Source organism: Halobellus limi (genome assembly GCF_004799685.1).
Taxonomy (GTDB): domain Archaea; phylum Halobacteriota; class Halobacteria; order Halobacteriales; family Haloferacaceae; genus Haloquadratum; species Haloquadratum limi.
In genome coordinates, this window is the sequence record NZ_CP031311.1 from 2242934 (window position 1) to 2297538 (window position 54605).

The window sequence follows — 54605 nt, forward strand, 5'->3', positions numbered from 1 at the left end:
ACCGTCGGCCGCGGCGGACGTGCTCGACCGAGTGCTGGGCGAGACCGGCCGGAACTTCCGGACGACGATCCACCGCGAGACCGCAGAGGGGTTCGACCCCGAGTCGGTCGCCGACGGCGAGGGAATCGATCTCGTCGTCTTCGCCAACGTGCTGTCCGAGCTCGACGACCCCGAGGCCGTCGCCGCCCGATACCTGGACGCGGTCGCCGACGACGGGTCGTTCCTCGCGCTCGCGCCCGCGGATCGAAACACGAGCATCGGACTCCGGGAGGTCGAGCGCGCGCTCGCGCCCGCAGACTCGGCCGTCTCCGTCTACGCGCCGACGCTCCGGCTGTGGCCCGGCGAGGCGCCCTCGGATCGCGGCTGGTCGTTCGACCGCCGCTCCGACATCGAAGCACCGGCCTTCCAGCGCCGCCTCGACGAGGCGGGCGAGGCGGACGACCCCGACGGAGAGACCGACGAGTCCGGTCGCACGCCCGGCGACGGCACGTTCAGAAACGAGACGGTGCAGTTCTCCTACTTCGTCCTCCGCCCGGACGGCGCGCGCCGGACCGACGTGCGCGCCGACCCGGACCGCCACGCGAAGATGGCCGAGACGGAGCGCCACGTCACGAACCGGATCGACCTCCTCGCCGTCAAACTGAGCCGAGACCTGACCGACGGCGACGACGCGAACCCGCTGTTCAAGATCGGCGACGGGAGCGAGGCGGTCGAACACTACGCCGTCTCGACCGTCCGCGACTCGCTGAACGAGGCGTTGCTCCTCGCGGACTACGGCGAGGTCGTCGCCTTCGAGAACGTGCTCTGTCTGTGGAACGACGACGAGGGCGCCTACAACCTCGTCGTCGACGGCGAGACGCTCGTCGAGCGGGTCGCGTGAGCGGGTCCCGGACGGCGAGCGCGTGAGTGGGTGAGGAACGGGAAGCGCGTGAGTGGGTGCCGGACAGCGAGCGCGTGAGCGGGTGCCGGTTACTGACCGCGTGAACCGGTCCCAATCGCGGAGAGCCGCGGGCGGAGGCGCCCGAGCGGTACACATTTCCCCCGTCCGACGAAGAGGGCGGTATGAGCGAATCGCTCTCCGTCCTCCTGACGAACGACGACGGGATCGACGCCGTCGGGTTCCGCGCGCTGTACGAGGGGATCTCGGAGTTCGCCGACGTGACCGCCGTCGCGCCCGCGGACGACCAGAGCGCGGTCGGGCGACAACTCTCCGCTGACGTCAGCGTCCGCGAGCACGAACTCGGCTACTCGGTCGAGGGGACCCCCGCCGACTGCGTCGTCGCCGGCCTCGAATCGCTCTGTCCCGACGTCGACGCCGTCGTCTCGGGCTGTAACAAGGGCGCGAACCTCGGCGCGTACGTCCTCGGGCGGTCGGGGACGGTCAGCGCCGCCGTCGAGGCCGCCTTCTTCGACGTGCCGGCGATCGCCACCTCGCTGTACGTCCCCGGCGGCGGCGACACCCCCTGGCACGAGCAGGCGACGGAAGTCGAGGACTTCCGCGAGGCGACCCGGGCGACGACGTATCTGCTCCGGCATGCGCTCGGCGCGGGCGTCTTCGAGCAGGCCGAGTACCTCAACGTCAACGCGCCGCTCGCGGAGGACAGCGGCGATCCCGCGCCGATCGAGATCACGACCCCGTCGACGCTGTACGAGATGACGGCCGAGCACGACGGCAACGGAACGGTCACCCTCCACGACGGGATCTGGGAGCGGATGCGCGGCGACGACCTCCCGGACCCGGCGGGGACGGACCGCCGCGCCGTCGTCGAGGGGCGGGTGTCGGTCTCGCCGCTGACCGCGCCGCACACGACCGAGCGGCACGAGGCGCTCGATGCGCTCGCGGAGACGTACCTGGACACGGTCTAGCCGCTATTATCAAAAGGACGGCCTCACTCCAGCACCGCGACGAATCGGAGCCGACGGTAGTCGGCCGTCCAGACGCCGTCGTCGTACAGATCCTCGCGGAGCCGGTCCTCGACGGCGGCGACGACGTCCGGTCGTTCGTCCGCCGGCACCGCCCCCAGGAGCCGATCGCCGAACATCCCGAGCCAGTTGGCCATCCCGTCCTCGCCGTCGTCGAGTTCCGTCGGCCGATCGAACAGCCTCGCGTAGCGGACCTCGAAGCCGTGAGCCTCCAGCGTCGTCGCGTGCTCGCCGACCGTCGGGAAGTACCACGGGGCCGACGGGGGCTCGTAACCGCGCGCGTCCAGTTCCGCTCGGACGGCGTCGACGATGGCGGCGACGTTGCCGGAACCGCCCAACTCGGCGACGAAGCGCCCGCCGGGACGCAGCGCGTCGGTGACCGAGTCGAGGACGGCGTCCTGGTCGTCGATCCAGTGTAACACCGCGTTCGAGAACACGGCGTCGAAGGGGCCCGAGCGGTCGGAGTCGCCGGCGTCGAAATCGTCGACATCGAAATCGTGGACGTCGAAATACCGAGCGTCGGCCCGGTGAAAATCCAGTTCCGGATACGTCTCCCGGGCCGTCTCGACCATCTCCGCGGACTGATCGATGCCGACGACGTCCGCGCCCGCGTCGGCGATGCGCTCGGTCAGGTGGCCGGTGCCGCAGCCGAGGTCGAGGATCCGCTCGCCCGGTTGCGGGTCGAGGAGGTCGAGGACGTCGGCGCCGTACTCGTAGACGAACGCGTGCGAGCCGTCGTAGGCCTCGGAGTCCCAGTCGGCGTCTCGATCGCCTTCGGCTCCCGCATCCGATTCGGCCCCGGTCCCCGACTCCTCGTTCGGAGCAGTCATCGGGGGACGTTGCGGCCGGAGGGAGATATAACGCCGTGGTCGCCGTTCGGAGGCGGACGCCGTCCGAGGAGAGAAGGGAAACGCTCTTTTCGGGTACGGACGGATATCAGGCATATGAGCGACGGGGACGACGAGACGGCCGCTGATTCCGACGCGGCGGCGTCCGAAGACGAACTGGACGTGACGCCCGACACCCTGAACGAACGCCTCGACGACGTCGAGTCCGCCCTGGAGGACGCGGCGACCGAGGCCGACCTCGACGACGTCGAGTCCGATCTCGACGGGATCGAGTCGGACCTCGAATCCGCGGATCTGCCGGAACCCGACGAGGACGACGAGGACGCCGACGATCCGCGCGAGGAGCTCGAATCGCGCGTTTCGGACCTCCGCGACGACCTCGAATCCCAGCGGGGCCCCTACGCAAGCGACGTCGTCGACGATGTCGAGGCCGCCAGATCGAAGCTGACGGACACGCGCTGGACCCAGCAGGGCGCCGGGGAGATCGTCGACGTCGTCGCCGCGTTCGCCGACGACGTGAACGACACGCTCGACGCGGACGTCGCGGTCGACGAGGACGAAAGCGGCGAGGAACAGGAAGCGGCGCTCGTCGCCGCGCTCGACGCCGCGATTTCGGCCATCGAGGACGCCGACCTCGACGCCGACGAGGACGCGGACACCATCGCGTCCCTCCTGGAAGCGACAGACGGCCTCGAGTCCGGCCTCGAAGACGCCCAGGAGTGGGACGACCTGGAGACCAACGAGCAGCTGATGGCCGAGGGCTTCTACGACGTCCTCGGGCACTACAAGGACTACCCGCCGGAGCTGTCGGCGCTCAAGCAGTGGGAGAAGCGCGGCCGCGTCGACATGATCCTGCTCGCGAAGGACAGCCTCCAGTCGGAGTTCATGCAGGAGCACTGTATGGACGCCCTCGTGCGGATGGCCGACCCGGAGGCGTTCGAGGAGATGCACCAGCTCGCCCAGCGCCGCGACAAGACGGCGATCAAGGCGCTCGGCCGGATGGGCGACGGCGCGGAGGAGGCGGTCGAGACGCTGATCGAGTACGTCGACGCAGACTCGGACCCCGGCCTCCAGAAGGTTACCCTCCGCGCGCTCGGCGAGATCGGGTCGACGGAGGCGACGCAGACCATCGCGGACAAACTGGAGATGGACAACGACAACGTGCGGCCGTACGTCGCCCGCGCGCTGGGGCTCATCGGCGATACACGCGCCGTCGAGCCGCTCTCGGACACGCTCGCAGAGGACGAAAGCGACACCGTCCGCGCGGCCGCCGCGTGGGCGCTGCGACAGATCGGGACCGAAGACGCCCTCGAAACCGCCGCGGAGTACACCGACGAGCGCTCCTACCTCGTCCAGCACGAGGCCGACCTCGCCGCGGCGGCGCTCGGAGATGGCGACGCCGACGCGGAAGCGCCGACCGCGTAGGCGCCGGCAGTGAGGCTCGCCGTCGCTTCCGACTCGACGTAGGTTCAAATAGGATCGGGCGGCCAGACGGCCCGTGCCACCCGACAGACGAAACGAAGACGCCGTTTCCGTCCGTGCGCCTCGACCGGGGCGCGCCGTCTCTCCTCGGAGCCACCGCGTCGGCGTTCTCGGCTGTCTCCTGCTGCTCGCGAGCGTCGCGGCGCTCGCCGGGGTTCCGGCGGTCGCGGGCGTTCCCGTGACGGATGCCGCCGAAGCGCGCGGTTCGACGGTGGAAGCGGCGCCGTCGACGGTTGATGCGGCGCAGTCGACGGTTGATGCGGCGCAGTCGACGGTTGATGCGGCGCAGTCGACGGCCAACGGCTCCACCGCGGCCCCGCGAATCGTCGCCGCGTTCCCGGACCCCGTCGCCGAGAACGACGTCGGCGAGTACGTCGTCGTCGACGCCGCGGGCACCGAGAACCTCACGCTCTCGGACGGCGAGGGGACAGTCGACGTTCCGCCCGCGGGCGTCGTCGCCCTCTCCGCGAGTCCGAACGCGACCCGACGCCTCGTCGACGTGCCGGTCGTCGAGGCCGGCCTCTACCTCTCGAACGCGGGCGAGGAACTGGTGCTCCGTCGCGACGACCGCGTCGTCGACCGACTCGCGTACGACCGCGCGGCGGAGGGAGAACGGCTGAACGCGACGACCGGTCGGTGGACGCCGCGGGGGCTGACGACGCGTCCGGTCGTCTCGACCGGGCCGGCCGACGCCACCGCGTTCGTGCTCCCCGACGCCCCCGACGTCGCGATCGAGACCCTCGCGAGCGCCGACGATCGGCTCCTGCTCGCGGGCTACACGTTCTCCTCTCCGCGCGTCGCCGACGTTCTCCTCGCCGCCGCGGACCGCGGCGTCCGCGTTCGGGTGCTGCTGGAGGGCGGCCCCGTCGGCGGGATGACGACGTCCCAGCGCGAGCAACTCGACCGCCTCGTCGCGGGCGGCGTCGAGGTCCGCGTGATCGCCGGCCCGCACACCAGATTCGCGTTCCACCATCCCAAGTACGCCGTCGCCGACGACGCGGCGCTCGTGCTGACCGAGAACTGGAAGCCGTCGGGAACCGGCGGTCGCGACAGCCGCGGATGGGGCGTCCGGGTCCGCTCGGCTCGGACCGCCGACGAACTCGCCGCCGTGTTCGCCCACGACGCCGACGGCATCGACGCCGTGCCGTGGCGGCGGCATCGGGCGAACGCGTCGTTCGTCGAGGAGTCGCCGGCGACGGGGTCGTACGACCCCCGGTTCGAGCCGAGGGCGGTCGACGTCGACGAGGTACGGGTGCTGACGGCACCCGGAAACGCCGGCGGCGCGGTTCGAGAGACTGTCGGAGGCGCAGCGGAGCGGATCGACGTGCTCTCCCCGCGGCTCGACCCGGGGGGCGCGTACTTCGCCGCGCTCGTCGACGCCGCGGAGCGGGGCGTTCGGGTCCGGATCCTGCTCTCGAACGCGTGGTACGACGAGGAGTCGAACCGGGCGGTCGTCGAGCGATCGGCCGAACTCCGCGAGCGGGGCCTCCCGATCGAGGCGCGGATCGCCCGGCCGGGAGACCGGTTCGGGAAGGTCCACGCGAAGGGGGCCGTCGTCGACGGGGAGACGGTCCTCGTGGGGAGTCTCAACTGGAACGCGCACGCGACGACGGAGAACCGGGAGGTCGTCCTCGCGCTCGACGGGTCGGAGTCGGCGGCCTACTACGGAGAGGCGTTCGCGGCCGACTGGAAGCGGTCGACCGACCGGAAGGAAGAGACGGGCTGGAAGACGAAGACGACGCTGGCGCTGGGCGCGCTCTCGGGCGTCGCCCTCGCCGGGATCGCGCTCCGACGGGCGGTGAGGTTCGAGTGAGGCGGGACCGTCGCGGTTCTCGGGCGCCGATCGTCCCCGCTCGGAGGTCGGTCGTCCCCGTTCAGATCTCGGTGTCGACGACCGCCTGCGAGGAGAGGTCCTCGTCGAGTTCGGCGTCGGCCATCTTCTCGACGAGGCTGTCGATGACCTCCTCGCGCATCCCCTTGACGAACTTGATCGAGCCGACGACGAGGTGGCCGCCGCCGGAGACGCCGCCGCCGCCGACCTCCTCGTTCAGTTCCTCGACCATCCGCGGGATGTCGAGTCGGACGCCGTCGGAGCGGAGCACGGCGAAGTCGGGGCCGTATCCGATCGTGATGACCGGCTCGCCGTGTTCTTTCACCTTCCGGTCGTGGAGTTTGCCGGTCGTCTTCCCCGGCGCCGGGTAGGTGAAGCGGTGGGCCCACTCGTCGAGGTCGGCGGTGTAGAGGTGCGCCCCCGACTCCAGCCGTCGGTGTTCGAGGTGGGACGCGGCGGCGTCCATCTGCTGTTCGACGTCGCGCTCGGCGCGGGTCGCGAGGAACTCGACGAGTTCCTCGTGGCGCTCCTCGTCGTCGCAGCCGACGTTCAGGACGTCGTTGACGAGCGACTGGCCGTCGTTGTAGCGCAGCCAGTGGGCCGCGTAGTCGAGCGCCTCGCCGACGTCGAGCAGGCGCTCGCGGTCGTAGCCCTCCGCCTCGGCCAGCGAGATGAACTCCTCCATCGCGTCGGCCTTCGAGCGGTCGGCGAGTCCGGCGACCGCGGGGACGTGCCGCAGTTCGTCGGTGAGGTCGGGGTCGATCATCCGCGCGAGTTCGACGCACATCATCCCGGTCGTGATCCGGTAGTCCTCGTCGTAGAGGTACGGGTTGACGTGGGCGTCCAGCAGGTCCTCGACGGCCTCCGGATCGGGGTGGTGGTGGTCGACGACCGCGATCGGCATATCGTAGTGCGCGAGGTTCTCGTAGGCGGGGACGTCCTCCTCTGTCGAGCCGTTGTCCAGCATCAGGAGCAGCGGGAGGCGCTGTCCGTGGCGTGCGCGGCCCTCCAGGGCGAAGTTGAGATCGCGCGTGACGTCCTCCATCTCGTAGAACGGCGCCTTCGAGGGGAGCCGCTTGATGAGGTGTCGCGAGGCGTCCGCGTCGTCGTGGACGGACTCGATGAAGTTCTCCAGCGCCAGTTGAACCGGTACCGACGCGCACATCCCGTCGCCGTCGGCGTGGTGTCGGACGCGGATCGGCCGGCCTTCGAGCACCGTCCGCCGCAGCAGTCGGGCGACGTCGCGGAGGTCGTCGCGGAGCTTCTCGAACGCCGGCCACTCGACGAGCGGGTCGGCGTCCGCCGGGGTCGCGCGGTCCTCGAAGGCGGCGTCGAGACGCTCGCGCGTCTCCGCCGCCGCGTCGCCGTCGAGTCGAGTCAGCGAGTCGACTTCGATCTGCACCGATCCGTCGTGAGACTCGACGTCGCCGCCGACGCGGACGACGTCGTCGAGTTCGACCGCGGGGAACGCGCGGACGCCCGCCTCGCGGAACGCCGCCGCGGAGACGATGCCCGTCTCGTCGGCGATCCGGAACAGCGTCGGCCCGCCGGTCTGTTTGATCTGTGCGACCTGTCCCTCGACGTGGACGGAGTCGCCGGCCTCGAGCCCCGCGATGGGCGTGAGATCCGGTTCGTGATCGACGACGACCGTCTGGTACGTGGACTCCCTGAAGACGTCGAAGGCGATGTCGCCGTTCTCCTTGACCTCTTCGAGCGTCACCGTCAGGCGGTCGCCGACCTCGTAGGATCGATCGAGGTTAGACTCGTGGACGAGACCCGAGACCTCGTCGGAGACGTCGACGAAGATGCCGTACTCGACGACGCCGTTGACGACGGCGTGGTAGTTGGCGCCCGCTTCGACGTCCTCGGACGTGCAGTTCGGTGCGAGATCGTAGACGATCGGTCGCGAGTCGCCCTCCGAATCCGGAGCGGACCCGCCGCCGGAATCCCCGGCGTTGTCGGCGGTCATACTGCCGAACAGTGCTGCGTCGCGGTTAAGACTTTACAATCGCCGCCGAGGCGGCTCCGGCTGACAGCGGCCGTCTCCCGGTCGGTTTCGAACGGCAACCGTCGGTCGGTTCGCGGTCGGCGAGACGGCTGCTGGCCCGTCCCTCGAAACCTTTAGAAGGCGACGAACCCGACTCCGAGTATGCGACTCTTCCGGTCGAGTGAGGTGCTCGGCATCGCCGCCGACGCGCTCGACTTCGCACGGGAGGCCTCCCAGGAGACGCACCCCGACGAGTACATGGGGTTCCTCCGCGGGGAGGACGCCCGCAACTTCGATCTGGACCGGTCCGGAACCGTGATAACGGAAGTGATGATCATCCCCGGCACGCGCTCGAACCCGGTGAGCGCCACCGTCGACAACAACATGATCCCGAACGACCGCCGGGCGGTCGGTTCGATCCACTCGCACCCGAACGGCGTCCTCCGTCCCAGCGACGCCGACCTCGACACGTTCGGACAGGGCGAGGTCCACATCATCCTCGGGCACCCCTACGGACCGACCGACTGGAAGGCGTTCGACCAGAACGGCGACGTCCGCGACCTGGACGTGCTGGACGTCGACCTGCCCGACCCCGAGGAGTTCTTCGACTTCACCGAGGCGGACCTCGACGTCGACTTTTCGGAGGAGTACCGCGACCCCGGAGGGCGGCGACGGTGACCCGTCGGATCGTCGCGCAGGGGACCTTCGACATCATCCATCCGGGTCACGTCCACTACCTCTCGGAGGCGGCATCGATGGGCGACGAGCTGCACGTCATCGTCGCCAGACGGGAGAACGTCACGCACAAGGAACCGCCGGTCCTCCCGGACCGGCAGCGCCGGGACGTCATCGACGCGCTCGAAGTCGTGACCGAGGCGCATCTGGGCCATTCGGAGGACATCTTCGTTCCGATCGAACGCATCGACCCGGACGTGATCGTCCTGGGTCACGACCAGCACCACGACGCCGACGCCATCCGCGACGCGCTCGCGGGGCGCGGCATCGACTGCGAGGTGGCTCGGGCGTCGGGGCGGGAGCCGCGCTACGAGGGCGAACTGCTCTCGACCGGACGGATCGTCGACCGGATCATCGAATCGCGAGCGTCCGAGGCCGACGACGTCGACGCCGTGTGAGTCTGATTCCGACGACGTCGACGCCGTGTGAGTCTGATTCCGACGACATCGACGCCATAACTCGGAGTTCTCCGACATCGACGCCATAGCTCGGAACCCGGCGGCGAATCGAGTGCAAATCTACGCGGCCACGAGGGTACCATCCATCGGCCGGATCACGGAGCATTCACCGGCCGGATCACGGAGGGATTTCGCCGCTCTGATCGCGGACAGTCAGACCGGCGGATCAGGCGACCAAGCGAGTTGCGGTCGCGAGCGGACGAGTCGCGGCCGGCTGAGGGTCGAAAAGGAGACGCGGGTCGCTATTCGCTGCTCTGTTGCTCGTCGAGCCAGTCCTGGTACTCCTCCTGGGAGACCACCTCGACGGTGAAGTACATCTGCGAGTGGGCGACGCCGCAGTACTCGGTGCAGTACCCCTGGTAGGTGCCCTCCTCGTACGGGACGGTCCTGATCGTGTTCACCTGGCCGGGCATCGCGTCGACCTTGAGCGCCAGGTCGGGGACGTGGAACCCGTGTATCACGTCCCGCGAGGTGACCTCGATGACGACCGGGCGGTCCTTCGGCACGACGATTTCGGTCCCCGTGCTGAAGTTACCGGCCTCGGGGTACGACATCTCCCAGCCCCACTGGTAGGCCTCGGCGTGGACGACGACCGGGTCGCCGGAGGCGTCCTCGACCTGCGGCGGGCCGGCGACGTTCTCGTCGGCGAGGACGCCGTAGGAGGCGACGCCGACGAAGAGCAGGATGATCGCCGTCGCGATCGTCCAGGTGATCTCCAGCCGACGGTTCTCCTTCGTCGGCGAGGGATCGTCGTTGTTTCGGAACTTTACGATCGTGTAAATGAGGATGCCCTCGACGAGCAGCGTGATCGGGATCGCGATGTACAGCAGTTTCCCGTTCAGCCCGTTGATGAGCTCCGCGCTGGCGGACGACTGTGCGGCGACCGGGTCCGCGAAGAGGCCCGCCACCAGGACCGTGAGCAGTGAAACGAGTGCCAAACGCGTCTTTCGCATCGATCCGAGGTTAGGAAGAGGAACGTAAATAGTTGCTGACTTTCGCCATCCGGTTCCCGATCGAAAACGCCCACGGTCCGCGGGGACCGCCGCGGCGCCGGGGTCGAAAGCGGGGCTCCTAAGTACGCTGATTCCTAACGTGGCGTAGGTGTAATTCGTGGCGTCGACCGCAACTCACAACCGGTTTCACGGCCTGCTCGCTGCGACGGCCATCGGCGTCTATCTCCTCCTCCTGGTCGGAGCGACGACGGCACTGACCGACGCGGCGGCCTCGTGCGCCGCCTGGCCGGCCTGCGGCGACGGGTGGACGACGCCGACCTCGACCGTCGGGTGGCTCGCCCTCGGACACCGTCTCGCGGCGGTCGCCGTCGGCGCGCTCGGCGTCGCGACGCTCGTCGTCGGCGTCCGCGCCGGAGTCCAACGGCGCGTTCTCGGCGCGATGGTGATCGCCGGCGTCCTCTACCCGGTTCAGGCCGCCCTCGGCGCCTTCGTCGCGATCGGCGGCGCCGACGCGACCCTCTCGGCCGTCCACCTGACCGCCGGGATGGCGATCTTCGGGTCGCTGGTGGCCGCCCTCGCGTGGACGTTGGAAACGGAGACCGGCGATCCGGACGAGGATCCGGTCGACAGCGTCGACCTGGACCCGCCGCTGGAGACGACGTACGAACCGGACCTCCCGAGCGGCCGCCGGGAGCGACTCGTCGCGACGGCGAGAGCGTACCTCCGGCTGACCAAGCCGCGGCTGATGTGGCTGCTCTGTCTCGTCGCCGCCGCGGGGATGGCGCTGGCGGCGACGACGACCGGCGGCCTGACGGTCGGCGTCGTGCTCGCGACGCTCGGCGGCGGCGTGCTCTCGATCGGCGCGTCGGGCACGTTCAACCACGTCTTCGAGCGCGACATCGACAGGAGAATGCAGCGGACCAGCGACCGGCCGCTGGCGACCGACCTCGTCCCGGTCCGCAACGCCCTGGCGTTCGGACTCCTCTTGGCCGCCGGGTCGATCGCGCTGTTCGCGTGGGTGAACGCCCTCGCGGCCGTTCTCGGCGTCGCCGCGATCGTCTTCTACAGCGTCGTGTACACGCTGCTCCTGAAGCCGAACACCGTCCAGAACACGGTGATCGGCGGCGCGGCCGGGGCGCTCCCGGCGCTCATCGGCTGGGTCGCCGTCGCCGGCGAGGTCGGCCTCGGCGGCCTCGCGCTCGCGGCGATCATCTTCCTGTGGACCCCGGCGCACTTCTACAACCTCGCGCTGGCGTACAAAGACGACTACGAGCGCGGCGGCTTCCCGATGATGCCCGTCGTCCGCGGCGAGACCGAGACGAGAAAGCACGTGCTGTGGTACCTCGCCGCGACGCTCGTCGCCGCCGGCGCGCTGGCGTCGATGGAGGCGCTCGGGCTGCTGTACGCGCTCACGAGCGTCGTCTTCGGCGGCCTGTTCCTCTACTTCGCCGTCCGCCTGCACTACGAGCAGACCGAGTCCGCGGCGTTCCGCTCGTTCCACGCCTCGAACGCGTACCTCGGCGCGCTGCTTCTGGCCGTCGTCGTCGACGCGCTGGTGGTGTGACGATGGGCGTCGCGAACGCCGCGTCCCGAGTCGAGGTCCGGGACCTCCTCTACGGCGCGCTCGTCGGCAACACCCTCGCCGCGCTCGCCGTGGCGTACGCCCTGCTCGCGGGCATCTCGATCACGCAGCCGCGGTACGCGCTCTACGGCCTCCTCTGGATCTTCGTCGGCGTGCTCGTCCTGTGGAAGACCGAACCGGCCCCCGCGGACGCGTCGACGCGCCGCCGGGCGGCCGCCGTCGCCCTCCTCTACTTCGTCGCGCTCGCCGTCGCGGGCGGCGTCGTCGTCACCGCGATGCGCCCCGGCGCGGGCGAGTTCGGCGTCCGGCTGGCGACGCTCGCGCCGGGGTGGGGACCGGCGCCCGTCTTCTCGTCGCCGTGGGCCGCCCTGGTGCTGATGCCCGCCCGCGTCGTCGGCTACGCCGCGCTGGCGTACCTCGTGTACGCGACCGTGATCGACGCCTCGGGCGCGGCCGTCTCGGGCCTCGTCGGCCTGTTCTCCTGTGTCTCCTGCTCGTGGCCGATCCTCGCGTCGTTGCTGTCGGGCGTCCTCGGCGGCGGCTCGGCGGTCGTCGCCGCCACGTTCGACTTCTCTTATGACATCTCGACGGTCGTCTTTCTCCTCACCGTGGCGCTGCTGTACTGGCGGCCGTTCGTCGGCGGTCACTTCGGTCAAAAGGAGTGAGCGCGGCCGGGGTCGGACGGCCGCGGCGCGCGTCTCAGGCGAATCCGACCGGTTCGGGACGCTGCACCGTCTCCGGGTCGGGGTCGTCGCCGTCGGGGTCCGGAACGCGCTCGGGGTCGTCGCGTCGGTCCGCCGGGTCCGTTCGGTCGATTTCGGGATCGGTTCGGTCGGTCGTCGCTTCCGTCGGGCCAGTCTCGTGTTCCAACCTCGCCAGCGCCTCTCGCCGCAGCGGGTGGTAACACATACCAAGTTAGTAGTTAGCATCCGACGGGTAAAAAGGTGTCTCCGCGAGTCGGGCCGGCGAGCGCGACGTGCTTAACGGAATCCGGCACCAACCCCGAACCGATGTCCACCATCGAAATCGAGTACTGCGTCCCCTGCGGCTTTCTGGACCGTGCCGAGGAGATCCAGCACGCGCTCCTCGAACAGTTTGGCGACCGGCTGGACCGCGTCGCGCTGGTTACCGGCGACCACGGCGTCCTGACGGTCGCCGTCGACGGCGACGTCGTCTGGGACAAAGCCGAGGACGACTACGACGTCGACGCGATCACGCGGCGCGTTCGCGAGGAGGTCTGAAGGGAGAGAGGATCCCGCGACCGACAGGCGGTCAGTCGCGGTGGCCCCAGCGACGCCCCTCCTCGTCGTAGCGGGCCTCGAAGATGCGGTCCCACTGGGCGGTAGAAAGGTCCACGTCGGCCGCGCCGAGGTTCTCGTCGAGCTGGTCGACCGTCCGCGCGCCGACGATCGGAACGACCGTCGCGTCGGGGTAGTCCATCAGCCAGCGGAGCGCGACCTGCGCGGGCGAGGCGTCGACCTCCTCGGCGACCTCCCTGACCGCGTCGAGGACGTGCCAGCCGCGCTCGGAGAGGTAGAACTCGTCGAAGCGCTCGTCGATCGACGCTCGGGAGCCGTCGGGCGCGATCACCTGCGTCGGGTCGTCGGGGTCGGCGCGCTCGTACTTGCCCGTGAGGAATCCGCCTGCGAGCGGCGAGTACGGGCAGACCGCCAGCTCCTGGTCGCCGCAGACGTCCAGGTACTCCTTGATGTCCTCGTAGTAGCCGGCGTGGAACAGCGGCTGGGTGACCTCGAAGCGCTCCCAGTCGTGGACGTCGGATTTCCACAGCGCCTTCGTGAGCTGCCAGGCCGCCATCGTCGACGCGCCGAGGTAGTTCACCTTCCCCTCCTCGACGAGGCGGTCGAGCGTCGCGAGCGTCTCCTCGATGGGCGTCTCCTCGTCCCAGCGGTGGATGTAGTAGAGGTCGAGATAGTCGGTGCCGAGGCGGTCGAGCGTGCCTTCGATCTGGTTCCTAACGTGCGTGCGAGAGAGGCCCGACCCGTTCGGGTTGTCGGGGTCGAAGCCGAAGTACACCTTCGAGGCGAGAACGTAGTCCGAGCGGTCCCGATCGGCGAGCCAGTCGCCGATCCACGACTCGCTGCGCCCGTTCGGGTCGCCGTAGACGTTCGCGGTGTCGATGAAGTTCCCGCCACGGTCGACGAACGCGTCGAGCAACTCGTGGGCTTCGCCCTTCGTCGTCTCGACGACGCCGTCGGTCTCGCGGCCGAAGCGCCACGTGCCGAAGCAGAGTTCCGAGACCTTCGTGCCGGTCGATCCGAGTCGTCGGTAGTCGAGGCTCATATCGGAGAGAGACCGGCCGCGCTCAAAAACGTGCGTGTCCGCCGGCCGTTCCTGCTCGCCGCACCGCGGTTCGGTCCGCGTGCCGAACGCTGGGGACGCTAGTCGACCGGCTCGAATCTGAAGCCGTCCCACTCCTGGCTCTCCGCTTCGCGGATGCCCGCGTCGGGGTCGCGGAGTTCCTCGCAGTAGACGGGTCGGACCTCGTCGCCGATCTCGACGTCGTCGGTCGTCACCTGGCCGATGGCGCGTACGGGCTCGCCGTCGACGTCGAACTCGACGATGGCGACGGTGTTCGGCTGGCGGACGCCCGGCGGCGTCGCGGTCGAGGTCGTCCAAGTGACGACCTCCGCGACGTGCTCGCTCAGGTCGACCGTGCCGGTCGGTTCCTGACCACCGGGCCCGAGCGGGTGGCCGGGATAGGTGATGCTGCCGTCGGGGTAGCGGGACGCCTCCATCTCGTGTTCGTCTTCGGTCTCGTTCTCGGTGTCGTGTTCGTCACTCATTTTCGACCCTCCAGGATCGTGGTCGTCACGCAGTTGCCGAACCCGCCGACGTTGCAGGCGAGCGCCGTCTCGGCCTCGACCTGTCGCGGGCCCGCGTCGCCGACGACCTGCTCGTAGATCTCATAGACCTGCGCCACGCCGGAGGCGCCGAGCGGGTGGCCCTTCGATTTGAGGCCGCCGGAGGTGTTGATCGGCAGTTCGCCGTCGCGGTCGGTGACGCCCTCCTCGACCGCTTTCCAGCCCTCGCCCTTCTCGAAGAAGCCGAGGTCTTCGGACTGGAGGAACTCCAGGATCGTGAACATATCGTGGAGCTCCGCGACGTCGACGTCCTCGGGACCGACGTCGGCCATCTCGTAGGCCTGTTCGGAGGAGTTGACGACGCCGCCCATCGTCGTCGGGTCCGCCCGTTCGTGGACGACGTGGGTATCGGTCGCGCCGCCGATGCCGGAGACGACGGCGTACTCGTCGGTGTACTCACGGGCGACAGACTCCGGACAGAACATAAGCGCCGCGGATCCGTCGGTGATCGGACAGAAGTCGTACAGTCTGAGGGGGTCGGCGACGATCGGCGACTCCAAGACGGTGTCGAGGTCGACCTCCTTTCGGAACTGCGCGTGGGGGTTGTCGACGCCGTTTCTGTGGTTCTTGACCGCGACCTTCCCGAGCGATTCGCGCGGGGCGTCGTACTTGTCGAGGTAGTGGCGAGCGGTGAGGCCGGCGAACGACGGCAGAGTGAGCCCGTGTTTGTACTCCACCGGATGCGTCAGCGACGCGATGACGTCCGTCGCCTCGGCGGTGGTCCGGTGGGTCATCTTCTCCCCGCCGACGAGAAGCGTCATCTCCGACGCCCCCGAGGCGACCGACTGCCAGGCGGCGTACACGCCCGCGCCGCCCGACGAGGACGTCTGGTCGATCCGGGCGGTGTAGGCGGGGACCGCCGAGAGGTCGTGGGCGAGGGCGTTCGGGACGCCGGTCTGGCCCTCGAACTCGCCGCTGGCCATGTTCGAGACGTACAGGTGCTCGACCGCGTCGGGCGAGACGCCAGCGTCGTCGAGACAGGCGATGCCGGCCTCCGCGAGCAACTCGCGGATCCACTCTTCGCGCTGCCCGAACTGGGTCATCGACGCGCCGATGATCGCTACGCGCTCCATAGGTGACAACGAGAGTGCGGTGGCTTACCGGTTTCCCTTTTTCGAGCGTCGGACGCGGCGTCCGGGAGACGCGCTCGGCGTCTCTCGAAGCGCTTACACGTTCTCCGCGTCGAGGGTCCGATATGAACGTGGATGTGGATTCCGTCGCTCCGAGGCTGGGTGCGATCGCCTGTCTGCTCCTCGCGGGGATCGTGTTCGCGCCGGCGCTCCTGATCGCCGTGCCCGGCGCGGGCGTCGCCGACTACTACGCCGCCGGGCCGATCGGGATCTCGATCGTCGGCGTGCTCGCCCTGCTCGACGTCGTCGTCTTCCTCGCGGCCGCACAGGAGCGGTCCGACCCCGTGACGCTCGCCGGGGTCGCGCTCGTCTCGGCGGTCGCGATGATCCTGTTTTCGCTGCTGTGGGCGCTGTCGATCGACCCGACGCTGCTCTTCAGCTTCCCCGCCGAATACGCCTGGATCGAGAACCACCGCTGGGTCGTCGTCACCGGGTCGGCGGTCGTCGCGATCGCGGCGGGGAGCTTCGCGAGAGCGCAGCTGCCCGGATACTGATTACGCTCGTCCCGTACCGCCGAGCGCCGCTCGACGTCCGATCTTCGACCCGCACGCGATCCGCTCTTCGAACCGGGGACCTGCACGGTGTCCGGCGATCGTGGGGGTCACCGAGTCGAAAGCCCCTTATGTGGTCCCGGTGTACTCGTAAGTGGACTAGGTCGGGCAGCTAGGCCCTGCTCTCCACCCGCATCTTTGGCCTTCAGCGGGGACCGAACCCGGGCGCGTCCGGTCAGACCGGCGCGGGCCTCGGAAGCCAACGTAGAAACCTCGTCCTTCGGGGACGGCGGTTCACCGACGCCGGCCGCAGGGTCGGACCGAGGTGATTCGTCGCCGGCACCCCGTCAGGCGCGGAAGCGAGCAGCGGACCAGCGAACGTTCGTCGCTCGGAGGATCGCGGGGTGGAGGAGGCGACCGAGACTCCCCGTGCCGGAACGCCGGGCAACCCCGCTGTCCACCATTCATATCGACTTCACCTTCGAGAGCGGCGCCGACGTGTCGGCCGGACGGCCCCCGGTCGAACGTACGTGACCCGGGAACACACCCCTCTGAGCCGCTGGATAGTGTCGCTTAATTCCGTCGACGACGGCGGTTCGAACACGCAATGACCGGACGCGCCAGCGGTGCGCTCGGGCTCCTCGGGGACCGCGAGTTCGCCGCGCTGTCGGGGGTCGCCTTCGCCCGGAGTCAGGCGTACTCGACGATCCTCATCGCGCTGGCGCTGTACGCCGACCAGTTCGGAACGACAGGCGTCGTCGAGGGGCTGTTCGGCACGGCCTTCGCCGTCGCACAGTTGCTCGTCGTCCTGCCGCTCGGACGGAAGGTGGACACCGGCAACGCCAAGCGCTTCCTGCTCGCGGGGCTGGCGCTCAACGTCGCGGTCTTCGTCGGGTTCGCGCTCGTCGAGAACTCGATGCACGTGATCCTCATTCGGGTGGTTCAGGGCCTGGGCGCCAGCCTGCTGTGGGTCACCGGGTCGGCGGTCGTCGGCGAGATCAGCCCCGAAGACGGCAGCGGCCGCTGGCTCGGCGCGTACAACCAGGTCGGGGCCTTCTCCAGTCTCGCCGGCGACCTCGTCGGGGGGTACCTCCTCTACGCCTACGACTTCGTCTGGGCGTACGCGGCGCTGACGGCGGTCACGGTCCTCGCGTTCGGCCTCGTGTGGCGACACCTCCGGAACGACCCCGGCGGCCGGAAGGACCCCGACGAAGCGACCGGCGTCGAGACGATCCGGGCGCTCCTGGCCCGGCCGATGGTCCGGTCGCTCGTGGTCTTCAGGCTCGGGTTCTCGGTCGGCAAGATGGCCGTGATCATCTTCCTCCCGATCTTCGCGCGAACCGAGTTCGGGATCAACGCCTTCGCGATCGGGTGGATCCTCGCCGGCGGGAAACTGACGAAGTCGATCTTCCAGGGGTATATGGGCGATCTGACCGACCGGATCGGCAAGCGGTACTGGTTCGTCGTCGCCGGCGCGCTGCTGTACGGGCTGGGAACGGCGCTCATCCCGCTGGCGCTCTTCTTCGAGGGGACGGTCCCGCCGATCCGGTTCGACGCGTTCGGCCGGACGCAGGTCCTCGGCGGGGCGTTCTTCGCGCTCTTCGCCGCCTACGGAATCCTCGGGATCGCCGACAGCGTCCGTCTCCCCGCGAGTATGGCGCTGTTCGTCGAAGAGGGCGAACGCCTCGACTCGGTGGCGTCGAGTATGTCGCTCCGTTCGATCGCCTGGAAGGTCGGACAGGTCACCGGTCCCGTCCTCGTCGGGGTGATAAAAGACGCCGTCTCGACGACGATGGCCTTTCTCACCGCCGCGGCGTTCATCGCCGTCGCCACGGGCGTCTTCGTCGCGACGTACCTACGAACGCGGGAGGCGCCGGCCGCGACGCCCGCGGTCGGGGATTGATCGAACAGTACGGGTCGAGGCGGGCGCGATCAAAAACAGTACGTCGGCGGTGTGAGCGTACGTCCGGGTGTGAGAGCACCTAGTCCGCGGTCGCGTCCGGTCCGTCGGCTCCGTCGTCCGACCCGGAGTCAGTGGACGGACCGCCCTCGAACTCGAACTCCAACTCGGTCTCCGCGTCGTCGTGGGCGATCGACACTTCCAGTTCCTCGGCGTCGTCGGGGATCGAGACGACGTACTCGCCGTTCGCGTCGGTGGTCCCGGTCGGTCCGTCGTCGACCTCGACCGTCGCGTTCTCGACCGCGGAGCCGTTTTCAGTGACCCGGAGCGTCGCGTTCTCGCCGGGTGCGACGTCGTCGACGAAGGTGGCGTTCAGCGCCGATTCCGTCCGGTCCTCACGGTCGTCGTCGCCTTCGTCGTCACCGTCTCCGTCGTCGTCATCGTCGACCCGGTCGATCTCGACGTCGGTCCCCGACTCGGAGATGACGGGCTTGAGGATGTACTTCCCGCTCTGGCCCGCCTTTATCGCGGTGATGTCGAAGACGAAGTCGACCGATTCGCCCTCGCCGACGGTGAACTCCGAGTTCAACTGGAGCTTCCCGCTCGGCAGTTTCACGCGCTGGTCGCTGCCGTCTTTCAACGTCCCGTTCACGTCGGAGACGTAGACGAACACCTTCTCGTAGGTCCCGTTCGGGGCGTCGAGCGACGAGAGCCGCGTCGCGTTCGCGCCCTGGAGACGGGTCAGATCGACCGTCCGGTCGTCGACCTCGTACTCGACCCACTCGCCATCGTCGCGCTCGTCGGCGTCGTCGGTTTCGTCACTGTCGTCGCGCTCGTCACCGTCATCGGGTTCGTCACTATCGTCTGCGTCGTCGGCGTCAGCGGACTCCGTTTCTACGGCGTTCGTCGACGTGGCCGTCTCGCTGTCGTTCGTCTCGTCGTCCACTTCGTCGCTGTCGTCCGACTCGTCGTCCGCATCCGTCTCGCTGTCGTCCGCGTCGTCGGCGTCCTCGCCGCCATCGTCACCGGCCGGTTTCAGTCCGACCCGGGTGATCGTGACGTTGAGGTGTTCGAAGTCGCCGATCGCGTTCTGTTCGTCGCTGATGTACAGGTTCACCGTCCCGGTGCTACTATCGGTCCCACCGGTGGGCGACTGCACGTCCGTGGCCGTCGATCCGTCGTCTGTGCCCCCGTTCGGCGCACCGGAGATTCCGCCGGAACACCCGGCGAGAACCACCAGCGCTGCGACGAGGACGGTCGCGACTGTCTTTCGGTTCATCACGGTCGCCACGAGGGACCGTAGCGGTATTTAAACAGGAGTTCGTGACTCCGGATTCATCCGGATTTAGTCGAGTTATCCCCACGCGCCCAGGCTCGCCTGCAGGTCGCGCGTCGTCGCCTCGGGGGTCGCCTCGTAGCCGACGAGGTCGCGCAGGTCGACGGCGTAGGTGCTACCCGCGTGGTCGAGCACCAGCAGCCGACCCTTGACGCCGCGGACGGTCCCGGTGGCGATGGTCTCTGCGACCGGTCGGTCCCGTAAGTCGAGTCCGTAGTCGAACTCGTGGCGGTCGTCCTCGTCGACGTCGAAGTCGTCGAGGAGGGCCCTCCACGCGTCGGTATCGACGTCGCGGTGGAGCCCCACCCGTTTCTTCGGGATCCGGACCCGGTCCGGAATCTCCGCGGCGATCTCGGCCTCGCGCTCGCGGGCGACGCGGCCGTCGGGGACGACGGCGAGGAGCGCGCCGCGGTCTGCGCCCTGCTCGCGAAGCCGGGTCTCGAATCGCCACTCCCTCGTGACGCCCACTTTGAACGTGTCGGGCGCGAACGCCGCGAGGTAGACCGCGTGCGGTTCGACGCAGTCCATCTCGTCTTTGAGACACGTGCCCGTGCACTTCGCACAGACCCACGTCGAGCGGTGCTGCGGGCAGTGCGGCGCGGTCGGATCGGGGCACGAAACGTGTCCCTCGTCGGTGACCGTCCCGGCGCAGTGGCGGTCGCCGAGCGTGTAGGCGAGTTCGACCCCGGGATCGAGCGGGACGAACTCGACGGCCGCGCCCGCGTCCGTCTCCGAGGGCGACGACGTGTCGCCGTCGCGGTCGCCGCCCGCCTCGCTCACGTAGAGCCCCGCTTCGCCCGTGTCGTAGCCGACGAACTGCACGCTCGCGGCTACGCGGTACGCGGATAAAAGCCGTGCCGTTCGCCCGCCGACGCGATCGGATCCCGCCCCTTAGGCGCCCGTCGCCGTGGCGTTGTACACGACCTCGACGTTCGCGACGACGTCGACCGGGCCGCTCTCGACGTCGGTGCCGCCGTCCGCCGCCGGAGTCGCGGTGGCCGCGTACTCGACGGCGCTGGGCCGCGGCGACCCGCCGCCGACGCGGACGACGTGAACCCCGGTGACGGTGAGGTTCGCCGCCTCGGCGACGGTCTCGGCCTTCTGTCTGGCGTCGGTCATCGCGGACCGGCGCGCCCGGTGTTCGAGCCGCTGTCGCCGCTCGGCCGAGAGGGTGAACGAGACGTCGTCGACGCTGGTCGCGCCGTTCCCGACGGCGGTGTCGATCACCGGACCGACCCGCTCGACGTCCGAGAGCGTGATCTCGAAGTCGTGGGAGGCGCGGTACCGCACCTCGGGCTCCTCGCCGTCCCGCCGCGGCGGCCGGTAGTCGCGACCGACGTCGTAGTACTCGGTGGCGATCTGTTCGTCCCCGACGCCCAGTTCGGTGAGCGCCGTCCGCATCCGCGAGACGTTCTCGGCGAGTCGCTGGCGGGCGGTCACCGCGTCCTCGGCGGTCGCGGTGACGCCGACCCGGACGACAGCACGGTTCGGTTCGCCGCTGGCGCTTCCGGCGCCGGAGACCTCGATCGTGCTGCCCGAGTTCGAGGACGGGGCCTCGGACGCAGCGCCCGAGAGGGTCCCCGAGCAGCCCGCCAGCAGGATCAACGCGATCACGCCGACGGTCGCGAGCGTTCGTCGTGACATATCCCTGCCGTCTCCGGGTTTCGTAAAGTGCTTCGTGATAGCTCAAAGGACCCTTTGAATTTGCTCGCAGTCGGTGGCGACCGGACTCGGTCCGACGGGATCCCCGTCGGAACGAACGCGATCGCTTCCGAAGCCCCTTAGCGCCCGCCCCGCCTCGGATCCGGTATGAACGACACGCCAGAGGTGGCCGTCCTCCGGTACGGCCACCGCCCGGGCCGGGACGACCGGATGACGACGCACGTGGGCCTGACCGCGCGGGCGCTCGGCGCCGACCGGGTGATCTTCCCCGACAACGCGGGGCAGTCGGAGGAGACCGTCGAGGACATCACGGCGCGGTTCGGCGGCCCCTTCGAGGTGGAACTGACCGAGCGACTGGACGCGACGATCCGCGAGTGGGAGGGGTCGGTCGTCCACCTGACGATGTACGGCGAGCGGGTGCAGGACGTGACCGGCGGGATCCGCGAGACGCACCGCGAGGAACCGCTCCTGATCGTCGTCGGCGGCGAGAAGGTCCCCTTCGAGGTGTACGAGGAGGCCGACTGGAACGTCGGCGTCACGAACCAGCCCCACTCTGAGGTCGCGGGGCTGGCCGTCTTCCTGGACCGGCTGTTCGACGGCGAGGAACTCGAACGAGAGTGGGCGGACGCCGACCGACGCGTGATCCCGCAGGAGCGCGGAAAGCGGGTCGTCGACGGCGAGGAACTCGACGAGCCGTGACCGGTCGAAGGCCGACGACGAGTCGTGAGCAGTCGAAAGTCGACGCCGACTCGCGAGCGATCGAAGACAACGACAGTCCGCGAGCGATCGGACGCGTAATCAGTTACAGACGCGGCTACCTACGTGTGCGACGTCAGAGAGAGCACACGAGAATGGCGGCGTAGACCTGGACGGGAGACGTTTTCCCCGACCCACACGGCCGTCTGGCTCTGCCACGCCGACTTTAGCCGGACTTTCACCGGCGTTTGCCGGAGCGTTAGCCGGGTTCCCACCGGCGTTGTCGACGTGCCGTCGCCGCATTTCACGAAGTCCGCTTGCGCGTACTCCGCTAGTTGGCCTTCCCCCTCGACCGCCCGGGCGGTCGAGCGTTCGGGTCGGTGCGGTCCTCCTTCGGAACCGTAACCTCGTCGTCTTCTGACGGACACTTCGGTTGTGGCTCCCAACTCGCTCCGTCTCACCCGCGTCCGGGCGATCTGAAACGAGTCGTCCAGTGTGTCCCCGCCTTCTCGCGGGAATTGAACCTACGGAGAGAGTAATAATAAATCATTTTGAATATTCCGTGAACGTTTGCCGCGATACCAACCGACGGCCGCGTCGAGATATTTCGGATCGGACGAACGACCCCGCATCCGCAACTTTAAAACGACTGAGCGGCGCAACTGAGTACAATGGCTTTTGAGGAGCTGCTGAACGACCCTGTCATCCAGAAGTACCTCCACGAGCTGGTCGGACCGACGGGGATGCCGGTGGCCGCGGCTCCGCCGGACGGCGAGGTGACCGACGAGGAACTCGCCGAGGAGTTGGGACTCGAACTCAACGACGTCCGACGGGCGCTTTTCATCCTCTATGAGAACGACCTGGCGGAGTACCGCCGGGTCCGCGACGAGGACTCCGGATGGCTCACCTACCTCTGGACCTTCCACTACGAGAACATCCCGGAGAACCTCCAGGAGGAGATGTACCGCCTCCTCGACGCCTTGGAGGAACGACTGGAGTACGAGCGGACCCACGAGTTCTACCTCTCGGAACCGGCGGGCATCCGCTTCGAGTTCTCCGAGGCGATGGAGCAGGGCTTCCAGTGCCCCGAGACGGGCGCGCCGCTGGAGCCGATGGAGAACGACGACATGGTCGAAGCGATGGAGCGCCGGATCGAGGAACTCCGCGACGAACTCAACGTCGACGTAGGCCGGGACGACTGATGGTCGTCCTCGCAACCAAGTGCTACGTCGGGGGCGACGCCCGCGAACGCGCGCTGGACAGTTTCGACTCGCTCGTCCGCAACGACGTCGGCGAACTCGACGTCGAGTGGACGATCGACGTCCGCGAGGACGACTTCGTGAGCGTCGAACTCGACGGGGAGGACGCGACCGTCGCCGCCAACGTCCTCGCCGAGACGTGGGGCGAGATCACGCCCGAGTTCGAGGACGGAGAGACGTACGTCGGCACGCTCGACTCTTGGGACGACGACGGCTGGACCCTCGACGCCGGCAACGGGGAACGCGTCCGGATCGCGACCGACGAACTCGGGCTCGGAACGGGGTCGGCGACCCAGATCCGCGATCGGTTCGGCGTCGTCCAGCACACGCCGCTGCGGTTCGTCGCCGGCGAGGCCCCCCACCTCGCGGACGCGACGCGGGACCGCCTGTACGACTGGACGCGCGAGGAGGGTGCCGGCCGCGTGAACGTCAACAGCGCCACCCGCGGCGAGGTCCGGGCGACGGTCAATCGGGCGGGTCACGCGAACGACATCGTGACGGTCGAACGGCTCGGACTGCTCGAACAGAGCATCGTCTGTCCGGAGGACACCGATCCGCCGGGGCTGCTCGCCAGCATCGGCTCGTACCTCCGATCGGAACTGAAGTGCGTCCTGACAGGCTGAACTGACGCCCCGGCGAATGCATTAATCCATCTCGAACCCCTCGAATCCACGTATGAACCGACGACTCCTCCTCGCGACCGGCTGTCTCGCCCTCCTCGCGGTCACCAGCGGCTGTCTCGGGATCGGAACCGGACCGGTCTCGGCGGACCGCCTCGACAGCGACCCCGCCGAGCCCTACGAGTGGGAGACGAACCGCACCGCCCACGTCACGATCCAGGAGAACACCCAGTTCCGGACGGTGATGGAGACGAACAGTTCGACGATCGAACTGTACCGACGCGACGGCTTCGGCGGGACGAACCCGCTCTCGGTGCAGTCGGTGCGGTACCGCTACCCCAACGGGACGGTTATCACGGGGAGCGAGATCCAGAACCGCAGCGGAGAGGTGCGACAGACGCGCGACGAGACCGTCGTCGCACTCCCCGACGGCGCGCCGCCGAGCGGGGGCGCGCTGGCGTTCACGAGCGGCGGAACGCCGAAGCGCTTCACGCTTCCGACCTACGTCGAGGGGACTTACGAGGTCGTGTTGCCGCCGGACCGTCGGCTCGACTTCCCGATCTTCGGGCAGGTCTCGCCTCGCGGCTACGAGGCGGCGCCGGACGAGAACGGGCAGGTCCACGTCGTCTGGGACGAACCGGTGACGGCCGACACCATCTCGATCCGGTTCTACCTCCAGCGCGACCTCTACATCTTCGCCGGGATCGTCGCTCTCGTCGGCGTCGTCGGCGGCGGCGGGCTGTTCTACTACCGCCGGCAGATCGATCGGCTCCGGCAGCAACGCCTGGAGATGGGGATCGACGTCGAGATCGACGACGACGACGAGGGACCGCCGCCGGGGATGCGCTGACTCCGACCGTTAGCGGAGAGAGTCGCGAAACCGGAGGCGCTGTGCTTTTGTCCGCTTCGCGGTTATGGACGGTATGCGAGTCGCTATCGTCACCGTCGGGGACGAACTCCTCTCGGGTGACACCGTCAACACGAACGCGTCGTGGCTGTGCGCGGAGTTGACCGCCCGCGGCGTCGACGTCGAACGGGTCACGACCGTCCCGGACGACGTCGCCGACATCGCCCGCGTCGTCAACGAGTACCGCGCCGAGCACGACGCCGTCGTCGTCACCGGCGGCCTCGGTCCCACCCACGACGACGTGACGATGGCGGGCGTCGCCGCGGCGGTCGGCCGCGACCTGGAACCGCACGAGGAGGCCCGCGAGTGGCTGACCGGCGAGGGCGGCTACACCGCCGAGGGCCTCGTCGACGGGACCACCGAACTCCCGGCGGACGCGTGGATGCTCCCGAACGTCGAGGGCGTCGCGCCCGGCGCCGTCGTCGAGGGCGTCTACGTCCTGCCGGGCGTCCCGGACGAGATGAAGGCGATGTTCGAGGGCGTCGCCGAGGAGTTCAGCGGCGAGCGGACGTTCTCGACCGTCGTCGACGTCGACGAGCCCGAGAGCGAACTGATCGATCGGCTGTCGAAGTTACGGGACCGGTTCGACGTCACCGTCGGCAGCTATCCCGGAGAATCGGTCCGCGTGAAACTCACCGCCACCGACGAGGCCGTCGTCGACGAGGCGGCGCAGTGGCTTCGCGGGCGGGTCGATCTCGTCGGAGACGCGGAGTAGTCGCTGCGCCGGGGTCGGCGGCCCCCCGAGACCTAGCGGTACAGGTAGTAGAGCCAGCCGACGGTCATCGCGAGACTGAGGAGGAGGATCACCGCGCCGGTCTCCGCGATCGGGAGGGCGACGCCCTCGGATGCGAGTGGGAGCATACCCCTCAATTCCGCGAGACAGTTCTTAAGCGTTCATACTGTGGTCCGCGTGCGTCGCCTCTCCGACGTCGGCGCACCGGCGGGCTTTTGCGCGCCCCGCCGTTGGGTCCGCGTATGCGACTCGGGTTCGTGGTCAACCCCATCGCGGGGATGGGCGGCCGCGTCGGACTGAAGGGAACGGACGGTAAGGTGCAAGAGGCCCGCCGCCGCGGGGCGGAACCCCGGGCGCCGGACCGCGCGCGGCGGGCGCTCGAAGCCCTCCGCGAGCAGAGCGAGGGAGACGTCGACCTGGTGACGTGGGGCGGGTCGATGGGCGCGGACGTCGCCCGCGCGGTGGGGTTCGACGCCGAGGTGCTCGGCGGCCCCGGTTCGGACCCGACCGACGGGGACGACGGCGAGCCCGGGGTGGACGGCCGCGGGACGGCGGACGAAGCCCCGCCCGAGACGGCGGACGAAGCCCCGCCCGAAACGAGCGCCGAGGACACCGCCCGAGCCGTCGAGGCGTTCCTCGACGACGGAGTCGACATCGTCGTCTTCGTCGGCGGCGACGGCACCGCCGCGGACGTCGCCGAAGTCGTCGAGGGGACTGAAATCCCGATCCTGGGCGTGCCGGCGGGCGTGAAGGTGTACTCGTCGGTGTTCGCCGTCTCGCCGGAGGACGCGGCCCACGTGGTCGCGACGTTCGAGCGGACCGAGCGGCGCGAGGTGCTCGACATCGACGAGGACGAGTACCGCGAGGGCGAGGTCCACCCCGAACTGCGAGCGATCGCCCACGTCCCCGTCGCCGAGGAGTTACAGTCCTCGAAGCAACTCGGCGGCGGCAACGTCGAGGCGCTCGCGGCGGGCGTCGCCGACGACATCCGCGGGAGCGAGAAGACGTTCGTGCTCGGCCCGGGGAGCACCGTCGGCGCGATCAAGGAGGAACTCGGCTTCGAGGGGTCGCCGATCGGAGTCGACGTCTGGCGCGACGGCGAGGTGCTCGCCCTCGACGCGAGCGAGTCCGAGATCTTAGACGCGCTCGGTCCCGACGGCGAGAACGTCGTCGTCGTCTCGCCGATCGGCGGCCAGGGATTCGTGTTCGGCCGCGGCAACCCGCAGCTCTCCCCCGCCGTGATCCGCCGCAGCGACGTCGAGATCGTCGCCTCGCGCTCGAAGCTCGACACGATCGGCGAACTCCGCGTCGACACCGACGACCCGGAGCTTGACGCCGAACTCCGCGGGTGGACGAAGGTCCGGATCGGTCGCTTCGAGCGGCGGATGATGCGGATCGCGTGATCGGTTCCGACGATCGACGCAGATAGTGTGTGACTGTGGAACCTATCGCCTCAATTATTTTAATATCGACGTGTTTAGTCCTATAAGTACAGATAGATAGAAGTTATATAATTCACATATAGTGAGGATTAAGGTCACTGAAAGCAAGGGTGTGATATGGAAACGCGTAAGGTACAGCGGTTGGGTCCCTCGACGCTGGCGATGACGCTCCCGGCGGAGTGGGCGAAGGAACACAACGTCAACAAAGGCGACGAGGTGTCGCTCCGGATGGGCGGGAAGGGCACGCTGACGGTGCTCCCGGAATCGGCGAGTCAGGAGGACTCCTCGGCGACGATCCGCGCGGACAACCTCGACGCCGACTCGCTCGAACGGGCGATCGTCGCCCAGTACGTCCTCGGGCGGCGGGTGATTCACATCGAAAAGAGCGACGGCGCGCTCGACTCCGAGCACATCAACGCCGTCTACAAGGCCGAAACGCAACTGATGGGCCTGGGCGTCATCGAGGAGACGCCCGACCGGATCGCCATCCGGTGTTCGGTCGACCCCGAGGACTTCACGCTGAACAACCTCCTCGAACGGCTGGAGAACACCGGCAGCACGATGCGCGGGGAGGCGATCAAGGCGCTCGCACACGGGAACACGGACCTCGCCCAGCGCGCGCTGAACCGCGAACGGCAGGCGAACAAGATCTTCGTGCTCCTGCTCCGCCTGATCTTCACCGCCTACCAGAATCCGAACCTCGCCCGCGCGGTCGGCCTGGAGTCGGGGTTCCCGCTGATCGGCTACCGCTCGGTCGCGAAGAACCTCGAACTGACCGCCGACAACGCCGAGGACATCGCCAACATCGCGATGAACGCCGAGGGCCACACCCTCGACGTCGACTCCGGGACGATGCGCCGGATCCGGGAGTTCACCGATCAGGTCGACGAACTCACTAAGACGGCCGTGCAGTCCGTCGTCGAGCGCGACTACGACAAGACGGTCGAGTGCCGCACGCTGTTCCGACAGCTACGGGACCGCGAGCAGGAGATCCTCGACGACCTCCCCGAGATGGAGAACGAAGAGCTGCTCCAGGTCCGCGAGGTTCTCGTCAGCCTCCAGCAGACCGCCCAGTACGCGATGCGGAACGCCGAGATCGCGGCCAACCTCGCGCTGAACGAGGAGTCCGAACACGTCACGATCGGGTGAGCGAACGGCCGACATCGATCGAACAGGTCGCCGCCGTCATCCGAGCAGACCGCCGTCGTCGGTCGCCGTCTCCGTCGGTGTTGCTGTCTCCGTCGCCGTCGGCGTCTCCGTCGGCGTCGGCGCGCTCGTCGTTTCGGTCCCGTCTCCGAGAAGTCCGTCATCGTCGGTCGACGTCGTCTCGGTCGGGGTCTCGGTGCCCTCCGACGGCGTCTCGGTCGACGACTCCGAGCTGTCGTCCGCGTCGCTCTCTCCGGTCGCGTCCGGATCAGTCGGCTTCGTCCCGAAGATATCCGTCTCGATCGTCTCCGTGTACGTGAGCGAGTCGAGCGGGACGGTCACGGTCGTGTCGGCGAGGTCCAGCCGGGCGTCGAAGTCGATCCGGAGGTCGGTCACCTGGTTCCGTTCGAGGTGGGTCACCCACCACTCGTCGATCCTGTCGTTGCGGATGTAGACGGTCGCCTCGATGGTCTCCGTCGACTTCGGCGGAATCACGTACTCCGACTCGGTCGACCCGTCGCCGACCGCGACGTCGTTCATCGAAATGTCGTACCCGAGTTCGCTGACGCCGATCGGATACGGTTTGGGGTTGTACACGACGAAGGTGAGATCCATCGCCGTCCGAGAGTCCGTCACCTCGCCCCACTGCGCGCTCGTCTCGTTGACGTAGAGGACGGGATCGGAGACGAGCGGCTGATCGGCGTCGATCGGACGCGTTTCCGTGGAGTTGAACTGCGAGAGCAGGTCCGTCTCGACCTGCCGGGTGACGTTCGGCGGGTCGACGGTCCGCCCGACCGTCTCCGACGTCACCGAGGTGTCGACGGTGACGGTCGTCCGCTCGTCGTTGCGGACGTGGGAGACCCACCACGGCGGGATCCGGTCGTTGTCGGCCGCCGTCGTGAAGTTCAGCGTGGAGTTGCCCGTGCCGACGGAGACGCCCTCCTTGGTCCCGTTCGCGAGTCGCACGTCGTTCATCAGGACCTCGTAGTCGACGGTGAGGCCGCCGAGGGAGGCACCGACGGGGTTCGGGTTCGAGACGGTGAGGTCCGTCTCGACGACAGTCGTGTTCTCGTCGACCGGCCCGAACGTGTTCTCGACGCCCGCGACCGAGGGAACCCCGATCACGCCCGCCGCGAACGCGCCGCCGCCGAGCACTCCCAGAGCGACCAGCGCGACGAGTGCCGTTCGGAGCCGCCCGCCGAGCAGGAGGATCGACCACATATCGTCCGACGAAGACCGCGGCAGGTACATAGACCTCACGACACCGAGCGAATCGTGTCAGCGCGGCATACTGAGCGCCGGACGGCCGTCACCGACGAGACGCGGCGCGAGTCGTATGAACTAAGTCGGAACCGGGCGACCTCGGGGTATGGAAACCGCAGCCGCCAGTTCGGACAAGGGATTCGGTCTGACCGTCCTCTTTTCGATCGTCGCCGTGCTCGGCGTGGCCGCGATGTTCGCCGCGGGGGTGAGCGGCGATCAGTTCGTCGCCGCGATCGGGTTCGCCGCCGCGATCATCGCCGCCTCGCTCGCGGTGTCGGCGACGCACCTCTTCGGCTGAGCGCGGACGGACGAGAAGCTTAAGACCGAACCGTCCGTACACGGAGTGAAATGAGCGAGTTCACCGAGGAGGAACAGCGCATCGTCGCGTACCTCCGTGAGAGCGTCTCCGCCGGCGAGCGGTACTTCCGGGCGAAGAACATCGCCGACGCCATCGGTCTCTCGGCCAAGCAGGTGGGGGTCCGGCTCCCGCGGCTCGCCGAGAAGTCCGAGGACGTCGAGATCGAGAAGTGGGGGCGCGCGCGGTCGACGACGTGGCGGGTCACCCGCAGCTGAGCCATCGGCACGTCACTCGGGGGCGATCGCGGGCCCGCGGCCGATCCACTGACGCGTCGAACACGGCTGCCCGCGCCTCCGCCGGATCGCGATTCAGGACCTTTTTTGTCTCTCCCTCCCAGGATCGCGTATGACGGTACGCGTGCGGCGGGTATTCGAGTTCGACGCCCCGCCAGAGGCCGTGTGGGACTTCATCTCCGACCCCTCGAAGCGTGCGGACTCGATCAGCGTCGTCGAGCGGTACGAGGTCGACGAGGAGAGTGGCGACGCGACGTGGCACGTCCGACTGCCGATCCCGTTCGTGAACTCGACGGCGCGCGTAGAGACGAGCGACATCGCCCGCGACCCGCCGCGGCACGTCAAGTTCGTCGGCAAGTCCTCGGTGTTGCGCGTCACCGGCGAACACACGGTGGAAGCGACCGACGGCGGCGCGCGCCTCGTCAACGAGTTCGTCGTCGACGGGCGGGTCCCCGGCGTCGAGCGGTTCTTCGAGCGGAACCTCGATACGGAACTGGAGAACCTCGAACGCGCGCTCCGAGGGGCCGTCGAGTCCGACGCCTGAGAGTCGGAGCCGACCGCGCCGTCCCGGAGGCTTTATTGATTTCCCGCCGCTACCTGAGCCTGCCGACGACCGACGCTTTTCTCGTCGAAGTCGGCACACACCCGCCGCACACTGCCGCAGTGTTTCGGGGTCCGCTGCGGCCCACCGCGTCCAGCGCTCTCTCGTCCCGGAGAGGGAGCGACTGAGCGCACCACTCCCGCCTCCGCCTTCCGACCGCCGAAGCGAGTCGAACGCACCGGCACTCCGCCGTATCCGTGGCGCGTCCGCCGTACGCACACTCCGACCGGTCCCAGCGCGCTCGATAGAGAGCGGCCGCTACAGCGATGATAGCGCCGCCACGGCGACCGGGGGACCGCTACGGCGACTGTGACGACCGCCACGGCGACTATGGCGACCGCTACGGCGACGACGCGCGCTTTTCGACCTCGCCTTTCAGCACCGCCGCGTCGAAGTCGTGATCCGGACGGATGTTGACGAAGTCGAGAAAGCGCGTGGCCGCGAGCAGTTCGTCGGGCTCGAACGCGGTCGAGGCGGCCTCGACCGTCCGCTTGCCGCCGATCAGCGGTTCGAGCGCCCCGAGCGCGCACGCGACGTCGTAGGACTTCGCGTCCGACGCGCCGCCCTCGCGGACGTTCGTCGCGTCGATGAAGTAGATCTCCTCCTCGAGGATGAGCACGTTCTCCGCGCGGAGGTCGCCGTGGAGGAGGTCGTGGTCGTGCATCCGCCGCAGCGAGGCGAAGAGCTTCGGCGCGAGGTCGGCCTCGGCCGCCTCGTCGAGTTCGTCGAGCGTCCGGAAGTCGGGGAGGTACTCTAAGACGAGCACCCCGAGGCCGTCGACCTCGAACGCCTCGATCGGTTCCGGCGCGTTGAGTCCCACCTCCCGCATCCGTCGCGTCGCTTCGAGTTCGTGCTGTGCCATCTCGACGGGCGTCTCGAAGTGCTCGAAGAACCCCTCGGTCCCCGAGGAGAACGCACCGAGGTTTCGCCCCGTGGTGAACAGGCCGTGGACGATGGAGTTCTGCCGGGAGATGACCTTCACGAACCACCGGTCGTCGACCACCATCGGCGTCGAGAGCCAGTTGTCGGCGTCGAGAAACCGGACCCTGACCTCGTCGCGGTCGTACCGGTCGCGGATCTCGCGAGCGACGGCCTCCAGCCGCGACCACTCGACCCGACCGCGAAGGAGACGCCGGAGTTCCATATCACGGCGAACGGTCTCCGAGCGTATATACGGTCGGTCTGTCCGAATCGCGATAGGAGCTATCGCCCGCCGCAGTCGCTCACGCGTCGTCCTCGTCGGTGCCGCGGACCGTCAGGACCGGGACCGACGACCGCCGCACGGTCCGCTCGGTCACGCTGCCCAGCAGGTACCGTTCCAGGCCGGTCCGCCCGTGAGTCCCCATCACGATCAGATCGCAGTCCTCGTCGGCGGCGTACTCGACGACGGCGTCGTCGGGAACCCCCGGTTCGACGGCGGTGACGGCGTCGACGCCCGCCGCTTCGGCGCGCTCGGCGACCTCCTCGACCACCGATTCGGCGCGGTCTCGGAGCGTCTGCTGGACCTGGTCGGGGCTGATCGCGGGGGCGCTGTGACTCACGTCGCGGGTGTCGACGACCGAGAGCACGTGCAACTCGGCGTCGTACTGGCTCGCGATGTCGATTGCGTGCTCGACCGCGCGGTCCGCACAGTCGCTGCCGTCCGTCGGCACCAGAATACGATCGTACATACCTCCCGATTCACAGACTGACAATTAGGCGTTTTGGATGGCTACCGCGAGGCGGGAACGACCGAAAGGGTGGAGACGCGTACCGGCCGTCCGACCGCTCGCCGCAAGCCGACTTTCGACCGTCCTCGACGGCCGTCGAGTGTCGGACGACTACGTCATCGAGGCCAGCCGCGCGATGTAGACGAGGCTCAGGTGGTGGTCGTCGACGTCGTACTCGGTCGTCTCAGAGACCTCGCCGGAGAAGCCCACGAGGTAGTCCTGCAGTTCGGCCTCGACGCCCTCGGTGAGCCACTCGACGGTGTGGTAGTACCGCAGCGCGTCCATCGTCCGCTTGTACCCGCCCTTCAGGACGAGGAACTCGAGCCAGTCGAACACGAGGCGTTCGGCGACGTAGGCGTCGGGAAGCGATCCCAGGTACGGTTTCGTCAGCCCGCCGTCGCCCGCGGCGGTCTCGTGCACGAGGAGCTGTTCGAGCTGGTTCTGCCGGAGTGCTTCGCCGGCGCGCCCGCGCGGGCGCTCTCGAATCTCCGTATCGAACTGGAACCGGCCGACGTCGTCGGGCGAACCGAACCCGGAATCCCGTCGCCGAGGGGGGTCAGATCGGGCGTCTCGATCTCGGGGCCGTTCCCCGCGGGGACGGTCGCGCCGCCGCCCCCGAGCCGCTCCGTCGAAGCCCAGGTCGCGCGCGATCTGATCCGCCAGGACGACCTCGTCGTGACCGCGGGCGTGATCCGAGTCGCCGCGTCGGGGCGGGGTCACTTCGCGGGGCCGTACGGAGACGTCGTCGTCGGTCTCCTCCCGCCCGTTCGCCGTCTCCCGAGCGGCCGACGGTTCCTCGCTTCGGCGGCTGTCGCCCCGGTCGCTCCGGCCTCGACCGCCGTCTCTCGCGCTGTTCCCCGTCCGCCCGTTCCGCCGTCGACCGTCGTCGTCACGGTCTCGATCGGCTCGCCGTCCGTCGTCCCCCCGGGCGGAGTCGTCGCTCGACGGCGACTCGGCCCGCCGACCGTTCCGGCGATCGCGACGGCGGCGGTCCGTCCGTCGTCTCGGGGCGTCGTCCGCGTCCGCGTCGGCGGACCGGTCGTCGCTCTCGGCGCGACGCGCCCCCCGGCGTTCGTCTGCGATGCGTCTGAGCTCTCGGAGGTCGTAGTCGTCGGGATCGATTGTCATTGCCTGTCTCCTGTGTCACGGCGACCGGGACGCCGCTCGCTCGTCGTACTGGACGATTCACAGGCCCGTGCATAAACGTGCCCCCGGCATTATCAGAATAGATATCTGGCCGAGGGTTGGGTCACTCCTCCGACGCTGGGCGAGGGACTCGGGGAGGAGAGCCCACCGGTGAGCCACTTCCGAGGGGACTAGATGACGTGCGTCTCGCCGTGGGCGCGACGGATCGAGAGTTCGCCCGCCTCCACGTCGAACGACAGCGAGCGGCCGTAGTCGCCGCCGATGTCGCTGTCGATCAGCGGGATCCCACTGGCGTCCAGCGCCTCACGGGCCGCGGCGACGTTGCGCTCTCCGACCGCACCGGCGCTGGATTCGAACTCGAACATCGCGCTCCCGCCGGCGAGGCGTCCCTCGATTCGGGCCCGCTCGGCACCGGCGTCGGCCAGTTCGCGGACGAGTTCGGGGACCGCGGTATCGACGTACTTCCAGACGTCCGGGTGGACGTCGTCTGCGGCCTCTTCCCGCTTGAGTTCCGCGCTCGCGGAGGGCAACATCGCGTGTGCGAGGCCAGCCACGCCGGCCTCGACGTCCGCGAGCGCGATCCCGACGCAGGAACCGAGACCGCTGGTCACGAGGGTCGACCCCGCGTGGGCGACCGCGTAGTCGGCGACGCCGACTTTGATCCGTTCGGGTTCGGATCTGTCGTTCGATCGGTCGGTGGTGTAGACCTTCATAGGTTCGTTTCGGGAGGATCGATCGAGTTCGGAGGGACCCCCGGCGGGTCGCGGGGCGCGTACCGGACGTTCACGACGCTCATCTCGAACGGGGCAGACTCACGGCGTCAGTTCGCCTCGGGCGCGAGCTGGTCGAACGCTGCGCGGAGTTCCCGCTCGTCGGGCAGCGCGTAGATGTCGCAGGTGAACGTCTCGTCCGGCGTCGCGATCGCCGAGTCGATGAGGAACGCGTAATCCTGCGTCCGGGCGAGCTCCGTCACCAGCGGGTCCACGATCGCCGAAGCGATGTCGTCGACGTACCGCGGCGGCGAGATCTCGATCGTCGTCTCCAGGGCGTTCGCCCAGCCGTCGAGGAACCCGGAGGTGACGATGTTACCGATCTCCTGTAAGGCGCTCTTTCGCATCGCCGGGTCCGACTCCATCCCCGGCATCAGGGCGTCGGCGACGCTCTCGGCGGACTCGGGGTCGAAGAGGATGGCGATGTATCCGGACGGCGTTCCGCTGAACTCCAAGACGACGCCGCGTCTGGCGTCGTCGGTCAGTTCCATCGGCACGCCTTCGACCGGAACGAAGCTCAACCGGCTCACGTCGACGTTCGTCTCGATCCCGGTCATCGCCGTGAGGTCTTCAGACGCCTGTCCCGCGCCCTCGGAGATCATCTGCGAGAACGAGGTGAACGTCTCGACGGGGATCGCATCGTCCGCGTCGCCGGCTACGTCGACGATCGTCTCGACGGACGCCTGCGTCGGGAGCATATAGATGTAGAACCCCGCCTCCTCGTCCACCGTTTCGAGGTGGTTTCGGAACGCGAGGACGTGATCGGAGTCGATCGCGGCCGTGGACCCGTCGAGAACCGCGGCGTCGGTCGCTCCGCCCCCGATGTCGGTGGAACCGTCCGGGGTGTCCGCAGCTCCGACGACGTCCTGCAGCGAGCGTCCGGCGTCCAGTTCGACGTACGTCGGGGTGGTGATGTCGATCGAATCCCCGAGGAAGTCGGCCCAGCCGTCGATGAACCCGCCGAGCATGATGTTTCCGAGCTCTTTCAGCCCGCTCGTCGCCAGGTCGCTGTTCGGGTCGTCGGACGCGCCGGGGACGAGCGCGTCGACGAGCGAGACGGCGCGATCGCGGTCGAAGGCGAGGACGGTGTGGCCCTCGATCGCACCCGAGAAACCGATGTGAACCGAGACGAGATCACGCTCGCGGAACTCCCGTTCGACGTCGTCGCGGGTCGCCATCTCGACTTTCGTGACGGCGACCCGCGCGTCGAACCCGGTGAGCGTCGTGAGCGACCCCGCCGCCTCCTCGGCTCCGGAGTGGGCGAGGCGGCTGAAGGTCCGAAGCGACTGGACGTCGAGGTTCATGCTTCGACGCCCACCACGTCGTCGATGGCCTCGAGGACGTTCGGCTTCTGGAACGGTTTCGTGATGTAGCCGTCGGCCCCCGCTTCGACCGCCTGTCGCATCTTCTCTTCCTGACCGACGGAGGTGCACATAATCACCGAGGAGTCGGGATCGATCGACTTGATCTCCGAGGTCGCCTCGATGCCGTTCCGGATCGGCATCACGACGTCCATCGTGACCACGTCCGGGTCGAGTTCGCGGTAGAGTTCGACCGCCTCGACGCCGTTCTCGGCCTCGCCGACGACGTCGTGATCGTCCTCGAGTAACTGCTTCAGGAGGTTCCGCATAAACGCCGAATCGTCCACCACCAGTACGGAGCGTGCCATATCTTCCCTTCCGAGAAACGCTGTATAAACGCATCGTCCTCATTATCAGCACTGATACGAGATACGATCCGTCGAGCGCTCGAACCGCGGGGGAACCCGCGGCCGCTACTCGTCGGCCGGTATCTGAAGGCGTTCGTCCCTGAGCGCCTCGATCAGGTCCGCGATGGAGTCGTCCATCGAAAGCCCGTGCTCGCGGAGGACTGCAGCAAGAGTATTCGCAGGGTAGGTGACGGTCGTCTCCGATGCCAACAGGAGGATGCCGATCGCCTCGGCCGGCGAGGCTTCCGTATCGATCTGTTCGACGTACCAGGTGACCAGCTCCCCGAACCCCGCTGCGAGGTCGTCGGTGAACCGCTCGTGCTGGGCGACGTCACCGTCGAATGCGGCCGTGAGGGCGAACCCGTAGTCCGACCCGCTCTCGGAGACGTATCGAGCCATCTGCTGGCGAGCGAGCGTCCCCCGGTCGTCGGGCGTTCCGTCCTCGTCGGAGGCGCCCGCCTCGTCGGCCCCCTCCGTCGACGGCGCGTCGTCGTTGTCAGTCGCGACGACGTACCGACCGTCCGAGAGCTCCGCCACGCGCTCGGAACTGGTGTAATCGAGTTCGTCGGGCCGGACGACACCCTCCTCTGTCCGCGCGCTCGGCGGCGCGTCGTCGGGAGGATCCGCGGGAGCCATACCCTCGAATGCCCGCGGCGGAATAATAAGGCCATCGCAGGCGCACCCGACCGGGTGGGCGGGTCGTGCTATCAGTATCAATAGCGAAATCGAACGACCGTCACATTCACGTGATTCCGGTTAGAACGTGGCGCTGTCTATGGAGTCTGACAGGACGCTCGCCGCGCTCGGGAACGAATACAATCCCGACATCTTGCGCGCTGCCGACGAGGCCCACTCTGCACAGGAGTTCAGCGACATGCTCGACATCCCGATCGCGACGTGCTACCGCCGGATCGAGGAACTCACGGGGGCCGGACTGCTCGAGCTACACGACCGCGTCCTCTCGGACGAACACCGCCGGACGAACGTCTACCGCCGCGACATCGACGAGATCGTCATCAGTTTCGACGGCAACGATCTCAACGTCCAGGTGACAGAGCGCCCCGAAGTGAAGAACAAACTCGACGACGTCTGGCGGAAGATCTCACAGGAGTGAGGTAGCCTCCCATCGGCGGCGGCCCGGTCAGACTCGTCTGCGTTAGCGTTCTATGGGACGTCGTGGACAGTCCCGCGGCGAGGTCGAACTGATTTTGCCGACCTCCCGTCTCCGATCGTCGTCACCACTGGGGTAGTCGCCAACTCGAACAGTAGATCGGTCTCTACGTCTTCCTAAAGTCGGATATCGTGGACTTTCAGAGCCTGTTACGTCGTTATCATATCTGATATTCTACCCCGTACCATTATGTACGGTCCGTTGATTGGTCGATTTGACGGTCCCCACCTCCGACGGGGAGGCGAGCGGACCAGACTGGAGACAACACAATATGTTCGAAGAAAACGACGCCGACCGTGGTCAGGTCGGCATTGGAACGCTCATCGTGTTCATCGCGATGGTCCTCGTCGCCGCGATCGCGGCGGGCGTCCTCGTGAACACCGCCGGCTTCCTCCAAGCGACCGCGGAGGACGCGGGTCAAGAGAGCGTCGATAAGGTGACGAATAGGCTCGACGTGGTCAGTACACACGGGATTGTGAACACGTCGTCCGACGGGAGTAATACGATCGACACGCTGAATCTGACGGTTCGGATGGCGGCCGGATCGGGAAGTGTCGACATAAATTCGACGACGATCAAGTACCTGAGTGGATCGACCGCTCGGACGCTGACGAACAATCACACCGTGAGTGGACAGGACGGCCTAACGGATTTCGAGAACCTGAGTAACGACGAGTTCGCCGTGACGTCGCTCGACGACGACGACAGTTCGTTCCCGGTACTCAACGAGCAGTCGGATCGCTACGAAATCCGGATCGACACGTCGACCGTGGAGGGACCGGGAGTCAACGGGACCTCGACCGGCGATACGGTGAAACTCGATGTTACCACGCGCAGCGGCGGGACGACGCAGGTCATCCTGACGATGCCCCAACAGCTCGCTGGCAAGGACGACGGTGACCCGGTCCCCCTCTAAGGTGATTGCTAATGTTTGAAATCTTTAACAAAGACGAACGCGGTCAAGTCGGTATCGGCACGCTCATCGTGTTCATCGCGATGGTCCTCGTCGCCGCGATCGCGGCGGGCGTCCTCGTGAACACCGCCGGCTTCCTCCAAGCGACTGCGGAGGACGCGGGTCAAGAGAGCGTCAACAAGGTCACGAACCGGGTCGACGTCGTGAATACTCACGGTCAGGTCCAAGACTCGTCGATCGAGAACATCACGATGACTGTCAGACTCGCCGCCGGGTCCGGGGCGGTCGATATGAACGAGACTTCGATCAAGTATATCAGCGACGAAACGGTTCAGACGCTGACGAACACAACGGCGGGAGCGGCTAAAGGAAACGCAGATGACACTAACTTTGCCCTGACGAAGATTACCGACGATGATGGCTCGTTCGGCGTTCTCAACAGCCAGGAGGACCGCTACAACGTCCACATCAACGCCACTGCCATCGAAGGTAGTAGCGGGCTCGATACGGGCGAACAGGTTCGTCTCGACATCACGAGCCGCACTGGCGGGACGACGCAGGTTATCCTGACGATGCCCCAGCAGCTCGCTGGCAAGGACGACGGCGAACCGGTCGAGCTCTAAGCTCCGGTTACCGCCTCGAACGAATTTTCAATTTTCTCGCCGCCAAGGGCTAGCAGCAGCGCTTCCGCTGAGAGACGTACGATCGAAGCAGAGGATGATAGAGCGCCATCTGTTCGTAACTGGGTCCGAAGGAGACTACTCCAAGCCGCCGGGATCCTCTTCGCCGAACATCGGGGGCGTGTCCCCCATCATCGAGAAGCCGGCCGCCTGCTCGTAGACCTCGATGCCGCCCTCGTCGATTTCGAGGGGAAACATCGAGTTCTTGATCGGCTGTTTGCGCATCTTCGCGACCCAGATGTATCGGTTCGACGTCGAGCCAGCGGGTGACTGGATGAGGTAGATGTTCCCGTCGGTGAGGAAGTTCTCCAGGCCGATCTCGGTGTCGGGGAAGACCGCCGACTGCTCCATCGTCAGGATCGAGGTGAGCCCGCTGTCTTTCAGGATGTCGATGAACTTGAGGAGGTACTGCCGCTGTTCCTGCTCGTTCTCGAAGAAGAGCTGAAACATCGTCAGCGAGTCGAGGACGAGTCGGTCGTACTGGGTGTCCTGGAGGTCGTCGAGAATCGTATCGAGCGTCGAGGAGAAGTCGCCGCTACGGAGCAGCGTCCGCTTGTCGTACACCTTGATCTGACCCGATTCGACGAACTCGTCCCAGCGGTCGAAGCCGATCGATTCGGCGGCCTCGCTGATGTCGTCTTTCGTCTCCTCGAAGGTGAGGTAGATCCCGCCCTCGTCGAACATCTCGACGCCGTTGTAGAGGTACTGGAGCCCGAGGATGCTCTTTCCGGTGCCGGGGTTGCCGCTGACGAGCACGGCAGCGTTCTTGACGATTCCCCCGTTGAGGATCGAATCGAGGCCCTCGATTCCGGTCTTGACGAATTCTGGCATACCTGTGATCACTTCCTGTCGAGTGTTGGCTACGAGGTCGGTCCCGCACGCGGATAATACTTCGCACCCGGGGAGAACAGCCCCGGTCGTCGCGTTTGCAGCCCTCGTCGGATGCGATCGCCAGAGGAAGTGATGATGCGATCACCGGAGAAAGTGATAGATGATCGAATGCGATAGTAGCACCACTTGCAGTCGAGGACCGGAATTCCGGATGCTGTACTGGCTGGCGTACCTCGACTGAGCGATGCGGTTTCTGCCGTCGCGGTTCTCTATCACGAGCGATAATTTGGAGCGAACCTTCTTGTACCGAAGACTGGACAGTTAGGCCAATGATACCTGTTCCACCGAGACCGGACGACCGGACCGGTCGGACCACGCGGTCGGCGCGGCCCACAGAGCGTCGTGACGCGCCGTGGCGACCGCGTCCGACGACGAGTGGCCGGTGCAGGGGTGACAGGAGGGGACACGGATGGGCGTGATGGACTGGATGGACGGCGACGGGGGCGACGAGTCCGATCCCGTCGCGACCGACGGGCTCGGATTCGACGAGGACCTCGACGGCGAGATGGGAGATCTCGACGGTGAGATGGACGACCTCGACGGGGAGATGGGAGGGATGGACGACTTCGGCGACGATATGGGCGGTTTTGACGATGGCGGAGACTTCGGCGGTGGCGACGTCGACCCCGACACGATCGCCGATATGGAGGATCGGATCTCCGAACTCGAAAACCAGGTCAGTTCGATCTCCTCGGAGATGAACACGGTCCGCGAGGAGAACAAGCAGATCGGCGAGACCGTCGAGGAACTCGACGAGACGATCCGGAAGCTCCTCGACATCTACGAGATGGTCACTCGCGGGATCAACCCCTTCGTCGACGACGCCCGCGAGATGGGCGGTCTGGAGGGAGACGGCGCCTTCGGCCTCTTCGAGATGGAAGAGGAGACCGAGGACGACCTCGATTCGGAAGTCGCGAGCGCGGACGCCGAGTCGTTCTTCGACGAGGACTTCGGCGACCTCGACGACGAGCAGAACGAGGCCGAACTCGCGGCGGAAGACGAACTCGCCGAGGAGGAACACGAAGATCCCGCGATGGAACTCGACGACGGTGGGGACGGAGAGGAAGAGGCCGCGAGCGGCGGTGCCAGCTTCGACGATCTGAAGGCCGAGTACGAGGAGAACGAGGGCTGGGACGACGTCGAAGGAGAGGGCGCCGAAGGAGACGTCGACGAAGAGGCCGACCTCGATGAGGAAGAAGACGTCGACGGAGAAGCAGACGTCGCCGGCGGAGCGGACCTCGACGACGCCGAGGAACGACCCGGCGAAGAACCGACCGGCGAATCGGTCGACGCGTTCGACGAGGCGGCCGGGGAAGCCGACACCGACGAGGCGCTGTTCGACGCCGACGAGGCCGGCGAGACGGACGGGACGGCCGACAGGACTGCGGCGTCAGAGGGGTCCCGAGGAGCGGACAGGGCCGTCGGAGCCCCCGGGACGTCGACCGGCGCGGAGGACGCCTACCTGTCGGCGCTCCCGGCGCGGTACACCGCCGAATCGGTCGTCCTGGAGTGGACACGATTCCTCGTCGAGACCGGCGGGGCGATCGGTGCCGCGCGGGCGCTCCGACAGTACCGGTCGCAGGGCTGGATCACCCGGGAGGTCGAACGGACGATGAGCGAGCACGTCCGTAACGCCGCCACCGCGGGCGAGACAGAGCAGCCGCAGGACCTCCGCGTCGAACACCACAAAGAGAGCCTGACGTACATCAGCCGTCTCGCGGGCGACGTCGCCGAACGGGGCTCGGCGGGCGGCCGGACGCAGTCCGGTCACGTCGACGAAGCGCGGCTCCTCGAAGAGCTATCGGCGCTCGGAGGTGGTGCTCGTGGGATTCGGCGTTAGCGGGTCGACGGCGGTCATCTTCCTCGGGGTCCTGATCGCGTCGGGGACGCTGTACACGGCGGCGGCCGGCAGCGCAGAACAGCTCTCGGAGGCCCGCGACGAGAACAGCGAGGACCTCCTCGACCGTCGGAACACGGACGTGCAGATCGACCGGGTCCGCTATCACAACGACAGCGACACCGTCGAAATCAACGTCACGAACGCGGGGACGACGACGCTCGCGGTGAACGGAACGAGCGTTCTGGTCGACAACGAATACGAACCGTCGGCGTCGACGGCGGTCGAGGGGGATACAGAGACCGACGTCTGGGGTGGCGGCCGAACGCTCGTCATCAACGTCAGCGACGTCACCGCCGAACCCGACCGCGTGAAGGTGGTCGCCGAGAACGGCGTCGCAGACAGCAACTCGACGGTCGAGGTGATCTGAGTGGCCGACGTCTCCGTGCCGAGTCTGATCCTGTTCATCGCGAGCATCGTCATCGCCGCCGGCGTCGCGGGCGTCCTCATCGACACCGTGACCGGAATCAGCGGCGCGCTCGACGACCGCGGCGCGGACGTCGCAGAGAACATCCGAACCGACGTGGAGATCATAAGCAGCGCCGAGAGTAGCGTGTACAACGAGACGGAGGGAACGGTCACCCTCTATGTGAAGAACACCGGGCGTCGGACGTTGCCGGCGACCGGCGAGACCTTCGACGTCATCGTCGACGCCCAGTACCGGACGAACGTCTCCGTCTCGATCGCAGACGGCAGCGACGAGTGGACGCCTCACGGCGTCGTCGAGGTTCAGATCGGCGACCTGTCTCTCAACGACGGCGACCACCGTGTCACGCTGACCGTCGACGGCGACGAGGAGATATTCAGGTTCAACGTATGAGCACGAACCACTACCCGATCGGGCTGAAAGAACACGACCGCCTCCAGAAGGAACTCGGCGGGGGCATCCCGAAGGGATCGATCGTCCTCATCGAGGGCGACTACGGGGCCGGAAAGAGCGTGCTCTCCCAGCGGTTCACCTACGGCTTCACGCAGGAGAACGTCGTCACGACGCTCGTCTCGACGGAGCTGGGCGTCCGCGGGTTCCTCGATCAGATGCACTCGCTCACGTACGACGTCGTGAAGCCGTTGCTCGACGAGGAGATCCTCTTCATCCCCGCCGAGATCGACGCCTCCGGCACGCTGACCGGGAGCGGCGAGGACGACGAGCGGAAGGACCTCCTCCGGCGGATGATGGAGGCCGAGACGATGTGGGACGCCGACGCGATCATCATCGACACCTTCGATGCGATCCTCCGCAACGACCCCAAGTTCGAGGCGCTGGTTCGCCAGAACGAGGAGCGGCAGGCCGCCCTGGAGATCATCTCCTTCTTCAGGGATCTGACCACGAAGGGAAAGACCATCGTGCTGACCGTCGACCCCTCGACCGTCGACGACGAGGCGATCGGTCCCTTCCGTTCGATCGCCGACGTCTATCTCCAACTGGAGATGGTGGAGGTCGGCAACGACGTCCGGCGGAACATCTTCGTCAAACGGTTCGCCGGGATGGGCGAACAGGTCGGTGACCGCGTGGGGTTCTCGGTCCGCTCGGGGATCGGGATCGTCATCGAGTCCAGGAGCGTGGCGTAATGGCGACCGAACACGGCTCCGCGAAGATCGGCAACGATCTGAAGCAGCACGCGGGTCGGTGGCGACACCTCCGCGAGCACCTCAAGCGCTTCCGGCAGATCACCGGCGAGTTCCCGATGTACGTCGACGACCCCGACGGCTACGAGTCGCGCCGGCCGAACATCCTCTATCACCTCGGCGGACCGGTCTACTGTCAGGTGTACGGGAACTTCGGGGAGACGACGAAGTACTACACCATCGAGCCGGAACTGGACGGCCCCGAGCGCGACATCTTCGGGCAGGTGAAGGACAAACTCCTGGAACGGTCCGTCACAAAGCCCGCGCCGGCCGAGGAGAACGAGTACGAGGATCGGATCAGGGAGCTGCTCGAGGAGATCGTCGTCCTCGAAAACGAGCGTAACGGCCGGCTGGCCGAACTCGTCCAGCGACTGGAACTCGGGCCGCTCGAAGTGAGCGAGCAGACCTACGAGAAGGTCCAGTATCGACTCGTCCGCGACATCGTCGGGCTGGGCCCCCTCGAACCGATTATGCGCGACCCCGCGAACGAGGACATCCACGTCATCGGGCCGAACCAGGTCGACGTCGACCACGGCGAGTTCGGACTGCTCGAAACCACCGTCGAGTTCGACTCCGAGGAGCAGTACGACAACTGGCTCCGAAACATGGGCGAACGGATCGGCGATCCGGTCTCCGACGCGCACCCGATCGTGGACTCGACGCTCCCCGACGGGTCGCGTATCAACATCATCTACTCCGACGACGTCTCGCTGAAGGGCTCTTCGCTCACGATCCGCCAGGGCGACGACGTGCCGCTGTCGATCTTCCAGATCGCGAAGTGGGGGACGCTCTCGCCGGAGCTGTGTGCGTACCTCTGGATCGCCTTGGAGAACGAGCGGACGATCTTCGTCGTCGGGGAGACGGCCTCGGGGAAGACGACGACGCTCAACGCGATCACGTCGTTCATCCCCCGCGACTCGAAGATATACACGGCCGAAGACACCGCCGAGGTGCTGCCGCCGCACAACACCTGGCAGCAGCTCCTGACGCGGGAGGGCCGCGGTGCGGACTCGGAGGTCGACATGTTCGACCTCGTCGCGGCCGCGCTCCGGTCTCGACCGGACTACATCATCGTGGGGGAGGTCCGCGGCGAGGAGGGGCGGATGGCGTTCCAGGCCGCCCAGACCGGCCACCCGGTGATGCTGACGTTCCACGCCTCCGACATCGTCTCGATGATCCAGCGGTTCACCGGGGACCCGATCAACGTCCCCGAGACGTTCATGTCGAACGCCGACATCGCGCTGTTCCAGAACCGCGTCAAGCGCGGGAACGAGACCCTGCGTCGGGTCACCTCGGTGCAGGAGATCGAGGGATACTCGAAGGAGATGGGCGGGGTCGTCACCCGCGAGGCGTTCTACTGGGACCCCGTGGAGGACGAGATCGTCTTCCAGGGACGGAACAACTCCTACATCATGGAGGAGAAGATCGCGACGCTGCTCGGCTACGACGACACGCGGAAGATCTACGAGGACATCAAGTTCCGCACGGAGATCATCGAACGGGCGATCCAGGAGAACATCGTGGGTTACCACGAGGTCAACGAGTTCATCGAGGACTTCCAGCGCGACGGGACGGAGGGAATCCCGTTCGACATCACGAGGGTCGACTGATGAGCGCGAACGAGGGATTCGGGAGCGACGGAACGCAGACGCAATGAACCATCCGCGGAGGAACAGATGAGCGAGACCAACGTCGACGCGGGACTGAAGGCACAAAAGCAGCAGTTCCGAGAGTTCGTCTCGTCCGTGCTGGACGCCTACGAGCAGATGCCGATGGAGAATCGGAAGTACGCCCTCACGGTCCTCGCGCCGAGCGTCCTCCTGTTCGTCCTCGGCGTCGTCGGCGCGATCGCGCTCCCGCTCCCGGTGCTGGTTCGGATCCCGATCTTCCTCCTGGGGCTTTTGTTGTTGGTCGGCGGGGTGCTCTACCCGCGACTGCTCGTCGAGGAGCAGCGCCGGGGGCTGGAGAACCAACTCCACCTCGTCATCACCCACCTGACGGTGTTGTCGACAACGAACATCGACCGCGTCGCGGTGTTCAGACAGCTCGGTCGTGAGGAGGAGTACGGCGAACTCGCCGTCGAGATGCGCCGCATCACCGAACTGGTCGACACGTGGAACCAGTCGCTCGACGACGCCCTCCAGCGGCGGGCGCGGGCGGTTCCCTCCCGCGAACTCGGCGACTTCCTCGACCGGCTGGCGTACTCGCTGAACGCCGGCCAGCACCTCGACGACTTCCTGCTCGGCGAACAGCGGACCATCATCGAAAAGTACGTCACCGTCTACGAGGGCGCGCTCGGAAACCTGGAGGTGATGAAGGACCTCTATCTCTCGATGATCCTCTCGATGACGTTCGCGATCATCAACGCGATCGTGCTCCCGATCCTCACGGGGACCGATGCGACGATGACCATCGCGGCCGTCATCGTGCTCTTCGTCTTCGTCCAGTTGGGGTTCTACTACGTCATCAAGACGATGTCGCCGTACGACCCGCTGTGGTACCAGCAGGACGACTACCGGACGAAGATCGACCGGCAGATCGACATCGCGCTCTACGGGTCGGTCGGGTTGAGCGTCGTGTTCGTCGGCGTGCTCGGGCTCGGTGTCGCGGGGTGGACCGCGATCGGGCAGACGGTCCAGCGCGTGATGCTCGATGCGCCGGTCCCGCTCCTGATCGCGACGCCGCTCACGCCGCTTGCGATCCCCGGGCTCGTGGCCCGACACCACGAGAACCACGTCAAGGAACGCGACGAGGAGTATCCGGGCTTCATCCGCGCGCTCGGCGCCTCCGAGAGCGCGAAGCAGTCGACCACGCGCGCCGTGTTGCAGACGCTCCGCGAGAAGGACTTCGGCGTGCTCTCCCGGGAGATCGACCGCCTCTACGTCCGGCTGAACATGCGGGTCGGGCCGGACCGGTCGTGGTTCTTCTTCACCGCCGAGACGAGTTCGTATCTCATCCAGAAGTTCTCCGAGATGTATCTGGTCGGCCGGCAGATGGGCGGCGAGCCGAAACAGCTCGGCGAACTCATTTCGGACAATATGAACGAAGTACTCAAGCTCCGCCGACAGCGCCAGCAGGCGACGGTGACGCTCATCGGCGTGCTCTACGGCATCACCGCGTCGGCCTCGTTCGCGTTCTTCATCGGCCTGGAGGTCGTCGAGATCCTCGCGACGTTCTCTTCGAGTATGAACCTCGCGCAGTTCGAGTTCGGACAGCTCATCTACGCCGGCGTCTACGACATCCCGATCATCGAGTACCTGCTCTCGCTCATCATCCTGTTCAACGCCCTGCTGTCGGCGCTGATGATCCGGATGGTCGACGGCGGGCACAAGGTGAACGCCTACCTGCACTTCGTGGTCCTCGTGTGGATCGGGTGTGGGAGCGCCGTGCTGACGTCGTCGCTGGCAGGAGGGTTGATCAGCGTATGACGAGAGGGGGCTCAGACAACCGTGAGAGAGACCGGGGTAGCGACCGGCGGTCCGACGGCTCCGAGCACGGCGACGTGGCCGAACAGCGCTCGGAACTGCTCGAAGCGTACCGGGAACGGTCGGGCGCCGAGGGCGACTCGGCGTCGGGATCGAAGGCGCACTCGAACGGGACGTCGGAGACGTCGCGGGAGGCCGGCAACGGCGAGTCGATCGTCGTCGACTTCGTCGCGAACTTCGTCGCCGGCGGCGACGCCGCGTTCGATCCGGTGAAGGGGCGGGTCCTGATGAGCGAACGTCGCCTCGTGCTCGCGACGTCGAAGACGAAGACGACGATCCCGATCCCGTCGATCTACGACATCGCCGTCGGGCAGGTGCCCCCCGAGGTCGAGGAGTTCTTCGACTACACCGTGATGGTCGGCTACGTCGACGGCGACTACCGCCGGTCGACCGTCATCGGCGGGGGCAGAGAGACGATCGAGAAGTTCTCGCTGCTTCTCTTCCGGGCGACGCTCAACGGCTCGACCGCGCTCGTCACCCACCCCGCGAAGGTCGGAGGCCGCGTGATGGACTCGCCGAAGCAGAAGACGGGGCTCCACCTCGACTACGAGTCGGTGACGTTCCCCGGGAGCGACGTGTCCACGGCCGAGGACGGCCCGTTCTCGATCGACCTCGCGTCGGTCATCTTCTTCGAGGTGATGGAGCGATCGACCGACGACGGGGAGACGCGGCTTGTCCTCTCGGTCCAGCACGTCGAGAACGGCCAGACGGTCACCTCCGAGATCTCGATGACGTCGCGGCGGAAGATGAACATCCTCGGGCGGTATCTCAGACTGATCTACCACTGGATCAAGAGCGACGTCCGCGACGTCGAAGTCGACGAGTCCGAACTGGAGGTGCTCGTCGGCCTGTACTCGACGGCCGAGGAGATCGATCTGGCGTCGCTGCTCGACATCGGCGAGGCCGAACTGGACGCGCGGCTGGAGTCGCTCCACGAGGACGACCTCATCACCGACGAGAATCCGCCGGTGGATCTGACTCCCCAGGGCCGGTTCATCGTCAACGAGGAGTTCGAGGACATCAACGTCTGATAATTACTCTCACGTTTCACCGCCGAACGCCACCCCAGTTGCCGGCGCTCGGCGATACGAGACGAGAGTAATCGATATGAAGCGGGCTCAGTCGGCGACGGCCCGCGGAATCAGCGCATGTCGTCGAGCGCCACGAACGCGTCGGCGTCGGCCGAGAGCCAGGCCTCGATCCGTTCACAGCAGCTCTCGCGCCGGGGATAGATCGTGCACCGGTCCGGTCGTTCCTCGTAGCGAACGACGACGCTCCGAAGCTCGAAGCGTCGTGAACGCCGGGTCGCGCCGCTGTCTTCGACACTGGCTGCCGGAACGCGGTTCTCGGGATCGCGGGGCGAATCGGACATCTCAGTCCACAGTCGGTATTCGACGTCGACCTACTAAACCGCTGCCGTTGGCGGGCAAGTTCCGCCGTCAGGGACGGAATCAAGTGGTCGCACGCGCCGCCGTGTGTCGACGTCCGGCTGGCAGAGGCGAATGGACGGAGTAAAGTGATCCCACGTGCCACCCACTCCAAGAGATGGTAGATCCGACCTCCGACCTCGGAGAGGACGTTGACGAAGCCGACGCGCCGTCGTGTGCGAGCTGCGGATCGAAGATCGTGCAATCGCCGACCCACCGCGTCGTCACCTGGATCGAGGACGGAAGCGTGCAGACACGACATTTCTGTTCCGAGGAGTGTAAAGCCGAAGCGGACGACGCGTGGTAGGCGAGTCGGCGTTCGCCTCGTCGCCGCTGTGACCGCTGCCGGCGGGTTGCTGTCGGAGTGACCGCTGCCGGTGAGTTGCCGCCGGAGTGATCGCCGTCGCTGCCACTGTTTCGACTCGCCGTCGCCGATCGCCTCCGGCCGACCTCAGCGTTCTTCGACACCGGACCAGAATCGGTCGACGCCGTAGCCGAGCATGTCCGGGCTCACCGGGTCGAACTCCGCGCGTTCGGGCTCCGAGAGGTACTCGCGGACGCTGTCCCACGAGGCCCTGGCGTACCGCGCGTCGACGAGGGCGCGGACGCCGACCTCCTCGGGGCCGCGGATGACGCGGCCGATCGCCTGTCTGGCCTTCCGGACCGCCGGCACGGTGAGCGCCGTCTCGAAGCCGCTTCGCCCGCCCTGGCCGTCCGAACCGAACCGGCGGTCGTACGCCGTCTTCAACGCGCGCGTCCGCGGACTCGACGTGTCGATGATCGGAACGCCGCAGACGACGGCGGCGGCGAGCCTGTCGCCGCGGTAGTCGACCCCCTCGGTGAGCGTGCCGCGGAGGCTCGTCACCAGGACCTTGGCGTCGCCGCCGAAGAACTCAGACTTCAGCGACTCCGTGGCGTCGTCGCCGGAAGACTCGTCGAGGAGGACGGGTCGGCCGAGGCGTTCCGACAGCGACTCGGCCATCCACGCCGCCTCCGCGTAGTTCGGCATCCCGACGAGGACGTTCCCCGGCGACCGCGCGATCTCGCAGACGGCGTCGACGTGTGCGCGCCGCGTGGGGTTCGCCTCGCCCCGTCCGCCGCGGTTCTCGTGGGTGAACTTCGGGACGTCGACCGCGAACGACGCGCGGTTCTCCGGCGGGAACGAGAGCCCGTAAGTCCGTTCCTCGACGGGTCGCCCCGACTCCGCCAGCGCGTCCAGTCCCGTCACCTCGCGGAGGACGTCCATCGGTTCCAGCGTCGCCGACATCAAGACGCCGCCGCCGAACTCGCCGAGCCGCTCGGCGATCGCCTCGCCCGGCACGCAGTTGTGTAGCGCGAGTCGGGCGTTGTAGGCGCGTCGCCAGGTGTTCTCCCGCGCGGTCTCGTCCCACGTCCGCTCCAGTTCGATCTCTCTGAAGTACGCCACGTGGTCGGTTCGCGCCCAGTTCGCGAGGGTCCGCCCGACGGCCAGCGCGGCCCGTCGGACGTCGTCGTCTTCGGCCTCGTTCAGGATCCGGGCGACGACGGCACCGACGGACTCCGCGCGGAGCCAGGTCGCCTCGTCGTGGCCGGCGTCCGCGGCCCACTCGGTCAGTTCGTCGACCGCGGGTTCTGCCGGATCTCGGAGGGGGATCTCGTCGTCGTCGAGCCGCGAGAGGTCCGCGCGCCAGTCCGGGCGCGTCCGGTCGAGGTGCGCCCGCACGCGGCGGTCGAGTTCCGAGCGGAGCTCGGAGACGAACTCCCGCGTCTCGCGGAGTTCGCGAAGCGTCACGTCCGCGTCTTCGAGTTCCCCGCGGACGAGGTCGGCGTCGGCGTTCGCGGGGGCGTCTTCGCCGTCGCCGGCGGCGGTGTCCTTTCCGGCTGCCTCGAACTCGACGGGCTGGAGCACGCGGGTCAGTTCGTTCTCCGCGTCGCGGAGCGTCGCGTCGCCGACGCCGTCGCTCACGAGGTCGCGCACGCGCGGTTCGAGCATATGGGCCTCGTCGCAGACGACGAACGTCTCCTCGTCGACGATCGCGCCGGTGAACGAGCCAACGGTCGTCGGGTCGAAGGCGTGGTAGTAGTTCCCCAGGACCACTTCGACGTGCGGCAGGACCGCGCCCATCACCGAGTGCGGACACGTGCCGTACCCCGCGCTCAGCCGGACGAGTTCCTCGGGCGCGATGTGGCCGTGCTCGGTCAGATCGAAGGGGACCGCCTCGATCGGATCGCCGTCCTCCGGCACGTCGTCGAGGAACGTCGCGTAGAAGGGGCAGTACTCGGTGTCGCCGTACTCGGCCGTCTCCGGGAGGTACGGGGTCGGTTCGCCCGCAGTGGAAAGGTAGTCGGGCCCCTGAGTCGATCCGGAGTCCAAGAGGCCGGTCTGGGTCTCTCTGGCCTCCGAGACCAGGGTCCCGGCCGACGTCTCGCCGCCCTCACCCACCAGGTTCCTGGTCCGCTCGCGGAGGCCCTCACAGCGGTCGTACACCGTCTCGTCGTCGACGCCCGCGACGCCCTCGCGGCTGTAGGGACAGACGTCGGCCTTCCCGACGAGCGTCAGGCCCGAGACGGGCTGCCACCCCTCGGGGAGGTTCCCGTTGATCGTCTCCAGGTCCGACTCGAACTGCCGGAGTTGCTGTTTGACGCTGGTCAGGACCAGCACGCGCTCGTAGTCGGAGTCCGGATCGCGGACCCGGTCTATCCCCGCGGTGAGCGCGAGCATCGTCTTGCCGGTACCACAGGCACCCTCGACGACCAGAAAGCCGTTCTCCTCGGCGGCCTCGACGGCGGCGTCGATACCGTCGGCTTGCTCGGGATACGGCTCGTCGTGACCGAAGACGGCCTGCCAACTCACGTCTCGCAGTCGCCCCGCTGCGTTCATATCGGTGTCGGTGGATGGCCGCGGCTTCGTATGTGAACGTTCGGGCGTGAGAGAATCCGGACGAAAAGGGAGGGTTACCCGACGACTCAGTCGACGTCCGCAGAGTCGCCCACGCAGACGACGAGTGAGTCGCGCGTCGGCGCGTACACCTTCATCTCTCTCCCCTTCACCGAGTACCGGGTGTCGACGACGCGGACGAGACCGGCCTCCCGGAGGTTGTCGAGGTGGTGTCGGACGTTCTGCAGCGACGTCCCGACGCCGTCAGCGAGTTCAGAGGCGGTGGCGGGGTCGTTCTGGAGGGCCGTGAGCGTCGAGCGGGCGGTGTCGGCGGCGAGGCAGTTGATGAGCCGCGCGGCTTCGTCGTCGTCGAGCGGGAGGACACGGAGATCGCCACCATCTTCCTCGGTCGCACCTCGATCCGGTTCCGGCGGTAGCACGCCCGACATACGACGTAATTCCGCGTTCTCGGACCTAAACGTTTCGGATTTCCGACACACATCCGGTCACGCGTGATCCGATAGGTCACGCATCTCGCGGTCGTCTCGGTGATCGAGGGGACGCGGTCGCAATTACCGACCCGTCGCCTTTTAGGTCGGCTCGGACCCAACTGCCACCGATGATCACGAGCGACCGGATGGCCGCCGTCGACCGCAACGCCGAGGCGCTCTGCGTCCCGCGGAAGCAGTTGATGGAGTCGAGCGGCAACGCCGTCGCCCGCGCGGTCCGCGGCCTCGCGGACGCGGGCGCGTCCGTCACCGTCGTGGCCGGCCGGGGGAACAACGGCGGCGACGCGTTCGTCGCGGCGCGGTTCCTGGACGACTACGAGGTGTCCGTCCGCCTGCTCGGCCGCCCGGAGTCGATCGCGACCGACATCGCCCGGGAGAACTGGGAGGCGCTCCGCGCGGCGGAGTGCGACGCGGAGGCGGTGACTGACTCCGCGAACCTGGACCTCGGCGACCCCGACGTCGTCGTCGACGCGATGCTCGGAACCGGCGTGACGGGCGCGCTCCGCGAACCCGAGGCGACGGCCGCGAAGGCGGTCAACGACCTCGACGCGTCGGTGCTCTCGGTCGACGTCCCCTCCGGCGTCGACGCCGACACCGGCGAGTCCGCGGGCGTCGCCGTCGACGCCGATCGCGTGGTGACGTTCCACGACGAGAAGCCCGGCCTGTCGGCGCTCGACGCCGAGGTCACCGTCGCAGACATCGGGATCCCGGCGGCCGCAGAACGGTTCACGGGGCCGGGCGACCTGTTGGCCCTGGACCGGCCGTCACAGAGCCACAAGGGCGACTTCGGAGAGGTGCTCGTCGTCGGCGGGGGCCCCTACACCGGCGCGCCGGCGCTCGCCGCGCAGTCGGCGCTCCGCGCGGGAGCGGATCTCGTCCGCGTCGCCTGCCCCGAGGCCGTGGCCCGGGAGATCCAGGGCTACAGCGAGAACCTCATCCTCCGCCCGTACGACGGCGAGCGTCTCGCGAGCGAACACGTCGAGGACGTCCTGTCGCTCGCGGCCGACCACGACGTCGCCGTCCTGGGCCCCGGACTCGGGGATCACGAAGAGACGCTCGCGGCGGTCGCGGAGTTCCTCGAACGCTACGACGGCACGGCGGTCGTCGACGCCGACGCGCTGCAGGTGGTACCCGAAGTCGATACGGAGGCGACGCTGCTGTGCACGCCCCACCAGGGGGAGTTGCGAAAGATGGGCGGCGAGACCGACGAGGACTGGCGGACGAGAGCCGACCTCGCCTCGGAATTCGCGGCCGAACTCGGCCACGTCCTGCTCGTGAAGGGCGCCTACGACGTGATCGCCGCGGGCGACGAGACGAGGGTGAACCGGACCGGGAACCCGGGGATGACCGTCGGCGGCACCGGCGACGTCCTCGCGGGGGCGGCCGGCGCGCTGGCGTGCGTCCTCTCGCCCTTCCAGGCGGCCGCCGTCGCCGCCTACGCGAACGGCCGCGCCGGGGACGCGGCGGTGGAGGAGAACGGGTACGGCCTCCTGGCGACGGACCTGATCGATCGACTGCCCGCGGCACTTCGGAGTGACACACGATGACATCTGACGAGAACACCGACGAGACCACGGAGCACAGAGACGGGGAGGCGACCGCCTCCGAGGACGACGCCGACTCCCAACGCACGGACGGCGGCGACCGCGCCGCCGGAGACGACGACGCGGAACTCACCCACGTTGACGAGACGGGCGACGTCCAGATGGTCGACGTCGGGTCGAAGCCCGACTCGAAGCGGCGCGCGGTGGCGCGCGGCGAGATCCACCTCTCGGCGTCGACGATCGGTGCGATCCGCTCCGACGCGGTCGAAAAGGGTGACGTGCTCGCGACCGCCCGGATCGGTGCGGTGCAGGCGGTCAAACACACCTGGGAGACGATCCCGATGTGCCACCAGATCCCGATCACGAACGTCGACACCGACTTCGACGTCCGCGAGGAGTGCGTACGGCTCACCGTGACCGTCGAGACGACCGGCAAGACCGGCTGCGAGATGGAGGCCCTGGAGGGCGTCACGACGGGGTTGAACGTCGTCTGGGACATGGTGAAGGCCGCCGAAAAGGACGGGTCCGGACAGTATCCGGGAACGCGGATCGGCGGCGTCGAGGTCCTCACGAAGGAGAAGCGACGGGTCGACGAATCGGACTGAGCCTGCGTTCGGACTCGGCCACGGAGCGAGCCGTGAACTACGGGCTGTCGACGCTCGCCTCGGAGACGTCCCCCGATTCGGCGGACCCCGGCGGCGCGCGCACTTCGGCGGCCTTCGACCGGGCCTTCTCGACGATGGCCGGACGGGCCGAGAACTCGACGAGGACGTCCTCGCCGGTGTACTCCTCGCGCTCGACGTTGCCGTGGTCGTAGAGCCACGAGACCAGGCTCATCGCGTCGTCCGAGAGCGGCAAGAGCAGCCGTTCCTCGCGCCAGTCGGGCAGTTCGGCCTCGATCCGCGCGGTGAGTTCCTCGACGTTCTCGCCGGTGAGCCCCGAGACGGCGACGGGGTTGGGCGCGAGCGCGTCCAGCGCCGCGCGCTTCTCCGCCAGTTCGTCGTCGTCGACGCGGTCGATCTTGTTGAGGACGGTGACGATCGGCGCCTCGTTGCGCTCGTAGAGCGTGTCGTGACAGGTGACGAGCTTCTCGCGCATCTCCTCGACGGACTCGGAGGCGTCGACGACGAGCAACACGAGGTCCGCGCGGTAGACCGAGTCCAGCGTCGACTCGAAGGACTCGACGAGCCAGTGGGGGAGATCGGAGATGAACCCGACCGTGTCGGTCAGGAGGACGTCTCTGGTCCCGGTGTCCGCGCGGCGGGTCGTCGTCCCGAGCGTCGTGAACAGGCGGTCTTCGGACTCGGCGGTCGGGTCGAGGTCCGGGTGGAGGTCCTCGTTCTCGGAGACGTCGAGGTCGTCGGCGAGCTGTCGCATCAGCGTCGACTTGCCGGCGTTCGTGTAGCCCGCGAGCGCGACGAGATCGAAGCCCGATTCCCGGCGCTGCTCGCGGCGGGTCTCCTCTTTCTCGGCGATGGCGTCGAGTTCCTGCTTGATGCGGGAGATCTGCGCTTTGATGTCGCGCTCGCGGCTCTCGTCGTACTCGCCGAGCCCCATGAACCCGGGGCGCTCGTCGCGTTTCGCCAACGACGCCTTCGCCTCCGCGCGCGGGAGTTCGTAGCGCAACTCGGCGAGTTCGACCTGCAACTGCGCCTTCCGAGTGTTCGCGCGCTGGCCGAAGATCTCCAGGATGAGCGTGAAGCGGTCGATCACCTCGACGCCCTCCGGCAACTTCCCGCCGATGTTGTACGTCTGATACGGGCCCAGTCGGTTGTCGACGACGACCGCCTGGGCGTCGGTTTCTCTCACTAACG

At 67.6% G+C, this 54605-nt stretch carries 57 protein-coding genes and 1 other RNA gene (2 of these 58 running past the window's edge); 35 read left to right on the forward strand and 23 right to left on the reverse strand.

Going from position 1 to position 54605, the window contains the following annotated elements; translation table 11 throughout:
- Positions 1–880, forward strand: partial view of a small ribosomal subunit Rsm22 family protein gene (locus DV707_RS11060; RefSeq protein ID WP_103991643.1) — the 3' portion only. 581 nt of this gene lie to the left of the window's left edge; only the last 880 of its 1461 coding nucleotides appear in the window; its start codon lies off the left edge, out of view; its stop codon occupies positions 878–880.
- Positions 881–1062: 182 nt separating this feature from the next.
- On the forward strand, positions 1063–1866 hold the full coding sequence (gene surE / locus DV707_RS11065; RefSeq protein ID WP_103991642.1) for a 5'/3'-nucleotidase SurE: 804 nt from the start codon (positions 1063–1065) through the stop codon (positions 1864–1866).
- A gap of 23 nt (positions 1867–1889) precedes the next feature.
- On the opposite strand, the gene DV707_RS11070 is transcribed toward surE, so the two are convergent.
- Positions 1890–2753 carry a class I SAM-dependent methyltransferase gene (locus DV707_RS11070; RefSeq protein ID WP_103991641.1) on the reverse strand — a complete coding sequence of 288 codons (864 nt, stop codon included), beginning with the start codon at positions 2751–2753 and terminating at the stop codon, positions 1890–1892.
- A gap of 114 nt (positions 2754–2867) precedes the next feature.
- On the opposite strand from DV707_RS11070, the gene DV707_RS11075 reads away from it, so the two are divergent.
- Together DV707_RS11075 and DV707_RS11080 are read left to right on the forward strand one after the other, a co-directional pair.
- Complete coding sequence (locus tag DV707_RS11075; protein WP_103991640.1) at positions 2868–4196, forward strand: HEAT repeat domain-containing protein; 1329 nt, start codon at positions 2868–2870, stop codon at positions 4194–4196.
- A 73-nt stretch (positions 4197–4269) separates the two neighbouring features.
- The gene (locus DV707_RS11080; protein ID WP_240728553.1) at positions 4270–6066 is read left to right on the forward strand and encodes a phospholipase D-like domain-containing protein; all 1797 of its coding nucleotides are present in this window, start codon (positions 4270–4272) and stop codon (positions 6064–6066) included.
- A 61-nt stretch (positions 6067–6127) separates the two neighbouring features.
- Here DV707_RS11080 and DV707_RS11085 read toward each other — a convergent pair whose 3' ends face one another.
- Positions 6128–8053 (reverse strand): DHH family phosphoesterase, encoded by a 1926-nt coding sequence (locus DV707_RS11085; RefSeq protein WP_103991639.1) that lies wholly within the window; start codon positions 8051–8053, stop codon positions 6128–6130.
- Between the two features lie 180 nt (positions 8054–8233).
- Here DV707_RS11085 and DV707_RS11090 point away from each other — a divergent pair, with 180 nt between their 5' ends.
- Positions 8234–8749, forward strand: a complete 516-nt coding sequence (locus DV707_RS11090) for a Mov34/MPN/PAD-1 family protein (protein ID WP_103991638.1) — start codon at positions 8234–8236, stop codon at positions 8747–8749.
- Positions 8746–9204: an adenylyltransferase/cytidyltransferase family protein gene (locus DV707_RS11095; protein ID WP_103991637.1), complete on the forward strand. Its 459-nt coding sequence runs from the start codon at positions 8746–8748 to the stop codon at positions 9202–9204. The genes DV707_RS11090 and DV707_RS11095 overlap by 4 nt, the downstream gene beginning before the upstream one ends.
- Positions 9205–9506: 302 nt before the next feature.
- On the opposite strand, the gene coxB is transcribed toward DV707_RS11095, so the two are convergent.
- The gene (gene coxB / locus DV707_RS11100) at positions 9507–10217 is read right to left on the reverse strand and encodes a cytochrome c oxidase subunit II (RefSeq protein ID WP_103991636.1); all 711 of its coding nucleotides are present in this window, start codon (positions 10215–10217) and stop codon (positions 9507–9509) included.
- Between the two features lie 157 nt (positions 10218–10374).
- On the opposite strand from coxB, the gene cyoE reads away from it, so the two are divergent.
- Together cyoE and DV707_RS11110 are read left to right on the forward strand one after the other, a co-directional pair.
- A complete protein-coding gene (cyoE, locus tag DV707_RS11105) occupies positions 10375–11781 on the forward strand; it encodes a heme o synthase (protein ID WP_103991635.1) in 1407 nt (468 codons plus the stop codon).
- A gap of 2 nt (positions 11782–11783) precedes the next feature.
- Entirely contained in the window at positions 11784–12464 is a 681-nt protein-coding gene (locus DV707_RS11110; protein WP_103991634.1) for a DUF7546 family protein, read from the forward strand.
- Positions 12465–12498: 34 nt separating this feature from the next.
- Here DV707_RS11110 and DV707_RS11115 read toward each other — a convergent pair whose 3' ends face one another.
- Positions 12499–12708, reverse strand: coding sequence for a hypothetical protein (locus DV707_RS11115; protein ID WP_103991633.1), 210 nt, complete (start codon positions 12706–12708; stop codon positions 12499–12501).
- 101 nt (positions 12709–12809) lie between these two features.
- Here DV707_RS11115 and DV707_RS11120 point away from each other — a divergent pair, with 101 nt between their 5' ends.
- Positions 12810–13040 (forward strand): SelT/SelW/SelH family protein, encoded by a 231-nt coding sequence (locus DV707_RS11120; RefSeq protein ID WP_103991632.1) that lies wholly within the window; start codon positions 12810–12812, stop codon positions 13038–13040.
- Between the two features lie 31 nt (positions 13041–13071).
- On the opposite strand, the gene DV707_RS11125 is transcribed toward DV707_RS11120, so the two are convergent.
- From DV707_RS11125 to DV707_RS11135, 3 genes are all read right to left on the reverse strand, one after another.
- Entirely contained in the window at positions 13072–14100 is a 1029-nt protein-coding gene (locus DV707_RS11125) for an aldo/keto reductase (protein WP_103991631.1), read from the reverse strand.
- Positions 14101–14198: 98 nt separating this feature from the next.
- On the reverse strand, positions 14199–14603 hold the full coding sequence (locus DV707_RS11130) for an OB-fold domain-containing protein (protein WP_235010769.1): 405 nt from the start codon (positions 14601–14603) through the stop codon (positions 14199–14201).
- A complete protein-coding gene (locus DV707_RS11135) occupies positions 14600–15754 on the reverse strand; it encodes a thiolase family protein (protein WP_103991630.1) in 1155 nt (384 codons plus the stop codon). The genes DV707_RS11130 and DV707_RS11135 overlap by 4 nt, the downstream gene beginning before the upstream one ends.
- A 122-nt stretch (positions 15755–15876) precedes the next feature.
- Here DV707_RS11135 and DV707_RS11140 point away from each other — a divergent pair, with 122 nt between their 5' ends.
- The 3 genes from DV707_RS11140 (at position 15877) to DV707_RS11150 (ending at position 18205) form a co-directional block, all read left to right on the forward strand.
- Positions 15877–16305, forward strand: coding sequence for a DUF7548 family protein (locus DV707_RS11140; protein ID WP_394337404.1), 429 nt, complete (start codon positions 15877–15879; stop codon positions 16303–16305).
- Between the two features lie 149 nt (positions 16306–16454).
- An RNA gene (gene ffs, locus DV707_RS11145) (signal recognition particle sRNA) lies at positions 16455–16765 on the forward strand.
- Between the two features lie 144 nt (positions 16766–16909).
- The gene (locus DV707_RS11150; protein ID WP_103991629.1) at positions 16910–18205 is read left to right on the forward strand and encodes an MFS transporter; all 1296 of its coding nucleotides are present in this window, start codon (positions 16910–16912) and stop codon (positions 18203–18205) included.
- Positions 18206–18284: 79 nt separating this feature from the next.
- Here DV707_RS11150 and DV707_RS11155 read toward each other — a convergent pair whose 3' ends face one another.
- From DV707_RS11155 to DV707_RS11165, 3 genes are all read right to left on the reverse strand, one after another.
- Positions 18285–19481, reverse strand: coding sequence for a DUF4382 domain-containing protein (locus DV707_RS11155; protein WP_103991985.1), 1197 nt, complete (start codon positions 19479–19481; stop codon positions 18285–18287).
- Positions 19482–19556: 75 nt separating this feature from the next.
- On the reverse strand, positions 19557–20360 hold the full coding sequence (locus DV707_RS11160; RefSeq protein WP_103991628.1) for a DUF2797 domain-containing protein: 804 nt from the start codon (positions 20358–20360) through the stop codon (positions 19557–19559).
- A gap of 69 nt (positions 20361–20429) precedes the next feature.
- Complete coding sequence (locus DV707_RS11165; RefSeq protein WP_103991627.1) at positions 20430–21182, reverse strand: SIMPL domain-containing protein; 753 nt, start codon at positions 21180–21182, stop codon at positions 20430–20432.
- 165 nt (positions 21183–21347) lie between these two features.
- On the opposite strand from DV707_RS11165, the gene DV707_RS11170 reads away from it, so the two are divergent.
- The 7 genes from DV707_RS11170 to DV707_RS11200 all read left to right on the forward strand — a co-directional run bounded on the left by DV707_RS11170 (position 21348) and on the right by DV707_RS11200 (position 28006).
- Positions 21348–21899: a tRNA (cytidine(56)-2'-O)-methyltransferase gene (locus tag DV707_RS11170; protein ID WP_103991626.1), complete on the forward strand. Its 552-nt coding sequence runs from the start codon at positions 21348–21350 to the stop codon at positions 21897–21899.
- A 668-nt stretch (positions 21900–22567) separates the two neighbouring features.
- Positions 22568–23098 (forward strand): transcription factor, encoded by a 531-nt coding sequence (locus DV707_RS11175; RefSeq protein ID WP_103991625.1) that lies wholly within the window; start codon positions 22568–22570, stop codon positions 23096–23098.
- Positions 23098–23778, forward strand: a complete 681-nt coding sequence (locus tag DV707_RS11180; protein ID WP_103991624.1) for a DUF2110 family protein — start codon at positions 23098–23100, stop codon at positions 23776–23778. The genes DV707_RS11175 and DV707_RS11180 overlap by 1 nt, the downstream gene beginning before the upstream one ends.
- Before the next feature lie 52 nt (positions 23779–23830).
- Positions 23831–24625: a DUF5803 family protein gene (locus DV707_RS11185; RefSeq protein ID WP_103991623.1), complete on the forward strand. Its 795-nt coding sequence runs from the start codon at positions 23831–23833 to the stop codon at positions 24623–24625.
- 73 nt (positions 24626–24698) lie between these two features.
- On the forward strand, positions 24699–25397 hold the full coding sequence (locus DV707_RS11190) for a competence/damage-inducible protein A (RefSeq protein ID WP_103991984.1): 699 nt from the start codon (positions 24699–24701) through the stop codon (positions 25395–25397).
- A 260-nt stretch (positions 25398–25657) separates the two neighbouring features.
- Positions 25658–26818, forward strand: a complete 1161-nt coding sequence (locus DV707_RS11195; protein WP_103991622.1) for an ATP-NAD kinase family protein — start codon at positions 25658–25660, stop codon at positions 26816–26818.
- A 156-nt stretch (positions 26819–26974) separates the two neighbouring features.
- Positions 26975–28006, forward strand: a complete 1032-nt coding sequence (locus DV707_RS11200) for a phosphate signaling complex PhoU family protein (RefSeq protein ID WP_103991621.1) — start codon at positions 26975–26977, stop codon at positions 28004–28006.
- A 36-nt stretch (positions 28007–28042) separates the two neighbouring features.
- Here the strand turns inward: DV707_RS11200 and DV707_RS11205 are convergent, their stop codons facing one another.
- Positions 28043–29224: an LEA type 2 family protein gene (locus tag DV707_RS11205; protein ID WP_103991983.1), complete on the reverse strand. Its 1182-nt coding sequence runs from the start codon at positions 29222–29224 to the stop codon at positions 28043–28045.
- A 148-nt stretch (positions 29225–29372) separates the two neighbouring features.
- Here DV707_RS11205 and DV707_RS11210 point away from each other — a divergent pair, with 148 nt between their 5' ends.
- The 3 genes from DV707_RS11210 to DV707_RS11220 all read left to right on the forward strand — a co-directional run bounded on the left by DV707_RS11210 (position 29373) and on the right by DV707_RS11220 (position 30401).
- Positions 29373–29564, forward strand: a complete 192-nt coding sequence (locus DV707_RS11210; RefSeq protein ID WP_103991620.1) for a DUF7525 family protein — start codon at positions 29373–29375, stop codon at positions 29562–29564.
- A gap of 50 nt (positions 29565–29614) precedes the next feature.
- Positions 29615–29839 (forward strand): DUF7123 family protein, encoded by a 225-nt coding sequence (locus tag DV707_RS11215; protein WP_103991619.1) that lies wholly within the window; start codon positions 29615–29617, stop codon positions 29837–29839.
- Between the two features lie 130 nt (positions 29840–29969).
- Positions 29970–30401: an SRPBCC family protein gene (locus DV707_RS11220; protein WP_103991618.1), complete on the forward strand. Its 432-nt coding sequence runs from the start codon at positions 29970–29972 to the stop codon at positions 30399–30401.
- A gap of 397 nt (positions 30402–30798) precedes the next feature.
- Here DV707_RS11220 and DV707_RS11225 read toward each other — a convergent pair whose 3' ends face one another.
- The 7 genes from DV707_RS11225 to DV707_RS11255 form a co-directional block, all read right to left on the reverse strand.
- Positions 30799–31602, reverse strand: coding sequence for an RIO1 family regulatory kinase/ATPase domain-containing protein (locus DV707_RS11225; protein ID WP_103991617.1), 804 nt, complete (start codon positions 31600–31602; stop codon positions 30799–30801).
- A 79-nt stretch (positions 31603–31681) separates the two neighbouring features.
- A complete protein-coding gene (locus tag DV707_RS11230) occupies positions 31682–32128 on the reverse strand; it encodes a universal stress protein (protein WP_103991616.1) in 447 nt (148 codons plus the stop codon).
- Between the two features lie 150 nt (positions 32129–32278).
- Positions 32279–32806, reverse strand: coding sequence for a FlaD/FlaE family flagellar protein (locus DV707_RS19265; RefSeq protein WP_394337407.1), 528 nt, complete (start codon positions 32804–32806; stop codon positions 32279–32281).
- Between the two features lie 677 nt (positions 32807–33483).
- Positions 33484–34026, reverse strand: coding sequence for a chemotaxis protein CheD (locus DV707_RS11240; RefSeq protein ID WP_103991614.1), 543 nt, complete (start codon positions 34024–34026; stop codon positions 33484–33486).
- 107 nt (positions 34027–34133) lie between these two features.
- Positions 34134–35387, reverse strand: coding sequence for a chemotaxis protein CheC (locus DV707_RS11245; protein ID WP_103991613.1), 1254 nt, complete (start codon positions 35385–35387; stop codon positions 34134–34136).
- Positions 35384–35752, reverse strand: coding sequence for a chemotaxis protein CheY (gene cheY / locus DV707_RS11250; RefSeq protein WP_103991612.1), 369 nt, complete (start codon positions 35750–35752; stop codon positions 35384–35386). Before cheY ends, DV707_RS11245 begins: the two co-directional genes overlap by 4 nt.
- Positions 35753–35857: 105 nt before the next feature.
- A complete protein-coding gene (locus DV707_RS11255; RefSeq protein ID WP_103991611.1) occupies positions 35858–36427 on the reverse strand; it encodes a DUF7500 family protein in 570 nt (189 codons plus the stop codon).
- A 139-nt stretch (positions 36428–36566) separates the two neighbouring features.
- Between DV707_RS11255 and DV707_RS11260 the strand changes: the two genes are divergently transcribed.
- From DV707_RS11260 to DV707_RS11270, 3 genes are all read left to right on the forward strand, one after another.
- Positions 36567–36905: an ArsR/SmtB family transcription factor gene (locus tag DV707_RS11260; RefSeq protein ID WP_103991610.1), complete on the forward strand. Its 339-nt coding sequence runs from the start codon at positions 36567–36569 to the stop codon at positions 36903–36905.
- 328 nt (positions 36906–37233) lie between these two features.
- Positions 37234–37878 carry an archaellin/type IV pilin N-terminal domain-containing protein gene (locus DV707_RS11265; protein WP_103991609.1) on the forward strand — a complete coding sequence of 215 codons (645 nt, stop codon included), beginning with the start codon at positions 37234–37236 and terminating at the stop codon, positions 37876–37878.
- Between the two features lie 11 nt (positions 37879–37889).
- Positions 37890–38498, forward strand: a complete 609-nt coding sequence (locus DV707_RS11270) for an archaellin/type IV pilin N-terminal domain-containing protein (protein WP_103991608.1) — start codon at positions 37890–37892, stop codon at positions 38496–38498.
- A 135-nt stretch (positions 38499–38633) separates the two neighbouring features.
- Here DV707_RS11270 and DV707_RS11275 read toward each other — a convergent pair whose 3' ends face one another.
- Complete coding sequence (locus DV707_RS11275) at positions 38634–39386, reverse strand: RAD55 family ATPase (RefSeq protein ID WP_103991607.1); 753 nt, start codon at positions 39384–39386, stop codon at positions 38634–38636.
- A gap of 469 nt (positions 39387–39855) precedes the next feature.
- On the opposite strand from DV707_RS11275, the gene DV707_RS11280 reads away from it, so the two are divergent.
- The 7 genes from DV707_RS11280 (at position 39856) to DV707_RS11310 (ending at position 47485) form a co-directional block, all read left to right on the forward strand.
- Entirely contained in the window at positions 39856–41286 is a 1431-nt protein-coding gene (locus DV707_RS11280; protein ID WP_103991606.1) for a FlaD/FlaE family flagellar protein, read from the forward strand.
- Positions 41270–41713, forward strand: coding sequence for a fla cluster protein FlaF (locus DV707_RS11285; protein WP_103991982.1), 444 nt, complete (start codon positions 41270–41272; stop codon positions 41711–41713). The genes DV707_RS11280 and DV707_RS11285 overlap by 17 nt, the downstream gene beginning before the upstream one ends.
- Entirely contained in the window at positions 41714–42163 is a 450-nt protein-coding gene (locus DV707_RS11290) for a CARDB domain-containing protein (protein ID WP_103991605.1), read from the forward strand.
- Positions 42160–42912, forward strand: coding sequence for an ATPase domain-containing protein (locus tag DV707_RS11295; protein WP_103991604.1), 753 nt, complete (start codon positions 42160–42162; stop codon positions 42910–42912). The genes DV707_RS11290 and DV707_RS11295 overlap by 4 nt, the downstream gene beginning before the upstream one ends.
- A complete protein-coding gene (locus DV707_RS11300; protein WP_103991603.1) occupies positions 42912–44579 on the forward strand; it encodes a type II/IV secretion system ATPase subunit in 1668 nt (555 codons plus the stop codon). The genes DV707_RS11295 and DV707_RS11300 overlap by 1 nt, the downstream gene beginning before the upstream one ends.
- Before the next feature lie 66 nt (positions 44580–44645).
- Positions 44646–46397 carry an archaellar assembly protein FlaJ gene (flaJ, locus tag DV707_RS11305; RefSeq protein ID WP_103991602.1) on the forward strand — a complete coding sequence of 584 codons (1752 nt, stop codon included), beginning with the start codon at positions 44646–44648 and terminating at the stop codon, positions 46395–46397.
- On the forward strand, positions 46394–47485 hold the full coding sequence (locus DV707_RS11310; protein ID WP_103991601.1) for a CheF family chemotaxis protein: 1092 nt from the start codon (positions 46394–46396) through the stop codon (positions 47483–47485). The genes flaJ and DV707_RS11310 overlap by 4 nt, the downstream gene beginning before the upstream one ends.
- Before the next feature lie 110 nt (positions 47486–47595).
- On the opposite strand, the gene DV707_RS11315 is transcribed toward DV707_RS11310, so the two are convergent.
- The gene (locus DV707_RS11315; protein WP_103991600.1) at positions 47596–47826 is read right to left on the reverse strand and encodes a DUF7511 domain-containing protein; all 231 of its coding nucleotides are present in this window, start codon (positions 47824–47826) and stop codon (positions 47596–47598) included.
- A 173-nt stretch (positions 47827–47999) separates the two neighbouring features.
- On the opposite strand from DV707_RS11315, the gene DV707_RS11320 reads away from it, so the two are divergent.
- The gene (locus DV707_RS11320) at positions 48000–48188 is read left to right on the forward strand and encodes a DUF7576 family protein (protein WP_103991599.1); all 189 of its coding nucleotides are present in this window, start codon (positions 48000–48002) and stop codon (positions 48186–48188) included.
- A gap of 144 nt (positions 48189–48332) precedes the next feature.
- On the opposite strand, the gene DV707_RS11325 is transcribed toward DV707_RS11320, so the two are convergent.
- A complete protein-coding gene (locus DV707_RS11325) occupies positions 48333–50741 on the reverse strand; it encodes an ATP-dependent DNA helicase (RefSeq protein ID WP_103991598.1) in 2409 nt (802 codons plus the stop codon).
- 86 nt (positions 50742–50827) lie between these two features.
- Positions 50828–51187 (reverse strand): ArsR/SmtB family transcription factor, encoded by a 360-nt coding sequence (locus tag DV707_RS11330; protein ID WP_103991597.1) that lies wholly within the window; start codon positions 51185–51187, stop codon positions 50828–50830.
- 188 nt (positions 51188–51375) lie between these two features.
- Here DV707_RS11330 and DV707_RS11335 point away from each other — a divergent pair, with 188 nt between their 5' ends.
- On the forward strand, positions 51376–52794 hold the full coding sequence (locus tag DV707_RS11335; protein ID WP_200820893.1) for an NAD(P)H-hydrate dehydratase: 1419 nt from the start codon (positions 51376–51378) through the stop codon (positions 52792–52794).
- Entirely contained in the window at positions 52791–53396 is a 606-nt protein-coding gene (moaC, locus tag DV707_RS11340; protein ID WP_103991595.1) for a cyclic pyranopterin monophosphate synthase MoaC, read from the forward strand. The genes DV707_RS11335 and moaC overlap by 4 nt, the downstream gene beginning before the upstream one ends.
- 37 nt (positions 53397–53433) lie before the next feature.
- Here moaC and hflX read toward each other — a convergent pair whose 3' ends face one another.
- On the reverse strand, positions 53434–54605 hold the 3' portion of the coding sequence (hflX, locus tag DV707_RS11345; protein ID WP_103991594.1) for a GTPase HflX. The gene runs 181 nt beyond the window's last position; the window shows 1172 of its 1353 coding nt (coding positions 182–1353); its start codon lies beyond the right edge, outside the window; it ends in the stop codon at positions 53434–53436.

What these genes read in the sequence shown, in the direction of transcription:
- surE (WP_103991642.1), top strand. Translation starts at nt 1,063, where the DNA reads ATGAGCGAATCGCTCTCCGTCCTCCTGACGAACGACGACGGGATCGAC.
- DV707_RS11070 (WP_103991641.1), bottom strand. Translation starts at nt 2,753, where the DNA reads ATGACTGCTCCGAACGAGGAGTCGGGGACCGGGGCCGAATCGGATGCG.
- DV707_RS11075 (WP_103991640.1), top strand. Translation starts at nt 2,868, where the DNA reads ATGAGCGACGGGGACGACGAGACGGCCGCTGATTCCGACGCGGCGGCG.
- DV707_RS11085 (WP_103991639.1), bottom strand. Translation starts at nt 8,053, where the DNA reads ATGACCGCCGACAACGCCGGGGATTCCGGCGGCGGGTCCGCTCCGGAT.
- DV707_RS11090 (WP_103991638.1), top strand. Translation starts at nt 8,234, where the DNA reads ATGCGACTCTTCCGGTCGAGTGAGGTGCTCGGCATCGCCGCCGACGCG.
- coxB (WP_103991636.1), bottom strand. Translation starts at nt 10,217, where the DNA reads ATGCGAAAGACGCGTTTGGCACTCGTTTCACTGCTCACGGTCCTGGTG.
- DV707_RS11110 (WP_103991634.1), top strand. Translation starts at nt 11,784, where the DNA reads ATGGGCGTCGCGAACGCCGCGTCCCGAGTCGAGGTCCGGGACCTCCTC.
- DV707_RS11115 (WP_103991633.1), bottom strand. Translation starts at nt 12,708, where the DNA reads ATGTGTTACCACCCGCTGCGGCGAGAGGCGCTGGCGAGGTTGGAACAC.
- DV707_RS11120 (WP_103991632.1), top strand. Translation starts at nt 12,810, where the DNA reads ATGTCCACCATCGAAATCGAGTACTGCGTCCCCTGCGGCTTTCTGGAC.
- DV707_RS11125 (WP_103991631.1), bottom strand. Translation starts at nt 14,100, where the DNA reads ATGAGCCTCGACTACCGACGACTCGGATCGACCGGCACGAAGGTCTCG.
- DV707_RS11130 (WP_235010769.1), bottom strand. Translation starts at nt 14,603, where the DNA reads ATGAGTGACGAACACGACACCGAGAACGAGACCGAAGACGAACACGAG.
- DV707_RS11135 (WP_103991630.1), bottom strand. Translation starts at nt 15,754, where the DNA reads ATGGAGCGCGTAGCGATCATCGGCGCGTCGATGACCCAGTTCGGGCAG.
- DV707_RS11140 (WP_394337404.1), top strand. Translation starts at nt 15,877, where the DNA reads ATGAACGTGGATGTGGATTCCGTCGCTCCGAGGCTGGGTGCGATCGCC.
- DV707_RS11150 (WP_103991629.1), top strand. Translation starts at nt 16,910, where the DNA reads ATGACCGGACGCGCCAGCGGTGCGCTCGGGCTCCTCGGGGACCGCGAG.
- DV707_RS11155 (WP_103991985.1), bottom strand. Translation starts at nt 19,481, where the DNA reads ATGAACCGAAAGACAGTCGCGACCGTCCTCGTCGCAGCGCTGGTGGTT.
- DV707_RS11165 (WP_103991627.1), bottom strand. Translation starts at nt 21,182, where the DNA reads ATGTCACGACGAACGCTCGCGACCGTCGGCGTGATCGCGTTGATCCTG.
- DV707_RS11170 (WP_103991626.1), top strand. Translation starts at nt 21,348, where the DNA reads ATGAACGACACGCCAGAGGTGGCCGTCCTCCGGTACGGCCACCGCCCG.
- DV707_RS11175 (WP_103991625.1), top strand. Translation starts at nt 22,568, where the DNA reads ATGGCTTTTGAGGAGCTGCTGAACGACCCTGTCATCCAGAAGTACCTC.
- DV707_RS11180 (WP_103991624.1), top strand. Translation starts at nt 23,098, where the DNA reads ATGGTCGTCCTCGCAACCAAGTGCTACGTCGGGGGCGACGCCCGCGAA.
- DV707_RS11185 (WP_103991623.1), top strand. Translation starts at nt 23,831, where the DNA reads ATGAACCGACGACTCCTCCTCGCGACCGGCTGTCTCGCCCTCCTCGCG.
- DV707_RS11190 (WP_103991984.1), top strand. Translation starts at nt 24,699, where the DNA reads ATGCGAGTCGCTATCGTCACCGTCGGGGACGAACTCCTCTCGGGTGAC.
- DV707_RS11195 (WP_103991622.1), top strand. Translation starts at nt 25,658, where the DNA reads ATGCGACTCGGGTTCGTGGTCAACCCCATCGCGGGGATGGGCGGCCGC.
- DV707_RS11200 (WP_103991621.1), top strand. Translation starts at nt 26,975, where the DNA reads ATGGAAACGCGTAAGGTACAGCGGTTGGGTCCCTCGACGCTGGCGATG.
- DV707_RS11205 (WP_103991983.1), bottom strand. Translation starts at nt 29,224, where the DNA reads ATGTGGTCGATCCTCCTGCTCGGCGGGCGGCTCCGAACGGCACTCGTC.
- DV707_RS11210 (WP_103991620.1), top strand. Translation starts at nt 29,373, where the DNA reads ATGGAAACCGCAGCCGCCAGTTCGGACAAGGGATTCGGTCTGACCGTC.
- DV707_RS11215 (WP_103991619.1), top strand. Translation starts at nt 29,615, where the DNA reads ATGAGCGAGTTCACCGAGGAGGAACAGCGCATCGTCGCGTACCTCCGT.
- DV707_RS11220 (WP_103991618.1), top strand. Translation starts at nt 29,970, where the DNA reads ATGACGGTACGCGTGCGGCGGGTATTCGAGTTCGACGCCCCGCCAGAG.
- DV707_RS11225 (WP_103991617.1), bottom strand. Translation starts at nt 31,602, where the DNA reads ATGGAACTCCGGCGTCTCCTTCGCGGTCGGGTCGAGTGGTCGCGGCTG.
- DV707_RS11230 (WP_103991616.1), bottom strand. Translation starts at nt 32,128, where the DNA reads ATGTACGATCGTATTCTGGTGCCGACGGACGGCAGCGACTGTGCGGAC.
- DV707_RS11240 (WP_103991614.1), bottom strand. Translation starts at nt 34,026, where the DNA reads ATGAAGGTCTACACCACCGACCGATCGAACGACAGATCCGAACCCGAA.
- DV707_RS11245 (WP_103991613.1), bottom strand. Translation starts at nt 35,387, where the DNA reads ATGAACCTCGACGTCCAGTCGCTTCGGACCTTCAGCCGCCTCGCCCAC.
- cheY (WP_103991612.1), bottom strand. Translation starts at nt 35,752, where the DNA reads ATGGCACGCTCCGTACTGGTGGTGGACGATTCGGCGTTTATGCGGAAC.
- DV707_RS11255 (WP_103991611.1), bottom strand. Translation starts at nt 36,427, where the DNA reads ATGGCTCCCGCGGATCCTCCCGACGACGCGCCGCCGAGCGCGCGGACA.
- DV707_RS11260 (WP_103991610.1), top strand. Translation starts at nt 36,567, where the DNA reads ATGGAGTCTGACAGGACGCTCGCCGCGCTCGGGAACGAATACAATCCC.
- DV707_RS11265 (WP_103991609.1), top strand. Translation starts at nt 37,234, where the DNA reads ATGTTCGAAGAAAACGACGCCGACCGTGGTCAGGTCGGCATTGGAACG.
- DV707_RS11270 (WP_103991608.1), top strand. Translation starts at nt 37,890, where the DNA reads ATGTTTGAAATCTTTAACAAAGACGAACGCGGTCAAGTCGGTATCGGC.
- DV707_RS11275 (WP_103991607.1), bottom strand. Translation starts at nt 39,386, where the DNA reads ATGCCAGAATTCGTCAAGACCGGAATCGAGGGCCTCGATTCGATCCTC.
- DV707_RS11280 (WP_103991606.1), top strand. Translation starts at nt 39,856, where the DNA reads ATGGGCGTGATGGACTGGATGGACGGCGACGGGGGCGACGAGTCCGAT.
- DV707_RS11295 (WP_103991604.1), top strand. Translation starts at nt 42,160, where the DNA reads ATGAGCACGAACCACTACCCGATCGGGCTGAAAGAACACGACCGCCTC.
- DV707_RS11300 (WP_103991603.1), top strand. Translation starts at nt 42,912, where the DNA reads ATGGCGACCGAACACGGCTCCGCGAAGATCGGCAACGATCTGAAGCAG.
- flaJ (WP_103991602.1), top strand. Translation starts at nt 44,646, where the DNA reads ATGAGCGAGACCAACGTCGACGCGGGACTGAAGGCACAAAAGCAGCAG.
- DV707_RS11310 (WP_103991601.1), top strand. Translation starts at nt 46,394, where the DNA reads ATGACGAGAGGGGGCTCAGACAACCGTGAGAGAGACCGGGGTAGCGAC.
- DV707_RS11315 (WP_103991600.1), bottom strand. Translation starts at nt 47,826, where the DNA reads ATGTCCGATTCGCCCCGCGATCCCGAGAACCGCGTTCCGGCAGCCAGT.
- DV707_RS11320 (WP_103991599.1), top strand. Translation starts at nt 48,000, where the DNA reads ATGGTAGATCCGACCTCCGACCTCGGAGAGGACGTTGACGAAGCCGAC.
- DV707_RS11325 (WP_103991598.1), bottom strand. Translation starts at nt 50,741, where the DNA reads ATGAACGCAGCGGGGCGACTGCGAGACGTGAGTTGGCAGGCCGTCTTC.
- DV707_RS11330 (WP_103991597.1), bottom strand. Translation starts at nt 51,187, where the DNA reads ATGTCGGGCGTGCTACCGCCGGAACCGGATCGAGGTGCGACCGAGGAA.
- DV707_RS11335 (WP_200820893.1), top strand. Translation starts at nt 51,376, where the DNA reads ATGGCCGCCGTCGACCGCAACGCCGAGGCGCTCTGCGTCCCGCGGAAG.
- moaC (WP_103991595.1), top strand. Translation starts at nt 52,791, where the DNA reads ATGACATCTGACGAGAACACCGACGAGACCACGGAGCACAGAGACGGG.